The organism is Achromobacter sp. D7-1, from assembly GCF_059760445.1.
Genome location: NZ_JCBAMT010000013.1, coordinates 52,751 through 106,639, shown reverse-complemented (window position 1 = coordinate 106,639; position 53,889 = coordinate 52,751). Strand labels below are relative to the sequence as shown.

47 protein-coding genes and 1 pseudogene (1 of these 48 running past the window's edge) are annotated in these 53,889 nt (G+C 63.3%); 18 read left to right on the top strand and 30 right to left on the bottom strand.

From position 1 onward, the window contains the following. The 5 genes from AC6LKD_RS08620 to AC6LKD_RS08600 form a co-directional block, all read left to right on the top strand. Positions 1 to 5,570 (top strand): VCBS domain-containing protein (locus tag AC6LKD_RS08620; protein ID WP_498115903.1); only part of this gene is annotated, 5,570 nt, incomplete at its 5' end. 160 nt (positions 5,571 to 5,730) lie between these two features. After that, on the top strand, positions 5,731 to 8,973 hold the full coding sequence (locus tag AC6LKD_RS08615; RefSeq protein WP_498115902.1) for a retention module-containing protein: 3,243 nt from the start codon (positions 5,731 to 5,733) through the stop codon (positions 8,971 to 8,973). Positions 8,974 to 9,134: 161 nt separating this feature from the next. Then, positions 9,135 to 12,332 (top strand): retention module-containing protein, encoded by a 3,198-nt coding sequence (locus AC6LKD_RS08610; RefSeq protein WP_498115901.1) that lies wholly within the window; start codon positions 9,135 to 9,137, stop codon positions 12,330 to 12,332. Positions 12,333 to 12,437: 105 nt separating this feature from the next. Beyond that, positions 12,438 to 13,121 carry a transglutaminase-like cysteine peptidase gene (locus AC6LKD_RS08605; protein WP_498115900.1) on the top strand — a complete coding sequence of 228 codons (684 nt, stop codon included), beginning with the start codon at positions 12,438 to 12,440 and terminating at the stop codon, positions 13,119 to 13,121. Positions 13,122 to 13,138: 17 nt separating this feature from the next. Continuing rightward, entirely contained in the window at positions 13,139 to 15,097 is a 1,959-nt protein-coding gene (locus AC6LKD_RS08600; protein WP_013392873.1) for a bifunctional diguanylate cyclase/phosphodiesterase, read from the top strand. Between the two features lie 54 nt (positions 15,098 to 15,151). Here the strand turns inward: AC6LKD_RS08600 and AC6LKD_RS08595 are convergent, their stop codons facing one another. From AC6LKD_RS08595 to AC6LKD_RS08585, 3 genes are read right to left on the bottom strand one after another with little or no spacing between them, the layout of a single operon-like run. After that, positions 15,152 to 15,991 (bottom strand): M48 family metallopeptidase, encoded by an 840-nt coding sequence (locus AC6LKD_RS08595; protein ID WP_013392872.1) that lies wholly within the window; start codon positions 15,989 to 15,991, stop codon positions 15,152 to 15,154. Positions 15,992 to 16,028: 37 nt separating this feature from the next. Next, complete coding sequence (gene aroC, locus AC6LKD_RS08590) at positions 16,029 to 17,099, bottom strand: chorismate synthase (RefSeq protein WP_498115899.1); 1,071 nt, start codon at positions 17,097 to 17,099, stop codon at positions 16,029 to 16,031. A 36-nt stretch (positions 17,100 to 17,135) separates the two neighbouring features. Next, complete coding sequence (locus tag AC6LKD_RS08585; protein ID WP_013392870.1) at positions 17,136 to 18,518, bottom strand: putative bifunctional diguanylate cyclase/phosphodiesterase; 1,383 nt, start codon at positions 18,516 to 18,518, stop codon at positions 17,136 to 17,138. 511 nt (positions 18,519 to 19,029) lie between these two features. Between AC6LKD_RS08585 and AC6LKD_RS08580 the strand changes: the two genes are divergently transcribed. Beyond that, positions 19,030 to 21,003: a bifunctional diguanylate cyclase/phosphodiesterase gene (locus AC6LKD_RS08580; RefSeq protein ID WP_498115898.1), complete on the top strand. Its 1,974-nt coding sequence runs from the start codon at positions 19,030 to 19,032 to the stop codon at positions 21,001 to 21,003. Between the two features lie 50 nt (positions 21,004 to 21,053). Then, positions 21,054 to 22,544: a sensor histidine kinase gene (locus AC6LKD_RS08575; RefSeq protein WP_498115897.1), complete on the top strand. Its 1,491-nt coding sequence runs from the start codon at positions 21,054 to 21,056 to the stop codon at positions 22,542 to 22,544. 15 nt (positions 22,545 to 22,559) lie between these two features. On the opposite strand, the gene AC6LKD_RS08570 is transcribed toward AC6LKD_RS08575, so the two are convergent. The 3 genes from AC6LKD_RS08570 to AC6LKD_RS08560 all read right to left on the bottom strand — a co-directional run bounded on the left by AC6LKD_RS08570 (position 22,560) and on the right by AC6LKD_RS08560 (position 25,349). Then, the gene (locus tag AC6LKD_RS08570; protein ID WP_492276830.1) at positions 22,560 to 23,279 is read right to left on the bottom strand and encodes a response regulator transcription factor; all 720 of its coding nucleotides are present in this window, start codon (positions 23,277 to 23,279) and stop codon (positions 22,560 to 22,562) included. A gap of 214 nt (positions 23,280 to 23,493) precedes the next feature. Continuing rightward, positions 23,494 to 24,981, bottom strand: a complete 1,488-nt coding sequence (locus tag AC6LKD_RS08565; RefSeq protein ID WP_498115896.1) for a protein adenylyltransferase SelO — start codon at positions 24,979 to 24,981, stop codon at positions 23,494 to 23,496. Next, positions 24,978 to 25,349 carry a DUF2069 domain-containing protein gene (locus AC6LKD_RS08560; protein WP_013392865.1) on the bottom strand — a complete coding sequence of 124 codons (372 nt, stop codon included), beginning with the start codon at positions 25,347 to 25,349 and terminating at the stop codon, positions 24,978 to 24,980. The genes AC6LKD_RS08565 and AC6LKD_RS08560 overlap by 4 nt, the downstream gene beginning before the upstream one ends. 17 nt (positions 25,350 to 25,366) lie before the next feature. Between AC6LKD_RS08560 and AC6LKD_RS08555 the strand changes: the two genes are divergently transcribed. Both AC6LKD_RS08555 and AC6LKD_RS08550 read left to right on the top strand, forming a co-directional pair. Next, positions 25,367 to 26,680 (top strand): YihY family inner membrane protein, encoded by a 1,314-nt coding sequence (locus AC6LKD_RS08555; RefSeq protein ID WP_207471178.1) that lies wholly within the window; start codon positions 25,367 to 25,369, stop codon positions 26,678 to 26,680. A gap of 38 nt (positions 26,681 to 26,718) precedes the next feature. After that, positions 26,719 to 27,177 (top strand): CBS domain-containing protein, encoded by a 459-nt coding sequence (locus AC6LKD_RS08550; RefSeq protein WP_013392863.1) that lies wholly within the window; start codon positions 26,719 to 26,721, stop codon positions 27,175 to 27,177. Between the two features lie 29 nt (positions 27,178 to 27,206). Here AC6LKD_RS08550 and dusA read toward each other — a convergent pair whose 3' ends face one another. Then, positions 27,207 to 28,223 carry a tRNA dihydrouridine(20/20a) synthase DusA gene (gene dusA, locus AC6LKD_RS08545; protein ID WP_080551053.1) on the bottom strand — a complete coding sequence of 339 codons (1,017 nt, stop codon included), beginning with the start codon at positions 28,221 to 28,223 and terminating at the stop codon, positions 27,207 to 27,209. 184 nt (positions 28,224 to 28,407) lie between these two features. On the opposite strand from dusA, the gene AC6LKD_RS08540 reads away from it, so the two are divergent. Further along, entirely contained in the window at positions 28,408 to 29,376 is a 969-nt protein-coding gene (locus AC6LKD_RS08540; protein ID WP_492276828.1) for a homoserine kinase, read from the top strand. 65 nt (positions 29,377 to 29,441) lie between these two features. Further along, positions 29,442 to 30,245: a BPSS1780 family membrane protein gene (locus AC6LKD_RS08535; RefSeq protein ID WP_013392860.1), complete on the top strand. Its 804-nt coding sequence runs from the start codon at positions 29,442 to 29,444 to the stop codon at positions 30,243 to 30,245. 6 nt (positions 30,246 to 30,251) lie between these two features. On the opposite strand, the pseudogene AC6LKD_RS08530 reads toward AC6LKD_RS08535, so the two are convergent. The 10 genes and pseudogenes from AC6LKD_RS08530 to AC6LKD_RS08485 form a co-directional block, all read right to left on the bottom strand. Beyond that, a pseudogene (locus AC6LKD_RS08530) lies at positions 30,252 to 30,488 on the bottom strand (DUF192 domain-containing protein); the annotation flags it as partial. Continuing rightward, entirely contained in the window at positions 30,485 to 31,357 is an 873-nt protein-coding gene (locus AC6LKD_RS08525) for a type II secretion system F family protein (protein ID WP_498115895.1), read from the bottom strand. The pseudogene AC6LKD_RS08530 and the gene AC6LKD_RS08525, both read right to left, overlap by 4 nt. A gap of 14 nt (positions 31,358 to 31,371) precedes the next feature. Then, the gene (locus AC6LKD_RS08520; protein WP_498115894.1) at positions 31,372 to 32,217 is read right to left on the bottom strand and encodes a type II secretion system F family protein; all 846 of its coding nucleotides are present in this window, start codon (positions 32,215 to 32,217) and stop codon (positions 31,372 to 31,374) included. Continuing rightward, positions 32,214 to 33,908 (bottom strand): TadA family conjugal transfer-associated ATPase, encoded by a 1,695-nt coding sequence (locus AC6LKD_RS08515; protein WP_498115893.1) that lies wholly within the window; start codon positions 33,906 to 33,908, stop codon positions 32,214 to 32,216. Before AC6LKD_RS08515 ends, AC6LKD_RS08520 begins: the two co-directional genes overlap by 4 nt. Further along, a complete protein-coding gene (locus tag AC6LKD_RS08510; protein WP_498115892.1) occupies positions 33,905 to 35,275 on the bottom strand; it encodes a type II and III secretion system protein family protein in 1,371 nt (456 codons plus the stop codon). The genes AC6LKD_RS08515 and AC6LKD_RS08510 overlap by 4 nt, the downstream gene beginning before the upstream one ends. After that, on the bottom strand, positions 35,272 to 36,126 hold the full coding sequence (gene cpaB / locus AC6LKD_RS08505; protein ID WP_492276823.1) for a Flp pilus assembly protein CpaB: 855 nt from the start codon (positions 36,124 to 36,126) through the stop codon (positions 35,272 to 35,274). The genes AC6LKD_RS08510 and cpaB overlap by 4 nt, the downstream gene beginning before the upstream one ends. Beyond that, positions 36,123 to 36,842: a hypothetical protein gene (locus tag AC6LKD_RS08500; RefSeq protein WP_148260598.1), complete on the bottom strand. Its 720-nt coding sequence runs from the start codon at positions 36,840 to 36,842 to the stop codon at positions 36,123 to 36,125. Before AC6LKD_RS08500 ends, cpaB begins: the two co-directional genes overlap by 4 nt. A 71-nt stretch (positions 36,843 to 36,913) precedes the next feature. Further along, positions 36,914 to 37,531, bottom strand: a complete 618-nt coding sequence (locus AC6LKD_RS08495) for a pilus assembly protein TadE (protein WP_013392853.1) — start codon at positions 37,529 to 37,531, stop codon at positions 36,914 to 36,916. Beyond that, positions 37,528 to 38,946 (bottom strand): pilus assembly protein TadG-related protein, encoded by a 1,419-nt coding sequence (locus AC6LKD_RS08490; protein WP_498115891.1) that lies wholly within the window; start codon positions 38,944 to 38,946, stop codon positions 37,528 to 37,530. Before AC6LKD_RS08490 ends, AC6LKD_RS08495 begins: the two co-directional genes overlap by 4 nt. Beyond that, positions 38,943 to 39,173 (bottom strand): hypothetical protein, encoded by a 231-nt coding sequence (locus AC6LKD_RS08485; protein ID WP_498115906.1) that lies wholly within the window; start codon positions 39,171 to 39,173, stop codon positions 38,943 to 38,945. The genes AC6LKD_RS08490 and AC6LKD_RS08485 overlap by 4 nt, the downstream gene beginning before the upstream one ends. A gap of 300 nt (positions 39,174 to 39,473) precedes the next feature. On the opposite strand from AC6LKD_RS08485, the gene AC6LKD_RS08480 reads away from it, so the two are divergent. The 5 genes from AC6LKD_RS08480 (at position 39,474) to AC6LKD_RS08460 (ending at position 42,280) form a co-directional block, all read left to right on the top strand. Beyond that, positions 39,474 to 39,689, top strand: coding sequence for a ribbon-helix-helix protein, CopG family (locus AC6LKD_RS08480; RefSeq protein ID WP_498115890.1), 216 nt, complete (start codon positions 39,474 to 39,476; stop codon positions 39,687 to 39,689). Between the two features lie 12 nt (positions 39,690 to 39,701). After that, complete coding sequence (locus AC6LKD_RS08475; RefSeq protein WP_498115889.1) at positions 39,702 to 40,055, top strand: hypothetical protein; 354 nt, start codon at positions 39,702 to 39,704, stop codon at positions 40,053 to 40,055. Beyond that, positions 40,052 to 41,290 carry an ATP-binding protein gene (locus AC6LKD_RS08470; protein ID WP_498115888.1) on the top strand — a complete coding sequence of 413 codons (1,239 nt, stop codon included), beginning with the start codon at positions 40,052 to 40,054 and terminating at the stop codon, positions 41,288 to 41,290. Before AC6LKD_RS08475 ends, AC6LKD_RS08470 begins: the two co-directional genes overlap by 4 nt. 143 nt (positions 41,291 to 41,433) lie before the next feature. Further along, positions 41,434 to 41,583 (top strand): hypothetical protein, encoded by a 150-nt coding sequence (locus AC6LKD_RS08465; protein WP_498115887.1) that lies wholly within the window; start codon positions 41,434 to 41,436, stop codon positions 41,581 to 41,583. Between the two features lie 31 nt (positions 41,584 to 41,614). After that, on the top strand, positions 41,615 to 42,280 hold the full coding sequence (locus tag AC6LKD_RS08460) for an SOS response-associated peptidase (RefSeq protein WP_498115886.1): 666 nt from the start codon (positions 41,615 to 41,617) through the stop codon (positions 42,278 to 42,280). 7 nt (positions 42,281 to 42,287) lie between these two features. Here AC6LKD_RS08460 and AC6LKD_RS08455 read toward each other — a convergent pair whose 3' ends face one another. Together AC6LKD_RS08455 and AC6LKD_RS08450 are read right to left on the bottom strand one after the other, a co-directional pair. After that, positions 42,288 to 42,566, bottom strand: coding sequence for a DUF2164 domain-containing protein (locus tag AC6LKD_RS08455; RefSeq protein ID WP_498115885.1), 279 nt, complete (start codon positions 42,564 to 42,566; stop codon positions 42,288 to 42,290). A 6-nt stretch (positions 42,567 to 42,572) separates the two neighbouring features. Then, positions 42,573 to 42,767, bottom strand: a complete 195-nt coding sequence (locus AC6LKD_RS08450) for a hypothetical protein (RefSeq protein ID WP_498115884.1) — start codon at positions 42,765 to 42,767, stop codon at positions 42,573 to 42,575. Positions 42,768 to 42,855: 88 nt separating this feature from the next. On the opposite strand from AC6LKD_RS08450, the gene AC6LKD_RS08445 reads away from it, so the two are divergent. Further along, positions 42,856 to 43,149 (top strand): hypothetical protein, encoded by a 294-nt coding sequence (locus tag AC6LKD_RS08445; RefSeq protein ID WP_498115905.1) that lies wholly within the window; start codon positions 42,856 to 42,858, stop codon positions 43,147 to 43,149. Positions 43,150 to 43,236: 87 nt separating this feature from the next. Continuing rightward, positions 43,237 to 43,473 carry a CrpP-related protein gene (locus AC6LKD_RS08440; RefSeq protein WP_498115883.1) on the top strand — a complete coding sequence of 79 codons (237 nt, stop codon included), beginning with the start codon at positions 43,237 to 43,239 and terminating at the stop codon, positions 43,471 to 43,473. Positions 43,474 to 43,954: 481 nt separating this feature from the next. Here the strand turns inward: AC6LKD_RS08440 and AC6LKD_RS08435 are convergent, their stop codons facing one another. The 11 genes from AC6LKD_RS08435 to AC6LKD_RS08385 form a co-directional block, all read right to left on the bottom strand. After that, on the bottom strand, positions 43,955 to 44,170 hold the full coding sequence (locus tag AC6LKD_RS08435; RefSeq protein ID WP_498115882.1) for a DNA-3-methyladenine glycosylase: 216 nt from the start codon (positions 44,168 to 44,170) through the stop codon (positions 43,955 to 43,957). 115 nt (positions 44,171 to 44,285) lie between these two features. Beyond that, on the bottom strand, positions 44,286 to 44,771 hold the full coding sequence (locus tag AC6LKD_RS08430) for a lysis system i-spanin subunit Rz (RefSeq protein ID WP_498115881.1): 486 nt from the start codon (positions 44,769 to 44,771) through the stop codon (positions 44,286 to 44,288). A 29-nt stretch (positions 44,772 to 44,800) separates the two neighbouring features. Further along, on the bottom strand, positions 44,801 to 45,331 hold the full coding sequence (locus AC6LKD_RS08425; protein WP_498115880.1) for a hypothetical protein: 531 nt from the start codon (positions 45,329 to 45,331) through the stop codon (positions 44,801 to 44,803). Further along, positions 45,328 to 45,627: a phage holin family protein gene (locus tag AC6LKD_RS08420; protein WP_498115879.1), complete on the bottom strand. Its 300-nt coding sequence runs from the start codon at positions 45,625 to 45,627 to the stop codon at positions 45,328 to 45,330. The genes AC6LKD_RS08425 and AC6LKD_RS08420 overlap by 4 nt, the downstream gene beginning before the upstream one ends. A gap of 1 nt (position 45,628) precedes the next feature. Further along, positions 45,629 to 45,976, bottom strand: a complete 348-nt coding sequence (locus AC6LKD_RS08415) for a putative holin (protein ID WP_498115878.1) — start codon at positions 45,974 to 45,976, stop codon at positions 45,629 to 45,631. 30 nt (positions 45,977 to 46,006) lie between these two features. Then, positions 46,007 to 46,219: a hypothetical protein gene (locus AC6LKD_RS08410; protein WP_498115877.1), complete on the bottom strand. Its 213-nt coding sequence runs from the start codon at positions 46,217 to 46,219 to the stop codon at positions 46,007 to 46,009. Further along, positions 46,216 to 46,665, bottom strand: a complete 450-nt coding sequence (locus AC6LKD_RS08405; protein ID WP_498115876.1) for a hypothetical protein — start codon at positions 46,663 to 46,665, stop codon at positions 46,216 to 46,218. Before AC6LKD_RS08405 ends, AC6LKD_RS08410 begins: the two co-directional genes overlap by 4 nt. 10 nt (positions 46,666 to 46,675) lie before the next feature. After that, entirely contained in the window at positions 46,676 to 52,372 is a 5,697-nt protein-coding gene (locus tag AC6LKD_RS08400; RefSeq protein ID WP_498115875.1) for a TipJ family phage tail tip protein, read from the bottom strand. Between the two features lie 5 nt (positions 52,373 to 52,377). Further along, on the bottom strand, positions 52,378 to 53,013 hold the full coding sequence (locus AC6LKD_RS08395) for a tail assembly protein (protein ID WP_498115904.1): 636 nt from the start codon (positions 53,011 to 53,013) through the stop codon (positions 52,378 to 52,380). Between the two features lie 2 nt (positions 53,014 to 53,015). Beyond that, positions 53,016 to 53,801, bottom strand: a complete 786-nt coding sequence (locus AC6LKD_RS08390; protein ID WP_498115874.1) for a C40 family peptidase — start codon at positions 53,799 to 53,801, stop codon at positions 53,016 to 53,018. Continuing rightward, positions 53,798 to 53,889, bottom strand: partial view of a phage minor tail protein L gene (locus tag AC6LKD_RS08385; protein ID WP_498115873.1) — the 3' portion only. 646 nt of this gene lie beyond the right edge of the window; 92 of the gene's 738 nt are visible here — the last part of the coding sequence; its start codon lies beyond the right edge, outside the window; it ends in the stop codon at positions 53,798 to 53,800. The genes AC6LKD_RS08390 and AC6LKD_RS08385 overlap by 4 nt, the downstream gene beginning before the upstream one ends.

Sequence of the window (53,889 nt, the reverse complement as noted above, 5' to 3'; positions counted from 1 at the left end):
TCACGCTGACCGGCTACGACGCCGCCACCGGCAAGATCACCTACACCTACCAGCAGGACGGTACGGCCAAGGATCACACCGCCGGCGACAACTCCGTCACCGACAAGTTCACCGTCACCGTCACCGACACGGCCAACCAGGTCAAGTCCGACGACCTGGTGGTGCTCATCACCGATACCGCTCCGGAAGCCAAGCCCGACACCGCCACCGTCACCGAAGACACCGCGCTGACCGCCACCGGCAACGTCATCAGCGGCACCGGCGCCGACACCCTCGGCGCGGACGCCACCAACGTCGTGGGCGTGGCCAAGGGCACGGTCGCCGCCGGCCAGAACGTCAACGGCAACGTCAACACCGCAGTCAACGGCGAGTACGGCAAGATCGTCCTCAAGGCCGACGGCTCCTACACCTATGAGCTGAACAACAACGACCCGCGCGTGAACGCGCTGCTCGATGGCCAACAGCTCAAGGACACCTTCACCTACACGATCAAGGACGCCGACGGCGACGTCAGCACCACCACCATCACGGTCACCATCAACGGCCACACCGATGGCGTGCCGGGCGTGACTGTCCCCGACGCCAACGGCGCAGACGCTGGCAACATCAGCATCGCCGAGAACGCCACCAAGCCGGTCACCGGCGAACTGACCGTCACCGCGCCGGAAGGCCTGGCCACCGTCAAGATCGGCAACGTCACCCTCACCGTGGCCGAGCTGCAAGCGCTGGGCACCACCCCGCGCGTCATCACCGGCACCGAAGGCAAGCTCACGCTGACCGGCTACGACGCCAACACCGGCAAGATCACCTACAGCTACCAGCAAGACGGTACGGCCAAGGATCACACCGCCGGCGACAACTCCGTCACCGACAAGTTCACCGTTACCGTCACCGACGCAGCCAACCAGGTCAAGTCCGACGACCTGGTCGTGCTCATCACCGACACCGCTCCTGAGGCCAAGAACGACACGGCGGGCATCACGGAAGGCACGACCGCCCCCATCTCCGGCAACTTGTTGGGCAACGACACGCTCGGCGCCGATGCAGTCACGACGGTCATCACTACCGGCGACGCCAAGTACGGCACGCTGGTAGACAATGGCGACGGCACCTGGTCCTATCAGCTCAACAACAGCCTGCAAGCTGTCCAGGGGCTGCAGGCGGGCGAATTGCTGACCGAGACCATCCGCTACACCATCACCGATGCCGACGGCGACAAGAGCGAGGCCGTGCTGACGATTACGATCACCGGCACGAACGATCTGCCCTCGATCAGCAACGCCAGCATCAACCTGTCCGAAGAAGGTCTGCCGCACGGCATACCTGACAGCGATGGCACCACGGATACGACGAACGCTGTCACCTACTCCGGCAACCTGACCATCTCCGATCTGGATGTGAAGGACACCCATACCGTCACCTTGGTCAAGCCGGCGGACAACGCCCTGACCTCGCAAGGGAAACCTGTCGTCTGGACCTTGTCGGACAATGGCCACACCCTGGTCGGCAAGGACTTCCACGGAAACCCCGTCATCACCGTCACGATGACCGACGCGGGCGGCTACACCGTAACCCTGTCGGGCCAAGTGGATCACCCGACGAACTCGATCGAGGACGTGCTCCAGCTTGGCATCGGCGTGCAGGTCAACGATGGCCACGCCACCAGCAACGGCACCATCACGATCAATATCGAGGATGATAGTCCGGAATTCGGCGCCGTCACCAATACGGTGATGGAGAATGCCGCTACCAGCGCCACCGGTACTCTGGAGTTCCATACGGGCGCCGACGCCGTGGGCGCCACGCTGGTTGTGTCGTCTGTCGGTCAGCTGCCGCAGAACTGGACGACCAGCGCGCTCAACAAGTCTTCGGTCGACATCTTCTCGCCCAACGGGACCAAGATCTTCACGGTGACCCTGAATCCGGAGGGCGGCTATACCGTCACCCAGCACGAAGCCCGGCCCGGGACGACCGCGTCGATCGACTTGGCCTCCTCGATCAGCAACAACCCCCAATCCACCTATGACCTCGGCTATGCCACGCTGAGCGCCGGCGGCGGAAAGACGTTCAACGCCAACACGTTCGGCAGCGGAAATTCGTTCGGGATCGGCAACACCTCCTTCGACTCGGGCGAAAGCTTCCGCATGGACTTCAAGAAAGCCCTCTCGGATTTCACGCTGAATGTCGCGGAAGTCAAGGGAAGCGGCACGCTCAATGTCACGATATGGAGCGATGGCGTTTCCAAGGTCATCACCGTACCCGTGAACAATACAACTGGCGCCATCCACATCACGAAGGAGATGTTGAGCCAGGGCACCCCCTCGTTCTCTCAATTCGATAGCATCGAGGTCACCGCGGGCAGCGGCGTCAAGATGTCCTTCCTCACGACCGGCTCCTATACGGAAAGCGTTCCCGCCGGCCCGATGGACTTCACGGTTGGCGTTACCGGAACGGATGGCGACGGCGACAAGGTGAACACGCATTTCAACGTGACCTCCACCGCGGAGTCCGCCGTTACGAACGCGACGAACAAGGTCGCGGAAGCCACTGGCGACACCGTTACGGGAACGATGCAGATTTCCGCAGCGTTGGGCATCGTGAGCGTCGACGTAAACGGCGTGGACGTCACCAAGGCGACGAATGCCAACCCCGTCAGCCTGACCACGGGCAAGGGCACGCTGAAGATCACCGGCTACGATCCGGCTACCGGCAAGCTCACTTACACCTATACCGAGAAGGGGAAATCCCAGGATCACTCTAACGGCAAGGACAGTGTGCATGACGACTTCACCGTGACCGCCAAGAATGCTGGCGGCCACGGCAGCAGCGGCAAGCTGACCATCCAGATCACCGACAGCGCGCCCGAGGCGAAGCCGGACACGGCCAGCGTGACGGAAGACAAGGTCTTGGAAGCCACGGGCAACGTCATCACCGGCACCGGTGCGGACGCCGTGGGCGCCGACGTGACCACCGTGGTCGGCGTGGCCAAGGGTTCGGCCAACCAGAACAAGGCGATCGAAGGTAACGTCAACGCCGAGGTCAATGGCGTGTACGGCAAGATCACCATCCACGCCGATGGCTCCTATACCTATACCCTGAACAACACCGATCCGCGCGTCAATGCACTGGGGCAAGGCGACAAGCTCTCGGACGTGTTCTCGTACACCATCCGTGATTCCGACGGCGACTTCAGCACCACGACCATCACCATCACGATCAATGGCACCAATGACGTGCCGGTGATGACCAACGACTTCCGGTCGGTCACGGAAGATGTGAACGTCACGGGCGGAAATCTCACCGTCAAGGGCGCGGTCACGATCACGGATCCCGATGCCGGCCAGTCGACCTTCGACACCGCCACCCTCAAGCTCACCAACAGCACGCATGCCGGCGGAGCGCTGGGCGTCATCGTAATGAAAGCCGATGGCACCTACACCTACAACGTCAACAACGCCGCGATCCAGTTCCTCAAGGCGGGCGAAAGCATCGTCGAGACCTACACGGTCGCGTCCGCCGACGGTTCGGCCACCAGCACCATCACCATCACCATCAATGGTGTCAACGACGCGCCCACGACCGAGGATGGTTCCGCGAACCTGGAAGCTGGCGATAAGCAGTACGTATTCTCGTTGAACGATTTCCGCTTCGACGATGGCGCGGAAGGCAACAGCCTGCAAAGCGTCATCATCACCCAACCGCCCACCAGCGGCACGATGACCTATAACGGCAAGCCGGTCACCGCCGGCATGGAGATTCCGAAGTCGGCCATCGAACAAGGCCTGCTGAAGTTCACTCCGGGCGCCGACAAGCAGGACAGCTCCTTCAATTTCCAAGTGAAGGACAATGGCGGCACGGCGAATGGCGGCAACGACACCTCGACCGAGCACAAGTTCGTCATCTCCGCCGATCACCTGGTGACCAACAGCAATGACGACAGCGGCAGCGGCGGCAAGCCGCCGCTGAACGGCGGGTCGGGCGATGACATCATCCTGGCGGACCAGGGCGGCTACGTCACGACCGTCAACCCCGGCACGAACTACAACATCGCGCTGGTGGTGGACCGTTCGGGCAGCATGTCCGCGCAATCCGGTTCCGGTGTCAACCGCATGCAGCTGGTCAAGGACGCGCTGGTCAAGCTCGCCAACGATCTCGAGCACCACGACGGCGTCGTCAATGTATCGCTGATCGGCTTCGCAACCCATGCTCAAGATCCGATCACGATCAACAACCTCACGAAGGACAATCTGAGCCAGTTGATCAAGGCGATCAACGATCTGACTATCGCGACGGGTAACACTGCGGGGACCAACTACGAAGCCGCCTTCAACGCGACCGTGAAGTGGTTCGCCGATCAGGGCAAAGCGAATTCCAGCGGTACGAAGTTCGAGAATCTGACGTTCTTCCTGACCGACGGAAACCCGACACAGTACTACTACAACGACAAGAAGGGGGTGGACGGACCGGGTAACGATACCGACTACAACACCATGAAGGAATCCGTCGACGCCTTCAAAGCCCTGAGTGGCACCAGCAAGGTCCACGGCATCGGTATCGGGACTGGCATCGACAGCAACATCCTGCGCTTCTTCGACAATACAGACAGCGCTGGCGACGGCCAGATCAGTTTTCCCACGAAGTGGAACATTTGGGGAACCCCAATTGAATGGACAGCCGTCTCTGGCAAGACTGGCTCCATTGACATCGTCAACACCGCGAACGACCTGGCGGCCGCGCTCAAGGGAGGCAGCAGCACGAGCAATCCGGCTGAAGTCGGCCACGACACCGTCTACGGTGGCGACGGCAACGACATCATCTTCGGTGACGCGATCAACACCGACCACCTGGCGTGGGCCGGCAATCCCGCGGGATCCCACAATGGTGGCGGTCTCGACTCGCTGAAGGACTACCTCAAGGCGGTGGACGGCGTCGCCCCGACGAACGAACGGATATACGAGTTCATCAAGCAGAATCCGGGTCAGTTCGATGCGGCTGGCGACACGCGTGGCGGCAATGACGAATTGCACGGCGGCAAGGGCGACGACATCATCTACGGCCAGGGCGGCAACGATGTCCTGTGGGGTGATGACGGCAACGACAAGCTCTATGGCGGAACCGGCAACGACGAGCTCCACGGCGGCGCCGGCAACGACATCCTGGTCGGCGGCAAGGGCAACGACACCATGTGGGGTGACGGCGGCAGCGACACGTTCAAGTGGCAGCTCGGCGACCAGGGCACCACGGCGCAGCCCGCGATCGACACGATCAAGGACTTCTCGAAGGCATCGGTCGCCGACGGCGGGGATGTGCTGGACCTGAAGGACCTGCTCGTGGGCGAGAAGGACGGCAACCTGTCGCAGTACCTGAACTTCAAGCAGGATCCGGCCAACTCCAACAACACGCTCGTCGAGATCAACACCCAGGGCAAACTTGGCTCCCAGGGCGCGGATCAGAAGATCGTGCTGGAGAACGTCGATCTCACCCATGACGCGAACGGTCAGGCCATGAGCAACCAGGCCATCATCAACGACCTGCTGCAGAAGGGTAAGCTGAACGTCGACCACAGCTAAGCAGCAAGCCCGGGAAGGCCGGCAACGGCCTTCCCGGTGGTGCATTCTTCATCAAGCATCTGCATTGCTGCTTGACGCTATCAATGTTGCCAGTATCGAACGCCGGCAACGCCATCTAGTATCTGGCCACCTTGGATAACGCCCTGAAAAGGGAACCGACATGGCCAATACGTCTCCCGCAATCGTCAACGAAATTTCCGGCCGCGCGTGGCTGCGCCATGGCGACGGATCCCTGATCGAACTACGCCTGGGCAGCAAGGTCCCTGCGGGCAGCGACGTTGTCACGGCGTCGGGCGCCACGGTTTCCCTTCAGGTTGAAAACGGCATGCCGATCATCATCGGCGAGGGCCGCGAGGTCGCGCTGACCAACGAAATGACCAGCATGCCGGATGATGCGCCCGAAGCGGCCGTCACGCCGCCCAAAGGCACCGACTCCGACCGATTGTTGGCCGCCCTGCGCGACGGCCGCGACCTGTTCGACCAACTCGATCCCGCCGCCGCCGCCGTGGCTGGCGGTGGCGGTGGTGGCGGCAGCAGCTTTGTGCGCTTGGCCCGCCTTCTTGAATCCACCAGCCCGCTAGACCTGGCCTACTCGAATCCCGCTCGCGATGATGCAGTCTTGCCACGCATGTCCGGCATTGGCCCCGTCCCCGGCGACGAGGAACCGCCCACGCCCGTCGACGTCAACCGCGCGCCCGCCGCGAGGGACGATGCAGGACAAGGCGATCAAAATGGCCACGTGCGCGGCAACCTGCTCGCGAACGACTCAGACCCGGACGGCGATCCCCTGAGGATAGCCTCAGTAGGCAGCCGACCCATGACCTCGGATGGCATTACGGTTGCGGGCAGCAATGGCGGCACGTTCACTGTCCTGCCTGACGGCAGCTATGTCTTCACGCCGGGAAACGCGTTTGAGCGCCTGGCCGCGGGCGAAACCGCCACCAGCACCATTTCGTACACCATCACGGATCCCAGCGGCGCCACCTCCACGGCAACCGCCGTTGTGACGATCACCGGCACCAATGACGGCCCGGTTTCCACCGCCATTTCCGACACCTCCAGCCTGGATGGCCAGACCCATGTGAGCTATGACATCTCTGGCCGCTTCTCCGACCCCGACGCGAGCGACCGGCTCACCTACACCGCAACCGGCTTGCCGCCCGGCCTGAGCATCGATACGCACACCGGCATCATTACCGGCGACATCGATCCGTCGGCCTCGCAAGGCGGCAGTGTCGGCGTCTACAACATCACCATTACCGCCACGGATCCCTCTGGCGCAACAACTTCGCAGAAGTTCGACTGGGCCATCGCCAATCCCGCGCCCGTCGCGGTTGGCGACTCGGGCGCTGCCAGCGAGGACTCGACCCTCGGCGTCAGCGCTCAGAACGACGTGCTGGCGAACGACAGGGATTCTGACGGCGACGAGCTTACCGTCTCTCAAGTCAACGGTAACGCGGCCAACGTAGGCGCCGCCATCGCAGGCTCCCATGGCGGCACGTTCACGCTGAACGCCGACGGCTCCTACAGTTTCGACCCGGGCTCCGCCTTTCAACACCTCGGCGCCGGCGAAAAAATCTACAGCTCAATCACTTACACCGTCTCCGACGGCGAAGGAGGTACAAGCACGGCGACCCTCACGGTCGAAATTACCGGTACCAACCAGACGCCGGTAATCCTGCCCCATGCCGACCAGGTTTTGGAAGACCACTCAGCCTCTGGCAACGTGCTCAGCGGCGCGGCCGATGCCGACAACGATGCGCTGAGCGTTGTCACGTACGCCGTCGACGGCGCGAAGTACCTCGCGGGCAACACGGCATACATTGCGGGCGTGGGCTCGATCCTCATCAATGCCGACGGCAGCTATGCATTCACGCCGGACGCGGATTGGAACGGCGCAGTGCCGCAGGTCACCTATACCGTGGCGGATGGCTCTGTCACGACGTCATCCACCCTGGACATTGGCGTCCTGTCCGTCAACGATGCGCCGCTGTCGCAGGACAAGCCCGACAATCTGGTAGCTGGCCACCTCTACGTATTTGGCCTGAATGACTTCCCGTTCTCCGATCCGCAGGAGGGCCATTCGCTAAAGTCGGTGATCATAGATTCTCTCCCCTTATTCGGCACGCTGCTCCTGAACGGCGAAGCGATCGCGCCAGGACGTGAAATCAGCCTGGAAGACCTGGCCAACGGCAAACTGACGTTTCAACCCGACGGCGCAGACTTCCGCCGCAGCGACGGTTCGTCCTTCGAATTCCGTGTCAAGGATACCGGTGGCACCGCCAACGGCGGCCAGGACACCTCATATCAGCAGACGTTCAAGCTGAGTACTGGCGAGCTTATCGTCGGCAACAACCACTTCGGCGACAACAACACTCCGGATAACAACCTCTACTATTGGATGGGCGGCAGCGGTAAAGACGTAATACTGGGCGACAAAGGCGGCGTACTGGGGATGATTCATCCTCCCTTACCACTCTCTCTCAGCGGATTGGGTTTGCCGGACCCTTCCGAGTGGGAGGCCCACCCAAGGAGCGGCTTGGACCATGCGCTGGCTCCGCTGAGCAAAGACGCGCTCTTCGGCAACGGCGGTTCAGACATTCTTTTCGGCGATGCCATCAACACGGACTTCCTGCCCTGGGGCGTTGATGGCAACCCGGCCAGGCCTGAGGGCCTGCTCGATGGGTCTGGTCTGTGGGCGCTCAAGGAATTCTTGCTTCTCAAGAATGGCGTGCCACCTACGGATGCCAATCTTTACCGGTTCATCTCGGACAACCACGACATGCTCGACGTGCACGGCGATACACGTGGTGGACAGGACTTCCTTGCTGGCAATGAAGGCGATGACATCCTCTACGGCCAAGGCGGCAACGACGATCTCTTAGGCGGCCGTGGCCAAGACATCCTGTCGGGCGGCACTGGCGACGACATTCTGAAAGGCAACGGAGGAAGCGATGTCCTGATTGGCGGCATGGGCAATGACATCATGGCCGGTGATGGCTTTGACTTCTATAGACTGGACGGCAGCGGGTATAGCGTCGACAGCGACACGTTCAAGTGGGAATTCAACGATCAGGGCACAATCACCGCCCCGGCAGTGGATACAGTCCAGGACTTCTCGATCCTGAAACCTGTCGAAGATGGCGACATCCTGGATCTGCAGGAATTGCTGGTCGGCGAAAGCGACAGCACACTGACCAAGTACCTGGACTTCCGCAAGGAAGGCTATGACACGGTCATCGACGTGAATACCCAGGGCAAGCTTGGCACCCAGGGCGCGGATCAGAAGATCGTGCTAGAAAACGTCGACCTCACCCACGATGCCTACGGCCAGTTCATGAACAACCAGGCCATCATCAACGACCTGCTGCAGAAGGGAAAGTTGAACGTTGATCACAGCTAAGCAGTAAGGCCAGACGGGATCCGCAATGGCCTCTTGGCATGAGGCACTTTCCGTCATTGCGCTACCTAAATGCTTAGCACTATCAGTATTGGCAGTATCGAGCGGCAGCAACGCCATCTAGCATCAAGCCATCTTGGACAACACTCTGAAACGAGACCGACATGGCCAACACTTCCGCCGCAATCGTCAACGAAATCTCCGGTCGCGCGTGGCTGCGCCATAGCGACGGATCCCTGACTGAACTGCACCTGGGCAGCAAGGTCCCCGCCGGCAGCGATGTCGTCACGGCCTCGGGCGCCACGGTTTCTCTTCAGGTTGAAAACAGCACACCCATTATCATCGGCGAGGGCCGCCAAGTCGCGCTGACCAGCGAAATGACCGGCACTCTGGATGACGCGTCCGAAGCGGCGGTAGCGCCGCCCACAGGCACCGACTCCGACCGATTGCTGGCCGCTCTGCGCGACGGCCGCGACCTGTTCGACGAACTCGATCCCACCGCCGCCGTCGTGGCTGGCGGTGGCGGCGGTGGCGGCAGCAGCTTTGTCCGCCTGGCCCGCCTTCTTGAAACCACCAGCCCGCTAGACCTGGCCTACTCGAATCCGGCTCGCGATGACGCAGTCTTGCCACGCATGTCCGGCGTTGGCCTCGTCCCCGGCGACGAGGAACCGCCCACGTCCGTCGACATCAACCGCGCGCCCACCGCGTGGGACGATGCAGGACAAGGCGATCAAAACGGCCAGGTGCGCGGCAACCTGCTCGCGAACGACTCAGACCCGGACGGCGATCCCCTGACGATAGCGTCAGTAGGCAGTCGGCCCATGACCTCGGACGGCATTACGGTTGCGGGCAGCAACGGCGGCACGTTCACTGTCCTGCCAGACGGCAGCTATGTCTTCACGCCGGAAAACGCATTTGAGCGCCTGGCCGCGGGCGAAACCGCTATCAGCACCATTTCTTACACCATCACGGATCCCAGCGGAGCCACCTCCACGGCAACCGCCATCGTGACGATCACCGGCACCAACGACGGCCCGGTCTCCACCGCCATTTCCGACACCTCCAGCCTGGATGCCCAGTCCCATGTGAGCTATGACATCTCTGGCCACTTCTCGGATCCAGACGCGAGCGACAAGCTCACCTACACCGCAATCGGCTTGCCACCCGGCCTGAGCATCGATCCGCACACTGGCATCATTACCGGCGACATCGATCCCTCGGCCTCGCAAGGCAGCAGCGTCGGCATCTACAACATCACTATTACCGCCACGGATTCCTCTGGCGCAACAAGCTCGCAGAACTTCGACTGGACCATCGCCAATCCCGCGCCCATCGCGGCTGGCGATTCGGACGCAGCCAGCGAGGACTCTGCCCTCGACATCAGTGCCCAAGACGGCGTGCTGGCAAACGACAGGGATCCAGACGGCGATGCGCTTACCGTCTCGCAAGTCAACGGCAACGCGGCCAGCGTGGGCGCCGCCATCGCGGGGTCCCATGGCGGCACGTTCACGCTGAACGCCGATGGCTCCTACCGCTTCGACCCAGGCCCTGCATTCCAGCGCCTCGGCGCCGGCGAAAAGACCTACAGCTCGATCACTTACACCGTCTCTGACGGCGAGGGCGGTACCAGCACCGCTGTCTTGACAGTCGAGATCACGGGCGCCAACGACGCACCTATCCTCCAGGCACACGACAACCAGGTGTTGGAGGACCATGCGGCATCTGGCAACGTGCTAATCGGAGCGGTCGATGTCGACAACGATGCGCTGACTGTCACAACCTTCACCTTCAACGGCACAACCTACGCGGCCGGCATCACTGCCTACGTGGAAGGCGTAGGCTCAATCCTCGTCGATGCCGATGGCAATTATGTGTTCACACCGGACGCGAACTGGAACGGAAACGTCCCACAGATCACGTACACCGTGACGGACGACACGGTCACGACCTCGTCCACCTTGGACATTGGAGTTCTGTCGGTCAACGACGCCCCGATATCGCAAGACGCCTTCGGCAACGTGGTGGCTGGCGATCGCTACACGTTCGGTCTGAATGACTTTCCATTTTCCGATTCTGGGGAAGGCCATTCGATGAAGTCGTTGATCATCGACTCGCTACCCTTGGATGGCACGCTGTTCCTGAACGGCAAGACGATCAGACTAGGGCAAGAGATCAGTGCGGAGGATCTGGCCAGCGGCAAGCTGGTGTTCCATGCTGGTGGCGCCACCTACGGCGACGGCGACGCTTCATCCTTCAACTTCCGAATCAAGGACACGGGCGGTACTGCCAACGAGGGGCAGGACACGTCGCATCCGCACGCGTTCAGGCTGAATGTGGGTGACTTCATCGTCGGCGACAACGACAACGGTAGTGGGCAGAAATACACTAAGAAAGAGGGCAGTCACGGCAACGACGTAATGTTGGGCGACCAAGGAGGCGTACTGGGACTCCCCCCTCCTCCCCCAAATCCTGCTGGCTGGCTGATCGATCCGCATGGCCGGGAAGCTGAAGCCGGAAGTTGGCCGAGTCATGTGCTAGCTCGGCCGGACAACGACACGCTCATCGGCAATGACGGCTCGGATATCCTGTTCGGAGATACGATCAACACGGATCGATTGCCCTGGGGTATCGATGACAACCCCGCCAAGCCCGCCAATTTGCTCGACGGATCCGGCCTGTTTGCACTCAAGCAGTTCCTGCTCCTGAAGAACGGCTCGCAGCCCACCGACGCCGACCTGCACAAGTTCATCTCAGAGAATCACGAAACACTCGACATGCATGGTGACACGCGCGGCGGCCACGACTGGCTGCGTGGCGGTCGAGGCGACGATATTCTCTACGGCCAAGGTGGCGGGGACCAGCTGGAAGCTGGCGATGGCAACGACATACTGTCGGGCGGCACGGAGTACGACCGCCTGGAAGGTGGAGCTGGCAACGATATCCTGATCGGCGGCATGGGCAGTGACATCCTGGCCGGCGACTCCGTGCCCGACAGCTATGAAAGTGACACGTTCAAGTGGGTACTCAACGACCAAGGCACCATAGACACCCCGGCCGTGGATTGGATCGTAGACTTCTCGACCCTGAAGCCGGCCGATGGCGGCGACATCCTGGATCTGCAGGGACTGCTGGTCGGCGAGAATGATGGCAACCTGAGCAACTACCTGAACTTCCACAAGGAAGGCATCAACACGGTCATCGACATCAATACCCAGGGCAAGCTGGGCGACCAGGGTGCGGATCAGAAGATCGTGGTGACAGACGTAGACTTCACCCACGACGCCTACGGCCAGTTCATGAACAATCAGGCCATCATCAACGACCTGCTGCAGAAGGGTAAGCTGATCGTTGACCACGGTTAGGCAATAGCCCCAGGGGACGGCCCGCAGCGGCCCTCCCCGACCTGCATGACGCATTTTTTCCCTGGGCACGTCTAAGATGCCCGGAAAAATGTGAAAATCCGTTTCATGCCATCGTCCCGCCGTTTCCGCCGCACGCTGAATCTGTGCCGATTGGCTTTGCTATGCCTGGCTTGCGGCTGGGGCGGAAGTTCCGCCCTGGAAGTCAATGCCGACCGGCTGCAAAGCCTGTCGGCCAGCCGCTATGGCGCGAAAGGCTCCAAGGCAGTGTCGGAATGGCTGCAATTGATGCGCAGCCCCGCCCCTGCCCCGGAAAGAGGTGCGCTGACGCAGGCCAATGACTTCTGGAACCGCTCCCTGATGTCCGGCGAGGACATCACCATATGGAAGCAGGCCGATTATTGGGCCACGCCGTTAGAATCGCTGGGTAGAGGCGCTGGCGACTGTGAAGACTACGTCATCGGCAAGTACTTCACGCTGCTGGCGCTGGGCGTGCCGGCGAACAAGCTGCGCTTCATCTACGTCCGCGCACGGATCGGCGGCGCGGCCAGCAGCACCCAGATCGCCCACATGGTGCTGGGCTATTACGAAACTCCCAACGCCGTGCCGCTGGTGCTGGACAACCTGATCTCGACCATTTTGCCCGCCACGCAGCGTCGCGACCTGACGCCGGTATTCAGTTTCAATGCCGACGGCGTCTATGTGGACGGCAAACCCGCCGCGCCGGTTGACCGTCTCAGCCGCTGGCGTGATCTACTTCAACGCATGGAACGGGAAGGCGTGCGCCCCTGATGTCCGGAAATAAGACTATGTCCATACTTCGACAGCTATTGCTCAGCGTTACCCTTGCCATCGGCGTCATCCTGCTGGGCACGCTGGCGCTCAGCGTGAACTCCGCCAGGGAATACCTGTCAGGCCAACTGCAGGTGCAGAGCACCGATGCCGCGGTATCGCTGGCGTTGTCGCTCTCGCAGCCCGCGAACAATGATCCGGTCGTGCAAGAGCTGCTGGTATCGGCGCTGTACGACGGCGGACACTTCTCGCTGGTACGCCTGGCCGATCCGGAAGGCAAGGTCCTGATCGAACGGAAATCCACGGCCACCGCGGCGTCGGTTCCCGCCTGGTTCCAGGCGCTGGCTCCGCTGACGGCGCAATCGGCCAGCCATGCCGTCAGCGACGGCTGGCGTCAGATTGGCGAAGTCACGCTGATCGCGAACGACGCCTATGCCTGGGAAGCCCTGTGGCGCAGCAGTCTCAAGATGATCGCCTTGGTGGTGGGCGCCGGCATCCTGTGGGCCGTGTTTGCCTTCATGCTGGTAGGCTGGATCAAGAATCGCCTGCTGCGCGAAATCAGCGACCACGTGCGCAGCATCGGCCAGGAATCGCCGACCGAGCAGGTAGAGGCGCGCGTGCCTGAACTGTCCGGGGTGGTGCAGGCCCTGAATCAAACCCGCGAACGCATCCATGCCAGCGTCGAAGAGCAGAACGCCAAGATCGAATCGCTGGAGCTGGAACTGAACCAGGATCCGGTCACCGGGTTGCCTAACCGCAAGTACTTCGTCAACGAGTTCCGCCGTGCGCTGGAAACCCATGCCATCGCGACGGGACGCAGCATCGACGGCGGCCACGTGCTGGTGTTCCGCCAGCGCGACCTGGCGGACCTGAACCGCCATATGCCGCGTGAGTTCATCGACCAGTGGTTGCGCGCGGCCTGCGAGCGCATCCGCGGCACCCTCAAGAGCATGCATGTGGCCTCGCCCCTGCTGGCCCGCCTGAATGGCTCGGATTTCGCTTTGCTGCTGCCCGGCTGCGCGGCTCCCCAGGCCATGATGGTGGCAGAGCAGGTACGCGCCGACCTGCACGCTTCGCGTATCCCCGTGGGTGAAGGGCATTTGTGCCGCTGGGCGCAGGCCATGACCGACTATGGCCACGGCAGCCAGGCCGGCCCGGTGCTCGCGCGCCTGGACTTCGGCTTGATGCGGGCGGAAAGCGCTGGCAACGACCAGGTCGTGATCGCGGGCGCGACCGACATGCAATCGCCTTCGGAATCGGGTGAACGCGCCTGGAAGGACGCAATCCAATCCGCGCTGGAAGAGCACCGTTTCGAGCTGTCCACGGAAAACCTCCAAGCCACCGATGGCAGCATCGTCCGCACCGAAGCGATGCTGATGATGCGCACTGCCGCCGATCAGGTGCCGATTCCCGCCACACTGTTCATCCCGCCGGCGGTGCGCCTGGACCTGGTGGCCGATTGCGACCTGGAGGCCGTCAGCCTGGGGCTGGATTGGCTGGCTGCCAACACCGGCGAACTCGCCGTGCGAGTGGCGCTGCCCTCATTGCGAGGCCAGAAGTTCTTCCGCCAGTTGGCCCTGCTGCTGACCGAACACCGGCCGCTGGCGCGCCGCCTGTACCTGGAAATCGACGCCCATGGCCTGGTGGAATGCCACGAGCAGATCGCGACGCTGGCCCGCGTCGCCTCGGAGTTCGGCGCGCATATCGGTGTGCGCCGCCTGGCGCAGCAGTTCGGCGCGGTGGCGCAACTGCACACCCTGCCCTTGTCGTACGTGAAACTGGGCGGGGGCTTCGTCGGCGGCATGTCTCAAAGCCCCGGCAGCCAGCAGTTGACGGCTTCGGTGCTGGAAACCGCACGCAACCTGAAGATCGCGGTCTATGCCGAGGATGTGCCGGACGCCGAAACGCAGCGCATTCTGGCCAGGCTGGGCATAGGTATCATGCGCGGCCCCGGTGTCAAAACGGCTGCAGCCTGAGGCGGCCACAGCCAAGGCCCTGGTCAAAAAGCCACGGCGGCCGCCGCAGCGGCCTTAGCGGGAGGCTTTGCCTTTCGATTGTTCGTAAAGCGGCAGCACCTGCTGCGCGGCGGCCTGCAGATCGCTGATGCGCGATGCGGCCGACGGGTGAGTCGACAGGATTTCCGGCGGGGCGCTGCCCTGATCGGCGGCGCCCATCTTCTGCCACAGCGTCACGGCGGCGCGCGGGTCGTAGCCCGCCCTGGCTGCCAACTCCACGCCCATGCGGTCAGCTTCGGTTTCATGCGTGCGGCTATTGGGCAGCGTGAACATGACGCTGGTGAACTGCCCGCCCAGGTCGGACGCCGCGGAAGACCCGGTGGCGATAGCCAACACCGACAGCCCCAGGTTGGTCGCCATCTGCTGGGATACGCGCTCGCGCGCATGCTCGCGCAAGGCGTGCGAAATCTCGTGGCCCAGCACCGCCGCCAACTCATCGTCCGTAGGTTTGATCTTGCCGAGCAGCCCCGTGTAGACGGCGATCTTGCCGCCCGGCATGCACCAGGCGTTGATCTCGTTGCTGGACAGCACATGCACTTCCCATTTCCAGCTGGCGGCGTCAGGCCGGAAGATTCCCGCCTGCGCGATCAACCGCTGCGAAATGGTGCGGACCCGCGCAACCTGTTGGGCGTCACGGTCCAGCAGGCCCTTGGCCTGCGCCTGTTTGAGTATGTCCGCGTACTGCTGAGTGGCTTCCTGCTCCAGCGCTTGCGAAGGCACCATGCTGGACATGTATTGGGTCCGGTTGACGCCGATGGCGCCCGACTGCGTGGTGTTCATGCCGGTGCAGCCCGCCAGGGCCGCCAGCGCGAGCGCAGCGCCCGCATTGCGCAGCAGATGACGTTTCCGGTTCATGGCAGGCCTCCCAGCCGATTCGAAGAACGACAGCGTATCAGACTACCGGATCGCCGCACTGACCGCGGTGGCGCAAGGCATGGTCGATCAGGACCAGCGCCAGCATTGCTTCGGCGATGGGTGTGGCGCGGATGCCGACACAAGGATCGTGGCGTCCGAGGGTCTGCACCATGACCGGTTCGTTGGCGCGGTTCACGGAGCGGCGTTCGACCCGGATGCTGGAGGTCGGCTTGATGGCCAGCGACACGGTGACTGGCTGACCGGTGGAAATGCCGCCCAGCACCCCGCCGGCGTTATTGGTCAAAAAGCCGTCCGGCGTAATTTCGTCGCCGTGTTCCGAGCCTCGCTGCGCGATGCTGTCGAAGCCCGCGCCGATCGACACGCCCTTCACGGCATTCAAACCCATCATCACGTGGGCGATGTCGGCGTCCAGGCGGTCATAGATCGGTTCCCCCCAGCCCGCGGGAAGGTTCTCGGCCACGACTTCGATCCGGGCGCCCACGGAGTCGCCGTCGCGGCGCAATTGGTCCATGTAGGCTTCCAGTTCCGGCACGACCTCGGCGTTGGGCGCGTAGAACGGATTATTGGGGACCTCGTCCCAGGAAACGAAGGGAATCGCGATGGGGCCAAGCTGACTCATGTAGCCGCGCACCTTGACACCGTACTGCTCTGCCAGCCACTTCTTGGCGATGGCGCCCGCCGCTACCGTCGGCGCCGTCAGGCGCGCCGACGAGCGGCCGCCTCCGCGCGGGTCGCGCACCCCGAACTTGCGCCAGTAGGCGTAGTCGGCATGGCCCGGACGGAAGGTATCGGCGATGTTCGAGTAATCCTTGCTGCGCGCATCGGTGTTGCGGATGAGCAGGCCGATAGGCGTGCCCGTCGTCACTCCCTCGTATACGCCAGACAGGATTTCCACCTGATCGGCTTCCTGGCGCTGCGTCACGTGGCGGGACGTGCCAGGACGGCGGCGGTCCAGTTCGAGCTGGATGTCGGCAGCGTCCAGCGACAGTCCCGGAGGACAGCCATCCACGACGCAACCGATGGCCGGCCCGTGGGATTCGCCGAAATTGGTGACGGTAAAGAGGGTACCTAGGGTGTTGCCGGGCATAGGGAGTCGAGAGGTCGGGTTTGCAAGCAACCCCGATTATGACACCGCCGAGGCCAAAGCCTGGATTTCGGAGGCCGGCGCGGGACGTCCCAACAGGAAACCTTGCATCACCCGGCATCCCAGGGACTTCAGGATCTCGCGTTGGCCCTCGGTTTCAACGCCTTCCGCCACCACGGGCAGATGCATCGCCTGGCACAGGCCGAACAGCGCCGAGACCACTTCGCGGCTGCCGGCATCGGATTCGAGCGCGGAAATGAAGCTGCGGTCGATTTTGACCCAATCGATGGGCAGGCAACGCAGGTGGTTCAGGCTGGAATAACCGCAGCCGAAATCGTCCAACGCCACGCCTATGCCCATCGCCCGCAGCGTGTTCAGGATTTTCACATGACGTTCGTAGTGCAGGATGAACAGTGATTCCGTGATTTCCAGCACCAGTTTGCGCGGCGCCAGATTGGCGGCAGCGAGCGCATCCGACACGAGTTCGACCAGACCGTCCTCGTTCATCTGCTTGACCGACAGGTTCACATGCACGCGCCAGGTCGCCGGCCATAGCGCCGCCTGCGTACATGCCCGTTCCAGTATCCAGGCCCCCAGCGGCACGATCAGGCCACTGCGTTCGGCCAGTTCGATGGTGACGGCAGGCGACACGCTGCCGAGCACGGGGTGATGCCAGCGCAGCAGCGCCTCGCATCCCTGCACCATGCCGGTACCGCTGTCACAGACCGGTTGGTAATACAGTTCGAACTGCTCCATGGCGGGTGTGGTCAGCGCCAGCCGGAGGTCGTTTTCCAGCCCCTGCTGGTCACGCTGGCGCGCCAGCATGCGGAAATCGAACAGGTTCCAGCCCGGCCCGCCGCGCTCCTTCAGCGGGAGCAAGGCAACTTGCACGCAGCGCTGCAACTCTTCCACGCTACGGCCATGCTCGGGATACAGGGCCGTGCCGACACGGAACATGGCCATCAGCGGACGCCCGCCCAATTCATAAGGCGCGCTCAGGGCTTCCAGCAGCTTGGCCGACACCTGGGCCGCGCCCGTTTCATCCACGTCGGGTGCGCATACGGTGAACGCATCCGTCCCGGAGCGCGCCACCATGCCGCCCATGGATCGGCAGATCAGGCCCAGGCGGTTGGCCACCTGCACCAACAGGGCCTGATCTTCGCCCGCGCGCAACATGGCGCTGATCTCGGCGTACTGTTCGAAGCTCACCAGGAAGAATGCGCCGCGGCGCGAGCGGCCCTCGGCATTGTTGAGCCAAGCGCGGGCGCGCCGGTGCAATTCCTGATGATTCAGGACACCGGTCAGTTCATCGCGCGTCAGCCGCTGACGCAGCAGGCGCTCCCTGCGCACGAAGACCCAGCATATCGCTACAAGTGCGCCCGCAAGCGTCAGGCACAGTGCGAGCAGGTAACTCTCACGCACGAAGCCCCCTATCCATAAGCCCCTGGCGTTGCGGTTCGAAAAGGAACCCAAGGACTGTAACATTTTTTAAAATATGCATTATTTTCGCAAAAAACGCCACACTTCAGAGGCAACGCGCCTCTTTCCCCTGTATTCCTACGGTTATTCTGGTTGCTCACGGAAGGTTCGGGATAGGCCACGAAGGCTAGCGCCGGCCCTTGATGCCATGCTCGCCCTACTACTTACGACAGCTACACCCGAAAAATTAATACACCCTGTCTCGATAGTTGTCATTCAAAACCGGGCCGCACCGAAATAATTGCACAGCTTGCCCCCTTGCGGCATGAATTTAGTAATATTCGGCACGTTCTGTGACATGTAGAATTGCTGTTCCACTGATGTATTAGTGACTTGTGTCACACCTCGTATCCAGGCCTTCTAGCGCTGATCGCGATTCGACGCCGTTCCAACCGGACACCTGGCAGTCCTCAGTTCAGGCCACGCAGCGGCCAGGAAGGGAACCTCCCAATACATGTCCACATTCCGCCGGCTACTTTTCTTCACCACACTTTTGATCGGCCTCGTCCTGTTCGGCGCGCAGGCGGTGGGGATGCTGGCGGCGCACCGCTATCTGAGCTCGCAGTTGACGCAGCAAAGCGACGACGGCGCCAACGCGCTCGCCTGGGCCTTGTCGCACGCTGCGGCTGGCCCCGACGAACGAATGGCGCTGGCGGATGATCTGTACGCGGGCGGAGATTACGCGCTGGTACGCATTACCGACGAAAGGGGCGCGCCCGCCATCGAACGGCAAACGCCGCAAACCGACTCTCAGTCCAGGGAGCACGATTGGCGCGACGCCTGGTTGAGCATGGAAGCGCCCGCCGTGTCGCGGCCTTACGCGGCCCCGGACGGCAGTTCGCGGGGTATCGTCACCGTGCAGGCGGATTCGCGGGAAGCCCGCGACACCTTGTGGCAAGGCGGCGTGCGGGTCCTGGGGCTGGTGCTGGCCGCAGGCCTGCTGTGGGTCTTGTTCTCCCTCAATCTCGCGCGGCGGATGGAAGCGCGCACCTCTCGGGACATCTGCGAACGCGTGCGCGCGCTGGCGCCGGGCAACCGCAAGACCTTAAACGGCACGTGCGAGCTGGCGGGCGTCGATCAGGCGCTGGTGGACGCGCAGCGCATGGTCGCCGCCACCGTCCAGGAACAAAATGCCCGGATCGAATCGCTTCAGAGCGAGATCTACAAGGACCCCATCACCCGGCTGCACAATCGCAAGTATTTTGTCGATCAGTTCAGGCTGGCGCTGGCGGACAAGGACCCCGAAGCCGGCGGCCATCTGCTGATGTTCCGCCAACGCGACCTGGCGCAGATCAACCGGCACCTTTCGCGCGCCTTCACGGACCAGTGGCTGCGCTCATCCGCCGACCGGCTGCGCAAGCTGGTCGCCGAATTCGGCGGGCCGGCGGCCATGCTCGCGCGCATCAGCGGTTCTGATTTTGCGCTGCTGCTGCCCCGCAGCTCGGCGCCGCAAGCCAGCCTGCTGGCCGAGCGGGTGCGACGCGAACTGCGCGCCCTACGTGTGCCGATGGACAAGCATGAGTCCTGCCGCTGGGCCCTGGCGATGGCCTCCTACGCGCCAGGAGACGGCATGAGCGACACGCTGGCGCGCCTGGACCACGCCCTGATGTGCGCCGAAAGCGCCGACGACGACCAGATCGCGCCGGCCAGCCGAGCGCCGGACAGCACGCACATCGGCGAGTACAGCTGGCACGACGCCCTGGTTACCGCACTCGAACAGCACAGATTCTCCTTGTCCGTGCAGCCTCTGCACGATCTGTCCGGCGGCCTGCTGCACCACGAAGCCAGCCTGACCCTGCACGACACCACCGGCGCCGATCCCGTGCCGGCCTCGATCTTCATGCCCCCCGCGGTCCGCCTCGGACTGGCCGCCGAGTGCGACATACAAGCCATCCGCCTGGGGCTGGACTGGCTGTTCGCGCGTCCTGGCGAGCTGGCAGTGCCGATATCGCTGGCCTCGATCGCCCAGCCATCATTCCAGTCCAGACTGCAACGCATGCTGGCCGACCGCCCCGCCCTGAGCGCACGCCTGATCGTGGAAATCGATGCGGCAGCCCTTGCAGCGCAAGGGGCGGACCTGCACCAGCTTTGCGACATCATCGTGGCCGCCGGCGCACGGGTCGGCGTAAGCCGGCTGTCGTACCAATTCGGCGCCATCGAGCATCTGCATGAGTTCCCCTTGTCATACCTGAAGCTATGTGGCGGCTTCATCACAGGCCTGCTCCACAGCCCGGGCAGCCAGCACCTCGCCGCCACCGTAGTGGCGACAGCCGCAGCGCTGAATATCGATGTCTACGCCGAAGACGTGCCTGACCTCGCCACGCAGAACGTCCTGGCGAGCATCGGCGTCCATGCCATGCGCGGGCCTGTCGTAAACTCCGCCCATACGCACGAACTCGTACCAGATCATCCCTGGGGTTCCAGTTGACGGAAGGCATGCTGCTTCGCATCTGTTGGCTTTTTCGCACACGCTGGCCTTTGCGCCCGCGCCGCGCCGGTGACGCCCCCGCGGTTCGGCCAGTCATCCTGCCCCGCCTGGGGCTATTGCTGTGCGCCCTGCTCGGCCCCGACGCGGTCCTGGCCTATGGCGTGGGCGCGTCATACGAAGACCTGCATCTGGGCCTGACGGCCGGCGTCGCCGCAGCCTGCGGCGTGGCCTGTGCCGTCGCATGGGCGGCCACCCGCAGTGCCATGTACGGCGCGGGGTTGGCCTTCATGCTGCTCGAAGGCGTATTCCGCTCCATGCCCACGCTGTTGCCGCCGGCAGCGCTGCAAGCCGGATCCTATGCGGCCTTGCTCGCCCTCACCGCCCCCCTACTCGCAGCAGCATCCGCCACCAAGCTGGCGACGGCCTGCCGCTGGGCCAGCGCGGCGTTGACGATAATGGCCATAATGGCGCTGATCATCGCCTACGACCCAGGCAACGGCATGGCATCGGCCGCGATCGCGGGCGCCTGCGCCATCGCCAGCCTGCCGCTGGCCATCTGGTTCCTGATCCGCGGGGCAAGCAGAACACCCGCACGCGCAGCCGCGCTGATCTTGGCTGGCGCTTATGGCATATCGGTCTGGCTGCTGGGACATGACGCCTGGTTGCCCCAGGGCGCGGGCGGAACGGTCGCCGAACTTGCACGACTGCTGCTGGTATCGAGCGCCTTGGTTCTGCTCGCGATCCATCAATCCAGCGGCCTGCAACAGGAAGTGAAACACGCAGTCCAGGACCACAACAATGCGGAACACGTGGCCCAAGGCGAACTAAGACTGGCGGAACTGGCCGGCGCACTCGATACGCAACGCCAGATGAACGCGCTGATCTCGCACGAATTACGCGCACCGCTTGCCACCGTCAGTGCGGCAGCCCAGTCCCTGGACATGATACTTGCCGAAAGCGGCGAGGCCGTGGACAACCGCCTGGCGCGCATCCATCGCTCGGTCACCCGCATGACCGAACTCATGGATCAGCTGCTGAATCAGGACAGGCTGGGCGAACAGGCGTGGACGCCGCGCGGCGAACAAGCGGACATGGCGGATCTGGTGCGCGATGTCGTCACCGCGATGCAACCGGATACGGCGCATGCGCTGATGTTGCAGGCCGGCGCCTCCCTGCCGGTCTACTGCGACCGCCCCTTGACCAGTGTGGTGGTGCGCAACCTGATCCACAATGCCATCAAGTATTCGCCAGCGAATGAACCCGTCCGCATCGAAACCGGCGAAACCCGGGTGGAGGGCATTCCCATGGCTTGGGTGGCCGTCACTGACCGCGGCCCAGGCATCGGCGTGGAGGAACAGGCCAAGATCTTCGAACCGCATTTCCGGCGCTCGGCGCACCGGGAGACTCAAGGCATGGGCATTGGCCTATACCTGGCCCGGCGCATCTGCCAGAACCAGGGCGGTTCATTGACCATGGAAAGCCAGGTGGGCGTGGGCACGCGCTTCGTCGTCACCTTGCCGTCCAGCGCGCCAGCGGCTTGACCGCCGCGGGCATTTTCAGGCAGCGAACACGTAACCCTGGCCGCGCACCGACAGCACCGGCAACTTCAGGCCCGCGCTCTGTGCCTTGGCGCGCAAACGGCTGACCAGCACATCGATACGGCGCAATTCAAAGCCCCCTGGGCTATCCGGCAGGAACAATTCCGCCAGGACCTGCCGGCTGACCGCGCTGCCGGCGGCATCCATCAGAGCGATCAGGAAGGTGCGCTCCTGGGCGCTTAAATGCAGCGAAGCGCCATCGGGCGCCACCAGAATCCAGCCGCCGTCCTGCAGGGACCATGAGGTGTCGGCGGTGGCGCGCGTCTCCGCATCCACGGGACGCGGCGCCTTGGCCAAGCGCATCCGGCGCGCCAGACTGCGGATGACCGAACTGAGCTCCAGCAAATCGACGGGCTTGGTCATATAGACATCGGCGCCGCCTTCCAGGCCGCGCACCCGGTCTTCCAGCGCGCTGCGGCCTGTCAGCATGACGATACCAACCGGACTGAGGGCGCGCAGGCGGGTCGCCACGGAGAAACCGTCCTCTCCTGGCAAGTGGGCGTCAAGAATGACGATATCGCAAGGTTGTTCCTGCAACCGGCGATAAAACGCCGCGGCATTGTCACAGGCAAATGCCACCCGGAAACCATAGCCACCCAAGCCTAACGCCAACTCCTCCCGGAAGTCCGCGTCATCCTCAAGCAGACCGATACACAGCAAACCATCTGCGCCAGCCATATTTAGAGTGCTTTATTTTGAAGATTATCGACAAATGCCCCGCGGACGCAGAGTCCCGGGTATTCCGTTGGCGACAATCTTACGTCTTTTACAATGGAAACGAATGATTGCAGTGAAAAAAACTGCGATATTCCTTGTCCAAATAGTTATTTTCCCGTAAATCCCGGGAAAATCGCTTGCACCCTGCTCTGGTTTGTACGGCTGGCGGCCAATATCACGAGGAACAACTAACCTCCAGGCTGCCTGCCCAATCCGGCGGCAATGCCGCATACCGCTCATGGCCGGGCTGGGCCTCGTAGGGATTGCGCAAGAGCTTCATCAAGGTGTCGATCTCGCCGGCATCGCCCGATTTAGCCGCCCGGATCGCCTCCTCCGCCAAGTGATTGCGCAGCACGTAAAGCGGATTCACGCGATTCATGCCCGCAGTTACATCCTGCACCGGCCGTCCATCCTGCGCATGCCGCTCCACCAAGCGGTCCAGCCAGGCTCCCGCCGCCGGCCGGTCGATGAACAAGTCTGCGAACGCAGCGCGCTGGCCCGACAGGGCGTCGGCCAAGCGCCGCCAGGTCAATGTGAAATCCGCCTGATTGGCGTCCATCAACTTGAGCAGATCGTCCAGCAGCGCTTCGTCGGCCGGCTGCCATGCGGCCAGGCCCAGCTTGGCGCCCATGCGGTCATGGAAGGCACGCGTGAAGACCGCCTCGAATTCGTCCAGGACCGCCCGCAAACCCTCCACGTCCTGCACCAGCGCGTGCAGGCTGCCGCCCAGGCGGTAAAGATTCCACAACGCCACGGACGGCTGGCGGTTCCAGGAATAACGCCCTTCCGAGTCCGAGTGATTGCAAATATGGCCCAGGCGGAAACCGTCCATGAAACCGTACGGACCATAGTCCAGCGTCAGCCCCAGTATGGACATATTGTCGGTATTCATCACGCCGTGACAAAAGCCCACCGCCTGCCAGTCCGCTATCAGCAACGCCGTGCGCCGCGTAACGGCGCGCAGGAGATTCACATAGGGCGCCACGTCATTCGAAACCTCGCCCGCGCCGGTCTCGCGACATTCCGGGTAATAACGGTCTATGACGTAGTCCGCCAGCGTCTTCAGCATATCGGGTTGGCGGCGCGACGACCAATGTTCGAAAGAACCGAAACGCACGAAACTGGGAGACATGCGCGTAACGATGGCGGCCGTTTCCACGGTTTCCCGCATGACGGGGTCGTCGGAAACCACCAGCGCCAGCGCGCGCGTCGTAGGCACGCCCAGGCCATGCATGGCCTCGCCGGCCAAGTATTCGCGCACCGATGAGCGCAGCACCGCGCGGCCGTCGCCCATGCGCGAATACGGCGTCATGCCCGAGCCCTTGAGCTGCAATTCCCAATTGCCCTTCGGCCCTTCGACCTCGCCCAACAGATGGGCGCGCCCATCGCCCAACTGGCCAGCCCAGACGCCGAACTGATGGCCGCTGTAAACCGCGGCCAGCGTGTCGCCGCCCGGCAGCGGCTGGGCGCCGGAAAACACGCTCAGGAATTCGGGCGTGGACAAGGCGGACGGGTCCAGGCCGATCAGTTCCGCCGCCTGCGCATTGCCGTGCAACAGCCGCGGATTGTTCAAGGCCTGGGGCTCGAGCCTGGTGTAGAACGCCGCAGGCAAGGCGGCAAAGGAATTGACGACGCGCAGGTCGGACAGCTTCTGGGCGCTCATGCGCGTTGCCTCCTGGCGGCCCGCTTGGCGGGTCGCACGTAGAAAATGGCGCTAAGGAAGAAAATGGTCGACAGCAGGATCTCGCCCCAGGCCATCAGCACAGACAGCGGGGCCGGATCCGACATGGCCCGCACCGCGCCCTCCATCAGATAGAGCAGCGACAGCATGGACGCCCACTGGTAGGTATAGAGATTGCCGCGCAGGATGCCGCGCAGCGGAAACGCCAGCGGCAGGGCCTTGAGCAGCATCCAGGAGCCGCCGGGCCGCACTGGCGCCACCACGGTTTCCCAGGTGACGCACAGCACGATCAGGGCGAACAGCGAAACCGAGGCCAGCAGGCGCAAACGGGGATTGAGTTCGGGGTTCATGCTGCTATTATCGCCTGATGAATCGCCCCGCCGAGCCTGCCGCCACTACGCCGGCGGCCACCGAGCACTCGACCCCGCGCTCTTCATGGATCGCGCGGGCCGGACGCGTCGTGCGCTTCAGCGCCGAACGCGCCGGCGAAGAGAAACTGCTGCAAGTGGCGTCCAGTCTCACCTTCACGACCGTCCTGGCCATCGTGCCAATGCTGGCCGTGGTCCTGTCGCTATTCACGGCTTTTCCGGTATTCCAGGAATTCCGCGTCGCGCTCGAGGATTTCCTGACCAACAGCCTGATGCCCCCGTCCGTGTCGGACAACATCATGGATTACCTGAACCAGTTCGCGCGTCAGGCTTCGCGCCTGACCGCCATCGGCGGCGTGTTCCTCCTGATCACCTCGCTGTTGCTGATCATGACGATCGACAAGGCGTTCAACGACATCTGGCATGTGACGCGCCAGCGCCCTCTGCGGCAGCGCGCGTTGGTGTATTGGGCCATCATCACGCTGGGGCCGGTCGTCGCGGGCGCCAGCCTTTGGGCGACCTCGTTCGTGGCGCGCGAATCGCTGGGCCTGGTGCGGGACGTGCCTGAAGCCCTCAGCGTCGCAGTGTCGTTCATCCCGTTGATATTGACCGCTCTCGGTTTCGCCACGCTGTTCGTCATGGTCCCGAACCGCGAGGTTCTCTGGCGCGACGCCCTGGTCGGCGGCTGCGTGACCGCGGTCGTGCTGGAAATCATGAAGTCGGCGTTCGCCTATTACCTGACGCGCTTCCCCACCTACACCGTGATCTACGGCGCATTCGCCACCCTGCCGATATTCCTGCTTTGGATCTACCTGTCGTGGCTGGCCGTGCTACTGGGGGCCATCCTGGCTTCCAGCGCGCCTCTTATCCGCCTGGGCCGCTGGGAAATCAACCGCTATCCCGGCGCGCCCTTTGTGGATGCCGTGGATGCGCTGCGCGCGCTACGCCAGGCGCAGGCGGCCAATCCGCCGGGACTACCCGCCAATCTGCTGGCCGCGCAATTGCGCCTGCACCAGGACGAACTGAACGAAGTGCTGGAAACGCTGGCGGAAATGGGGCTGGCGACACGCAGCCCTGAAGGCCTTTGGGTGCTGACCTGCGATGCCCGCAATACCTCGATGGCGCCCGTGGTGGATCATTTTCTGCTGGATCGCAGCCAGCCCAGGGTCCGCAATGACCCGGAAATATTGCGAGTCGCCTCGGCCGTGATTTCGCAGCAAAATACGCCCACGCTGGAAGAAGTCTGCGGAGAAGCGCAAAATACCGAAAATGGAATCGCTCCGGTGCTGCAGCTGGAAGCGAAAAAGAACTAGTAAATAGGATAAGGGCGCAGTCCGCCCAGGAGGAACCGATGTTGAAGGTCAGCGAGATTTTGCGCGTCAAGGGCGATACGCTCTATACGGCGTCGCCCGACATGCCTGTATCCCAGGCCGTGCAAACAATGAGCGAGCAGGACATAGGCTCGCTGGTCATCATGGAATTCGGGACGCTGACCGGCATGCTCACGTTCCGCGAGATCATCCGCCACATGCATGCACATGGCGGCGCCGGCGACACCACCATCCGCTCCATCATGGACGACGCGCCGGTCAGCGTGTCACCCAACACCAGCGCCGACGAAGTGCAGCGCCTGATGCTCGAAAAGCATGCGCGCTATATCCCGGTCATGGACGGCCCCACCCTGATGGGTGTCATTTCGTTCTACGACATGGCCCAGGCCATCGTGGCGGCCCAGCAGTTCGAAAACAACATGCTGAAGGCCTACATCCGCGATTGGCCTACGGAAACCGCTGAACCGGCCAAGTCCTGAGCCCCTGGCCAGCCGCCGCTGGCCTGCCGTCACACCCCAGCCGGCGCCGCCTCGACCGCGGCGCCGCGCATATCAGGCGCATGCCGCTGGCTGCGCCAGGCATCGTAAATCAGTTCAGGATTGTTCGCGGCCAGCAAGGCCGGATCGGACAGCATGCGACGCCAGCGGCGCGCGCCAGACTGGCCGTTCACCAGCCCCAACATCGGCCGCGTCATCACCCGCAGCGGCACGCCCACGGCGACTTGCCGCGCCGCGTATTCCATCATGGCGTCGACCACCTGCGCGTCGCTCGGCAGGCGCAGCGACGGCCACAACTGCAGCGACACTTCGGACAGCACCCGCGGCGTATGCCAGGCGGCCCGGCCCAGCATGACGCCATCGAAATCACCCGCGGCGCGCACCGACTGCCCGGCGTCGGCCAGGCCGCCATTGAGTACGAACGTGCAATCCGGGAAGTCGCGCTTCAATTGCCGCACCACCTCATAGCGCAGGGGCGGAATCTCGCGGTTGTCCTTGGGCGTGAGCCCCTTGAGCACCGCGTTGCGGGCATGGGCGATGAACACCCGGCAACCGGTGTCATAGACCTTGCCGACGAAATCGCGGACAAATTCATAGGACTCGTCATAGTCCAGCCCAAGCCGGTGCTTGACGGTGACCGGAATATCCACGGCGTCCTGCATGGCCTTCATGCAATCGGCCACCAGCGCAGGCTCAGCCATCAGGCAGGCGCCAAACGCCCCCTTCTGCACCCGCTCCGAAGGACAGCCGCAATTCAGGTTGATCTCGTCGTAACCCCACTTCTTGCCTAGCCGGGCCGAATGCGCCAGGGCGTCGGGCTCGCTGCCGCCCAGTTGCAGGGCCACGGGATGCTCGGCCTCGTCAAAATCCAGGTGACGTTCGACATTGCCGTGCAGCAACGCACCGGTGGTGATCATTTCCGTGTACAAGCGGGCGCGCGGCGCCAGCAGCCGATGGAAAAAGCGGCAATGGCGGTCGGTCACATCTATCATCGGGGCGACGCACAGCCGCCAGTCGGGGGAGTCCAAGAATCACTCTACAAAACAAGGGGATGCGGTATTTTACGGTGCTTGGCGGCTTTGTGTCCGGCCGGCGGCTCCGACCGCTCAACCGGATGGCGGACAGGCCCGCCCGCCATGTGGTCTAAAATTGCGCCGCCGCAGCCGAAACAGGCGTGCCGCGCGTCCGTTAACCCCTAGATTCCGCACATCAATGGCCGTATTCACCCCTGTCTCCGAAGACGACGCTCGCGCCCTCCTGGCGCATTTCGATCTGGGCGAGTTTGTCTCGCTTCGGGGGATTACGGCGGGTATCGAGAATACCAACTACTTCCTGTACACGACCCGCGGCGAGTACGTGCTGACGCTGTTCGAGGTGCTCACGCAGGCGCAGTTGCCGTTCTACATCGAACTGATGTACCACTTGGCCGAGCGCGGCATTCCCGTGCCGCGCCCCCAGACCCTGCGCGACGGCACCCGCCTGACGACGCTGCATGGCAAGCCCTGCGCCATCGTTTCACGCCTGCCAGGCGGCTACGAGCCCGCACCCGGCGCGGCGCATTGCGCCCTGGCCGGCGCCACGCTTGCACGCGCCCACTTGGCGGCGCGCGACTTCCCGCTGCGCCAGCCCAATCTGCGCGGGCTGTCCTGGTGGCTGGAGACGGCGCCCAAGGTCATGCCCTTCCTGGAACCGGCGCAGGCCCAGCTTCTGTCGTCGGAGCTGGCCGACCAGCAGGCAGCCGCCGCGACGCCGGCATGGCAGGCATTGCAGACCGGCCCCGCCCACTGCGACCTGTTCCGGGACAACGTTCTGTTTGCCGGCACCTTCGAGGATCCGCTCATGGGCGGCATCATCGATTTCTACTTCGCTGGCTGCGATACCTGGCTGTTCGACGTGGCGGTAAGCGTCAACGACTGGTGCATCGAGCGCGACACCGGCGAATTCGTGCCCGAACTGGTCGAATCCTGGTTGGCGGCGTATGCGGCCGTGCGCCCGTTCACCGACGCGGAACGCGAAGTCTGGCCGCTGATGCTGCGCGCCGCAGCGCTGCGCTTCTGGATATCGCGCCTGTACGACTTTTTCCTGCCGCGGCCGGCCCAGACCCTCAAACCGCACGACCCCCGGCATTTCGAAAGAGTGTTGCAAGCACGCCACCGCCCGGGCCTGCCAATATTGCCGTAACTGTTGCTCCCCCCATAATGGGGATAGCGCGTCCCTTTTTGAGAGATCACCCCCTTTAAAGAGCCATGCAAGCAGCATTCCTACCCGCAACATCCGGCTGGCAATGGGTCCGTGACGGCTTCCGTCTGTTCCGCAAGCAACCACTGGCCATGTTCACCTGGGCCATGGCCATCAGCCTCCTGGTCATCTTCGCCACCGCGACGCCGCCGGTCGGCCCCATCCTGGTGGTGGCGCTGATGCCCATCATCACGCTGATGACGCTATCGGCGTGCAAGCACGTCGAAGCAGACCGCGTCATGCTGCCCTCGATGTGGGCCAAGCCGCTCAAGCAGCCCGGCGTATTCAGGAAACTGTTCCTGATGGGGCTGCTGTACGCGGCGCTCTGCATTGCTTGCGGCCTGATCATTTTCCTGCCGTTCACCGACGCGATGGTCGAGGGCATGCGCATCGCCTCCGTGGAAAAATCCATGGAGCCCATCCTGTCCGCCATGGCCGTGCCGCTGAGCCTGTTCGCGATCACGTACGTCGTGATCGCGGCGCTGTTCTGGCACGCGCCAGTTCTGGTCGCCTGGCATGGGCTGCGATTGATCCAGGCGCTGTTTTTCTCCGGCATCGCCTGCTGGCGCAACAAGCTGCCGTTCCTGGTCTACGGCGCCACGTGGATCCTGGTGTTTCTTTTCATCGACCTCTGCGCCGGCCTTCTGGTCGCCATCGGCCTGTCCCCGCAGCTTGCCGGAACGCTGCAGATTCCCTTCAATATCGCCGCGGGTGGCGTGCTGTACTGCAGCTTCTATCCTGCCTATACCTCCGTGTTCGGCATCGAGAATGCCGGCGCGCATCTCGACGACGGCAACGGCGCCCAGGCATAAAGCCACGCGGCAGGGCGCCAGCGCCCTGCGCACCGCGAGCACCCTTCCACGCCGCGATATGAATGCCACGTCGATGGCATAACGCATGCCAAAGGTATGCACTGCGGCACAAGGCATCAACAAGATGCCGGACCGCGGCCCTGGCGGCTTGCGTCCCAGCAAACCGCGGGCGCGGCCACACCAGTCGGCTACCTTGAGCAACCTGAGCCGGCCACGCTGCCCCGATGGCTGGTCATTGCTCATTGCACGCTCTGCAGCAATTGCACCATGACCGGGAAGGCCAGCACGATGAAGGTGCAGGGAAAGATGCAGCCGATCAAGGGCAGCAGCATCTTCACGGGCGCCTGCATCGCCAGTTGTTCCGCCCGCACGTGGCGATCGCTGCGACTTTGCGCCGCCTGCGCGCGCAGCACCGGCCCCAGGCTTATCCCCAGCGCCTCGGCCTGTGCCAAGGCGGCAGCCCAATTGCGCGCAAGCGGACTATTGCTGCGTTCAGCCAGGGCCTTGATCGCCGCGGTCCGGGAGACTCCGGCGCGCATCTCAGCCAGCGCGTCGGCCAAGGCATCGCGCAATATGCCGGCCGGGCCGCTCTGTGCGGCCATCTGCAATGCCCCGTGCACACTCAGCCCCGCCTCCACACACAAGGTCATCATGTCGAACACGAAAGGCAGATCGCGTTCGATGCTGCGCCGCCGCTTGACGCTCAAACTCTGCAACCAGAGGCCCGGCGCGGCGCCGGCCCCCAGGGCAGACGCTACCGCCCAAGGAATCCACCCCCAGGACTGAGCCTGCAGCAGAACAAGCGCTACCGTCGTCGCCAGCCCACCGGCGGCCGTTGCCGCGCTCCAGCTCAGCGCCGCCACATGCGCGTAGCTGATGCCAGCGGGCAACGCAGCCCGCTCGATCGCCCGCGTCAGCCGGATACGCCAACGCCAGGTACACAAAGGCCCGGCCAAGGGCGCCACCGCCGCAATCCAAGGCCAGGCCGCTCGCCACCACCACGGCAAGGCGGAGGACGCGCCCTGGCTGTCCAGCAACAATGGCTTCAAGACCACCCAGGCCAACCACCCCGCAGCCAACGCGGCCGTCAACAGACTCAAGTACAGCCACATCGCAGCCTCCTCCGTCAGATATCGATCCGGACAATGCGCCGGATCAGCAGCATGCCCGTGGTCTCCAGCACCGCCACGATGGTCAGCACGCCCCAACCCACGGGCGTATGCCACAGCAAACCCATAACTTCCGGCTCCAGGCGGTCCAGCACGGCCAGCAGCAGCAAGGGCAAAGACCCTACGATCCAGGCCTGCAAACGCCCTTGCGATGTCAGCGCCAGCAGCTTCGCCTGCAATTGCAGCCGGGCGCGCAGGGTCTGCGCGATGCTCTCCAGCGCCTCCGCCAGATTGCCGCCCGTCTGTGCCGCAATGCGCATGGCAGCCACGACGAGAGCGGTCGAATCGGCCGGCATGCGATTGCGCAGGTTTTCAAGCGCGGAGTCCCAGGGCACTCCCATGCGCTGCTCGCGCAGCATCAAGCCGAACTCCTGGGCCAACGGTGCGCCGCTCTGCTCGACGACGTGGCGCAGGCCTGTCGTCAATGCCACGCCCGCGCGCAGAGCGGCGGCAAGCATCAACAACGCCATCGGCAGTTGCTGCTCAAACCGGCGGGCGCGCCGACGTCGCAACGCGTTCACAAGCGCACGGGGCAAGCGCGAGGCAAGCGCCGCAGCCATGGCGGACACCAGGCCGCTACCCGTGGCGGCAAAGGCCAAGGTTGCCGCCAAGGCGGCGCAGGCCACTGCGCCGGCCCACAATTGGGCCGGATCTATGAACAGGAACACCTCGCTCAGGCGCAAGCCCGCCTCCTGCGTGTAGACCTCGCGGTAGCGACGCAGCGCCGGCGCAAACCAGCTCTGGACCCGCCAAGCCAACAGCAGCACGGAGATCATGGCGGCCCCCGCCGCTAGCCAGATCATGGCGTTCCTTGCGAAAAAATTGCAGTCCCCGGCGCCGCCTTCTCCGTGTCGGAAAACCAGGCAGGGTCGAAGGCCTCATCGGGCTGTGTCCAATCGCGCGCGAAGCCGGGCAAGGCGCCGCAGCCGAAGAAACCCCGGACGCGGTCGTACCGGAACAAATCCTGGAGCTGGATACGTCCGCTTTCCATGCCGGTGATCTCCGCGATCGACGTCACGACGCGCCGCCCGTCGGCCAGCCTGGCCTGCTGCACCACGATGTCGACGCTGGCGGCGACATGCTCGCGCACCGCCGCCAAAGGAAGGTCCAGGCCGGCCATCAGGATCATCGATTCCAGGCGTCCCAGCGCATCGCGAGGCGAGTTGGCATGCAGCGTCGTCAGGGATCCCTCATGGCCGGTATTCATGGCGGTCAGCATGTCGAATGCCTCCGGCCCGCGGCACTCGCCCACCACGATCCGGTCTGGCCGCATGCGCAACGCGTTGCGCACGAGCTCGCGGATGTCGATGCGCCCGCGCCCCTCTTGGTTGGCGGGACGCGCCTCCAACGCCACCAGATGATCGTGGTTAAGGCGCAACTCCGCCGCGTCTTCGATGGTGACCACGCGCTCGCCATCGGGAATCTCGTTGGACAGGATGTTGAGCAAGGTCGTCTTGCCGGCTCCCGTGCCTCCGGACACCACAAGGTTTCTGCGCGACCGCACACAGAGCGCAAGGAACTGCGCCATGGCGCCGCTCAGCGAACCCGCCGCGATCAGATCGGACATGCCCGGGCGCCGCTGCGGGAACTTGCGTATGGTCAGGCTCGCGCCTCTCATGGCCACCGGCGGAATGATGGCATGCACCCGGGATCCATCCGCCAGCCGGGCATCCACCATCGGAGAGCTTTCGTCGATGCGCCGCCCCAGGGGCGTGACGATGCGCTCGATGACCCAGCGTAATGATTGCTCGCTGGTGAAGGCCGCCTGGTGGCGCGACAGGCGGCCGGCACGTTCGACGTAGATCTCGTCATGACGGTTGACCATGATCTCCGTGATGTCGGCGGCGGCGAGCAAGGGCTCCAGAGGCCCCAGGCCGACCGCTTCGTCCAGCACCTCGCGGCACAATGCCGCGCGGTCCGCCCCTGGCGGCAAATCCGCGTCCGTGGCAACAATGTGCGTCAGCAGCCGCTCGGCCTCGGCACGCAGCATGCCGTCGCTCATGCCCGCCACGTCACGGCGGCGCAGGTCCAGCGCCGCCAGCAAGGCTGCATGCAGGCGCCGGCGCTCCTGTAGCTGATGCAGCGGCGCGCGCGCCGGCAACGGCGTTGCAGGCGCGGCCAGCGTCGGCAACTGCTGCGCTGCAGCCATATCGCGCGCGGCGCTGTCAGCCTCCGGACCATTCGATTCGCCGGTGTGCTCGGAGGCGACCGCCAGCGACACCCGCAGCCGACAAGGCCCGATCAATATTTCATCACCGGGCAATACCGGCACGTGGCGCACGATCCTCTCGCCGTTCACCAGCGTCCCACCCAGCGTTCCCAGGTCTTCAAGAGCAATACCGGCCTCTTCGCGCACCAGACGGGCGTGCTGGCGTCCCACACGCCAGTTCACAATGCGCAAGCCGCAATGCGCGCCGCGTCCGATCAGCACGGGAGCGGCCAGTGTCGCTTTGTCCACCGTGGCGTCCTCGAACATCATTTCTATGTCGATCATGGCCTCGTTTCCGTTGGGGGAGTCGGGACACCTTCAGGTCGCGCGTCCCATTGCGAGCCCGCGCCCGCGTAGGCATCCCAGCCTGACGCGGCAGGCACGGCGGTTCCCAGGCGAGGCGCTTCGGGAAATGCCGCTTCCAGCACGCCACGCCCACGCCGCACGCGGTCCGCCATGGCGGGCTCGGCCTGCGCAATCAGCTTTGGCGTCACAAATATGGCGAGCTCGGTTTCCCGCAACTGATAGCGCCGGGACGAGAACAAGGCCCCCAGGACCGGGATGTCCTTCAGCCATGGCAGCCCGTCGCTTGCCTCGTCCCGCTCGCGCGACAGGAAGCCGCCGATGACCAGCGTATCGCCGGACCGCACGTTGAATTCGGTTGACGCGCGGCGCGTGCGCAACGCCGGTCCGCCCGGCACGCTCAGCGCGTTGTCCACCGAGCTCGCCTCGACTTCGATCAAGGAACGGATGATCCCGTTACGGTCGACACGAGGGGTAATCCTGAGCATGACGCCGTAGGGCTTGAACAGCGTGGTCGAATTGCCGCGCGTATCGGTTGACGAGTAGGGAACCTCGCCACCGGCCAGAAAGGTTGCGCTGGCACCACTGCGCGCCAGCAATTGAGGCTGGGCCAGCATCACGGCTTCCCCGCTTTGAGCCAGCATCGCGATGCGCGACGACAACAACGCATTGACGCCGAAGTAGCCGGCCGCCGACGAGACCCGGCCCATCGTTTCTATGATTTCCTCGCCGGGACGGCTCATGCGCCCCCACGACCCCGCATCCCAGGCCAGGCCGGCATTGATGCCGCCTTGGGACATGCCGTCCCAGCGCACGCCAAGATCCCTCAGCTTCGATGTGGGGATCTCCACGACCTGCACGTCCAACTGCACCATGCGATCCCAGCCCACTTGCCCGGTAAAATCCAGCACGGCGGGATAACGGTCCGCCAGGGCCGCAATGCGCAAACGGTCGTCATCGGAAAGATCGTCGCCCTCGATCAGAATGCGGCCGCCCACCTCGGTGCTGCGCGCACCCGGAATGCGGGCGAGCAAGGCCGCGACTTCCGCCCGCAGGCGCGGTGCCCCCGCCGGCACCACCCTTAGTTCATAAGCCTTGGCGCGGGCGCCGTTGGCCCAGACATGCAGGGACGACACGCCCTCGGCACGGGCGAACACAATGACCTCGCGCCCTTCGGCCTCGATGGCGCCGATCACCTGGCCGTTGCCTATCGCCACGCGCTTGACTCCGGGGTGCGACAGGATCCGCGTTTCGCCCACCTGGAGTTCGATCTCCTCGTCCGCTGGCCACGCTGCCGGACTGACGAGGCATAGCACCCACGCGAATATGCTGGCGACGACACGCCTCATGGCCGCCCCCTTTTCAGTCGAGGCGAGACGGCCGCCTCCATCTCCATTGCTCCTTCACCCGCCGAGGGCTCCAGCCGATCGCCGTACAGAATGGCCACGCCCGGCGCCTTCCGGGGCTCCAGGTCCAATCCGATCAACGAAGCAAGATCGCCTTGCGCTGCGCCGCTGACCACGGCGGCATCATCGCGATGGCGCAGCATCGCTGTCAGCACCCCGCTCTGCCGGGCCGCCACGAATCGCATCGCCTCGTCCGGCGTCGCCGCCAAGGTGATATTGCCGCCCTTGTTTTCACCATCGGCCTCGCCCCCGACCATCAGCACGCGCATGCCTTGCAAGAGAGGCACGGTCAGCTCCTGCTGGCGATGCGCGAAGCTCACATAGATGTCGATGGCATCGCCCACACGCAACACTTCCGCCAGACCTCCCAGGTCGGTGGCCGCCACCGTCAACGCGCGTTGCCCGCTACGCAGGCGGGACGCCAAGGCCGGAACCGGCGCGGTGAACGTCAAATGCCCCCGGAGCAAGGGTTCACCATTGGCGACATCGGCCAGCAAGGTGGCGCCAAGCAGGCCAGAAAGATCCAGGGGATCGATGCTGGCCCGCGAAGCCCATGGCTCCGGGATCTCGCGCACGGCGAGATGCAGCTCTTCGAGTTGCGTGCCCGCGGGCAAGTCATACGCCGCGACCAGGCGGCTGACCATCGGCGTGCGCGCCTCGGCCTCCAGCGCCTGGACGCGCTGCTGCACGTGCTCTCGCACCGCCCACGCGGACACCAAGCCCGCGATCAGCGCGATGGCGTACACGCCCGTTCTGCGCAGGCGCTGCAGGACATGGGTGATCCAGAGCCTCATGGCGATCTTCCGCTGACCAGAAGCCCGCTGCCGCCTTCCAGCGGCACCAGCGACAACCGCATGCGCGCGCCCGGACGGATCCACCAATGCGCTGACTCCTCGGACGCCGGCACACGACGCCAGCCGTTCTGGGCCAGGCGCTCCTCCAGCAGCGGAGCCAACTGCCTCGGCGGCAAGGCGTATTGCCAGATGCGTTCCGAGACTCGCACGCCGTCCTCCATCACCGCCACGTCCAGCCTCTGACGAGCGCCAGCCGGGAGCCAGGCAGGCAGCGGACTATCTGGCGCAGCCAGCAGGCTGACCGCCGAAATGCTTCCGGCCGTGCGGCGCGCGCCCAGGCCTTCCATCTGGACGACCCAGCGCTCTTGCCCCACCTGACCCGATAGGATGGCTTGGCCGGACAACACGTTCAGGTCGGCCAGAGCGGGCTGCTGCGCTGACAGGTAGCGGATCAGTTCGGGCGTGCTGAGAGGCGTATCGAATATGAGCACGCGTGCGGGGATGCCATGCAGCCAGATGCTTTCCGCCAGCAGCCCGCGCCGCGAACCCGCAGGAAAACGCAAGGCTTCCAGCGCGGTGACGCCGGACCGGGTCCTGGTGGCGGCTCCTGCCTCGTTGCCGTCTTTCGCCCGATCCTGCGCGGCGGCAATGTTGCGCCCCCCCACCAAAGCGACGGCCAGTGCACCAGCCAGCAACAGGCGTAGTGTTCGTGCCACCGCCAACGTCCGCCAACCACTACCCCATGGGGCAACCTGCCCCACAGGCAATGGCGAAAGACAAAGTCCGATCATTTGCCCGCCCCCTTGCGATTGCTAAGCCGATCCGCGGGCACCACATCCGCCCATTCGGACAGCCAGTCCAGCGACAGGCCAGGCCTGCGCCACGGCCCGTCCAGGCGGTCGACAACAGGCTTCAAACGCCGTGCCTCCGCCAGCGAAGCGCTTTCAGCCCTGCGCCAGGATGTTGGCGCACGGCCGATGCGGCGCTGCGCGTCGGTGTCGCCGTGCGCATACCCGGCGCCGCTTGCCACGTGCGTGCGGCGGGCGATGCGCAACCAGGCCGCATTGTCCCGGTCACGGCGCGCAGTGCTTGCCGTCGCGGTCATCAGTTTCAGTTCCGCGCCGAACCATTCGTCCTGCAAGGCGGTGACCTGGGCTGGCGCGATACCAGGCAGCGCGCTGGCATTCCGCGACAGCGCCGTGCCGCTTGGAGCGTGCTGATTCTGCGAGGGTTGCCCCAAGGCGCCGGCCATCGCGGCCTTGCGGCTGGCCTGCGCGACTTCCTGAGCCGTGAACTGCAATCCGCCTATCCAGGATGCCGCCCAAAGCAGCAGGGCCAGCAGCGGCAGCATCAGCAACGCTTCGATCAAGGCCTGCCCTTGCTGCCGCGTGCGAATCCGATTCATGGCGTCCCCCTTGCCCGCGCAGCCTCGCCCACGGTAACGGCCGACAGGCGCGCTTGCCAGTAGGGACGGAAAAGCGTGGCAAGTTCATCACGGCCGTCCGCGCGTGGTTCCGGCCGGGCAAAGTAGGTCTCCGCCGCTGAGGTCACGGTAATGGCGTCCTCCGGACCGAGGGCGGCATAGCGGAACTTTCCCTCGGGCGCCCGAACCGCGCTTTGCGCATCCGTGGTTTTCAAGGATGTACCGGCAAGCCGGACGGCCACCGCGAAGCGCAGGGCATCGCCGCTGCGCGACAAGGCGACTTCGCGATAGGCGGGCAGGCCCCGGCCCGGCCAGCGCTGAGCAGCAGCCATGGCGTATGAGTTGGCCATGGGATTGCTTATGTCATTGAGCAGATCCCACTTTGTTGACAGTTCCACCCAGCGCCAGAAATCCTGGTCGGAAAAATCGAGCGGCGGCTCATCCACGTACTCCAGGCCTTCGGGCGATTTGATCTTCTGCCCCTGCGCCGTACCCCAGCCCATGGCGTATTCGCGAAAGTAGCAGCCCCTCCAGCGGTTGAAGCGCAGTGCATGGTAGGACTGGGTGTCCAGCGCCCCCCAACGCCCGTCCGGTCCCAACCAGGTAGAGCCCCGGCGCCGCAGCTCGTGACGATGCAGCGGGCATAGCGGTTGAACCATCCACGGATTGCGCCGTGTGGCGCTACGGCGATTGAGGAAGCCATAGCGTTCCACTGCCTGCTCGACGGCGGGTCGCAGACCTGCGTCGCGCATGGCCAGGCGGCGCCCCACGTAGCCAGGCCACCCGTCCGTCAGCAGCCGCAAACTGGCGCCTCTGGCATGCACGCCATCTGCGCCGAGTGTCGGAACATCCTCCGCAAGATTGGCGACCAGGACCTTATTCATGATGCGACCGCGCGAATCCGTCAGACCGGCGACAGCGGACGCCGCGGCGGCTTCCAGGACCTGGTGGACGACTCTGTCGTGCTCGCCGAACGCCGCTGCCAGCCTCTGTTCCGCATCAGGCACGGCTTGCGCGGTTTGATAGGCCATGCCGACATCCGGACCAAACAACATGGTGATCAAGCCCGCGGGCGGATTGCGGCGATTGCGCTGAGACTGCAGGGTGCGGGCGTATTGCGCCGACGCACCTAGCGTGACCAGATGGGCCATGGCGACCTGATGCGCGATCTGTGTCCGGTTGATATAGGCAAGGGCATTGAGCGCGCGCGCTTGCTCCAGCGCCCCGCTATACGCCGCCGCGTCCGCGGCATGCGTCAGCCGCTGACGCGCTCCCACGGTCTGGCCCAGGTTGTACAGCACGACCAGGGAGATGCCCCCCACCGCCACCATCAGCAGGCCCAGGACCAGCGCCTGGCCACGCTGGTGGGTAAGCGATGCGCAAGAACGTGTAGTCACTTCGCATCCGCGGCATTGCCGGTGAAGGACTTGAGCGACCGCGCCTTGGTCTGCGCCGCCGCTTTCTGCGCCGCCTGTTGCGCCGCACGGCTCTGCGCTCCGCCGTCCTCGCCGGCAAGTTCACGCGCCATGGCGGCGGTCTGCGATCGCACCACCTGGCCGAAGTACTGATACACCGCTATGGCCGCTACGGCGACCAAGGCCACGACCACGATGTATTCGGTCAGACTATCGAAAATCCACCATATCCCATTGATTTGCCAGGGCTTGTGGAGCAAAGTTGTCTAACCACACTTCACCACGAATGGTCCATAAGCTCTTGATTTCAAAGCGTATGACCATTGGTTTTAGACGAATTTCTTGAGCCGTGGCGCTGGGTTTCAGCGCCCCCATGTACTGCCTCAAAGTTGGGCCTCTTTCAGGCGTAGCGGCGTCGGCAGCGCTACGCAGCCACCTTTTTAACTTCTATTGGAAGTATTTTTTATGGTAAAATTCCACCCAATTGCCGTACCATCGAGGAGCGTTCCATGTCTACTACGGAAAAAATGAAGATCACCGTGAGTCTTCCTGCCTCCACGGTCGATGAAATCAAGAAGTTAGCGAGCAAATTGGGCGTCAGCGGAAGCGAAGTGCTACGCCGAGCTGTCAGCACAGAACTTTTCTTTGATGACATCGAAGACAAGCACGGCAAGGTCTTGGTTGAGCTACCAAATCAACCTACACGCCAAATTGTGAGACGGTGAGAGAGTTTCGCAATGGGGCTCAATAACAATGCAGGTGACAGCGCCGCGAAGAGCATGACTCCAGAAGATCTCGACCTTGATGCTGCGCTTCCAGGGAAGGAAGATACTGCAACGACCCTGCACACTGAACCGTATGACCCTCTTCCAAACGAGGACAAGGCGCGCAGACACATTGCCTACCTGCTGATCTGGCTTTTGATAGGAATTTGCGCCGCCACGTTCCTCTCTGTTTGGTTCGGCAAGGTACCGGTTGCAGACTTGGTAAGAGTCCTCGAGATCTTGCTGGGACCAGTCGTGGCATTGGTATCTGCCGCTACCGGTTTTTACTACGGCACTAAAGCTCATCATCGCCATCCCAAATCATGAACGCAGAAGATCAACCCACCCGTCGCTCACGTTATTTCGAAGTAAGCCGAGTCTTCACCCCAACTGCTCCGGTGGATGAGCGAGACTTATTCGCCGGGCGGTTGGAACAGTTAGGCAAGGTCATCGATGCGGTTCACCAGAAGGGGCAGCACGCAATAATTTACGGTGAGCGCGGAGTGGGTAAGACATCCCTCGTAAACGTGCTGGCCGACTTTCTCCCTGAATCGGGTAGCCGCATCGTCGTCACCCCTCGAGTGAACTGCGACGGTGCCGACACTTTTCAATCGCTTTTTGAAAAGGCGCTTCGAGAAATAAAGCTAGCTGAGCTGGTTAACCAACCAGGGTTCAACTCCGAACCGCAGAAAAAAGAGATAGATGGATTGAGCTTTCTTGACGGCCCCATATCTCCTGACAACATCAGGCGCGCTCTGGGAGAGTTGAGCAAACAGGTACAAACCATCATCATTTTTGATGAATTCGATAGATTGAACGAAAGGACGAAACGTGCGGTTGCTGACGCTGTAAAAGCGCTGTCCGATCACGGGGTGGACACCACTTTGGTCCTGGTGGGCGTTGCAGATACTGTTGCAGACCTGATCAAGGAACATGCCTCAATCGAGCGAGCCATGGCGCAAGTTCCAATGCCCCGGATGTCCGAGGATGAGATTATGGAGTTGATCCGCCGGGGCATGGAGCGCCTGGGTATCAGTACGACAGAGCCCGGCGTACACGCCATCAGGAATCTGTCACAGGGCCTTCCGCACTACGCGCATTTGCTCTGTTTGCATGCAGCCCGAACGGCGATTGAACGTGAGACCGATTGCGTGGATTCGAGTGAGGTTACCGAAGCGGTTGATGAGGCGATTAGCGGTGCTCAACAGTCCATCTTGAGTGCCTATCACCTATCAACGATGAGCCCCCGCAAAGACAACCTCTTTGCCGACGTATTGCTTGCATGCGCGATGTCCCCCACTGATCAACTAGGATATTTTGCTGCGCAAGATGTCCGCACACCAATGCAGGCAATCACAGGAAAGGCATATCAAATCCCAAGCTTTTCGCAGCACCTCAACGAATTCTGCGAAGAAAAGCGGGGTCCGATTCTAAAAAAAATCGGAACATCCCGGAGATTTCGATTTCGCTTCATCAACCCGCTAATGCAGCCCTACGTCATCATGCACGGCGTGAAAGCTGGCAAGATCCCTTTGACTGGGGCCGGAGACGCTGCGGAGTAAGGCTCGCAGCGCCGCAATGTGCATCAGCCTTGCGACGGCGCATTGAGCAAACCATCTCAGCGCACCTCTTACAGGCGATCAATTGGTCCGAGATCGCCTGGTGAGGGCCGCATGCCGACTTTCGATAGGGTAGATTGCCACATATGGAATCCTGGCCCTTCGACACCATCCGTCCTGACCATATCCATGCCCTGTCACACGCAGAGCGCCAAGTGCCTGAAGCTATCGCCCAGGCCTACGTGGCTGAGGTCGAATTGCAGCGCCTGAACGGCGCGCACTCGGGGCCTGGCTGACCATATACTGGCCCTTCCATTGGGAGGGCCCATGTGCAGTCACTACACCGCGCTCAAGAAGCAGGAACAGATGGAGAAGTACTTCCAGGCGCGCGGCATTCCACTGCCGCCGGAGTCGGATATGTGGCCCCGACGCCTTGGACCGTTCATTCGTCGGCCCCCTGAGCACGATGCCGGCGACGAGGCGGTCCCGGAGCGCGAAGCGATAGTCGGCCGCTGGGGCATGATCGCACCCAGCACCCCGCTAGAGAAGTTGGCGAAGGCTGAGAAGATCGCGACATTCAACGCCAAGAGCGAGACCGCACACACGCTTTGGACATTCCGCTTGGCTTGGGCGAAGGGCCGACACTGCATTATCCCGGCCGAGGCAATCTTCGAACCCGACTGGAGATCCGGCGCCGCGGTGGCCACGCGCTTCACGCGCGCTGACGGCGCACCGTTAGGCATCGCCGGATTGTGGGATCGCTACCGGGACGCGGCCGGCCAATGGCAGGAGAGCTACACCATGCTCACCATCAATGCCGACCAGGATCCGCTTTTCCAGAACTACCACCAGGCCGGCAAGGAAAAGCGCATGGTCGTGATCCTGCCGGAGGGCGCCTACCAGAACTGGCTCACCGCGCCAGTCGCGGACACCCGGGATTTCCTGGCGCCCTACCCGGCCGACCGGCTGGTGGCCGAGGCCCAGCCCAAGTAGGCAAGCGCTACCTTTTGCGCCCGCGCCCGTCCTTATCATGCTTGCGCCAGTAGGTGAACTCTTCTTCGTGAACCTCCAGATCTAGTTCGGAGACTCGCGCTTGCAGCCGCTCCTGCACGTCCACCACGGCCCGGTTGTAGATCGTGGGCCCGATCTCTTCCAAGATGAATCCGAGCAGCGCGCCGGCGGCGACATTGCCGATTCGCTCTTCCATGTTCTGGTCGAAGTAGCGTTGAATGGATGCGATGGCGGCATCTCGCACACCGCGCTCAAGCTCAATGGCCATGAGGCTTCACCCTAACTTTTGATTGAACAATTCTTGCGCCGCAGCCAGGGATGCGCGCATGCCGTAGATCGTGCCATTGTCGCCGCGGCTGAACCACAGCTCGTACTGCCACATGCCATCCACGAAGACACGGCAGATCGTCCAGCCGAGCGGGCCCTGCCAGTAATAGTCGTCCCGCTGCGTCCACTCCAGATCGGCCATGGTCTGTCCCCTACCGGCCAGAATCAGGGCCGAATTGCGCGAATTCTAGGCTTGATTACACTGTATGTCCATACAGTTGTTTTCTGCCATGCCGTTCAAAGAACCGCTCACCTTCGCCGACCTCCGGGCCATCCGGGAGCGTCAGCCCTGGAACCCTGATGTGCTCTCCCTGCTATGGGAGGTGAAGCGCCTGCGCGCGGCGCTGCTGCGCCTGCATCAGGTGTCCTTTGAATTGAAGCGGCCAGCCGGCCTGACGGGCGACATCTACGACGACCTGCTGGCGGGCTTGGCGGAGGAGCCCTGTGTACAGGAGCGGGAGCAAATGACCGCCGGACTCCTGGAATCACCGCGCAAGCTGCGCAAGGGCATGCGGCCGCGCTAGTCCAGGTAGTACCGCCACACTATTGCAAGCGTCGCGCCGCGTGCGCAATACTGTCCTTCCCGTGATCTTCTTTTGGAGGGTATAGCAATGCAACGCGACGACATCCGAAAGTTGGGCGCCCAAGCTGCCCTCGAAGGGCTGAGCTTATTCGATTGCCCCTACTATTGTGCCTCGGCCATGCCGGGCCACACGGGCGAGGCCATCCGGGATTGGCGTGAAAAAGTCGACGCATGGGAAGCAGGGTGGGTAGCCGAAACAGAGTCGAGGAAACGGCTGGCGACGGTGAGGCCCCCGCCACGCTCAATTGAGCGACGCCACACCTAAAATACTCTTTAGCGCCCCAGCAATGGGGCGTTTTAAATGCTTGCCCGGAGAACGAGTACGTCGAAAAACACTCATCCCAGCTGAGCTGTTCAGCCGAACGCCGGATGTTCCTCAGAGGCTCAAGGTGTTAAATAAGACGCCAACGGACCAATGCCCCGCCAGGTCACGACCATTCGACCTCGGGCGCAATCATCTGAGGAGGGAGGACATGGCGGGCGGCACTCGATTGTCCGATGTGATCGTAAAGTTGCCCGATCGTTCCATCTGCCGGGTGGAGCGTAGGCTAGTCACCAAACGCGATCCAACCGGACTCCCCGTCCGCGAGTACATTTGCTCCTTGCCGACGGGCGAACCCGTCATTTGGCTGTCATGCGGGAAATACCGCATGCCTGACGACGCCGTAGCAGTCGCTGTAGCGCACAAGCGTGCCGTCTCATGAGGACGCGGAGTCACCCCGCCGCACCGAGACCATGCAGCACCTTCAGAGGGGGCTGCGACGGTAGTCCTCAGCGCGCGCCAACGTGCGGTAGAACGCCGCGCCAACGTTTAATAAGCGCTCGATCTCTTGCGGTTCCAACTTGTCCCGCACATCCCAGAGGGAGGACGCGTATTCGGCCAGAATGTCCGCCCAGTCCTCAAACCTATTCAATTTCGCAGACCTGGTAAGTATTTCACCCAACAAATCATCGTGTCCCATTGCTTTCTCCTCGGCAGTAGCGGCCCCGCGCCGCTCAGTGTGCAGGTCATGCCGCACGTAACGTGCCCAAACTGTCCTCCTAAGTTAAGAGTTTGTCGATGTCTGATTTGTCGATTCAACGGAGCCGCGCCTGGCAGGCCTGCAGTTGCGCTGTCAACTGTCGGATCCCAGCTCGAAGGGCGAAATAATCCGATCGAGCAGCGGGATCAAGCTCGGGGCGGGCTCCATCACCCACGCGGGCGGCGGCTCCGGCTGGGGGCACTCCACCGCCGGCGGCGGCGCAGGTCGCGTGGACGCGCAACCGCTGGCGCCCAGCGTCAACATCAGCACGTAGACGGTCATCCTCAACTTGGGCATTTCGCATTCCTCCATACGCAGCCCACTCGGCCTTCGCGTTTCGTTCGTTGATTTCCCCCACGACGGCGTAGCGCCGCAGCAGGATCTCGCGCGCCTGACGCTGCGACTCGGCCACGCGGTCGGACTCGTCAGCACGCATCGAGGCGACCACCGCGCCATAGCGCCACCCTTGCGCGGTCCAGGCCGCACCGCCGACGATCAGCGCGCCGGCCAGCGCCGCCGCGGTGTAGCCTTTCCAGCCCATCAACGCGCCGACAACACGCGCTAGGCCGTTCACCGCGCCACCTCGGCGACTGCCTGCGCATAGTTGCGGCCCCACTTGGCCCGAAGCTCCGCGCGCTGCGCCGGAGTGCCGCGCTCGTATGCGCCGGGCCGCCAGGTGCGCAGGTACAGGTTCCAGGCGCCCTGCTCATCGCCCACCGCAGGCAGCCGGCCCGGGTCGCTCCACAGCAGCAGACGAGCCAGGCCGGCCGCCAGCATATCGTCATGCTCGATGGCATCCCAGATCGCGGCATCGCGCGCGGGCACACCCCGGACCTGGTAGAGGTGGGTAGCCGCAGCGCTTGTTGCCGCGTGCAGCCGGACGCCGTGCACCATGCCGCCGCCCTGCTCCGCTTGCCAGAAGCTCTTGGCGGGGCCAATCGGCCGCGGCGGGCGGCCGACCAGTTGACGGCGGTCCACAAAGCGACTTTCTTGCAGACCGGTAGCCAGTAGCTGGACGCGCGCCGCGGGCGTGTCCATCTTGACCGGCAACAGCGACAGCGCCGGGTTGATCGCCCCCGCGACAATTTCTTTCAAGGTCATGAATTGATCCTCACAATGCACGCCACATTCCCCTGGGCGCGATAAACCAGCACGGCGATCAGCACCGCAACCACCGCCTGCCACACCGTCACAGGCTCATGCCGCACAAGCACATCCAGGGCCTGGCCGCCCGTGCCTACAATGAGTAAGTAGGCCAGCCAAGACATCCCCCTCCGGAACCGTGCGCCGTTGCGCCGGTAAAGCAGCAGCCGCACGGCCGAAGCGAAATTCGCCCCCACAAACAAAAGGGCCACCAGATGCTGGTGGCCCATACTGATCATTTCGCCAGGTTGCATCTCAGCTCCCCTTCTTGAAGACCGTGGTGAAGTCGAACGTCTTGATGCGCTCGATAGCCGCCAAGGCGATGGTCACGACCAGCGCAGCAGCGCCGAATGCCGCGATGGCGGTTTCCTTGACAGGCGTCAGCGCCACCACATCCGGTGCGGCCAGGTAGCCGATCACGAAGGAAATCGCCCAGTAGACTCCTCGCGACAGCAAGCCCCCATCCTTTCGCGACACCACGAACAGTGATGCCCCAGCAAACGCCCCGATAAGAGCGTTGCCATCAATCCCCGGCAGCAGGCCGGCGAACGTCACGCCCGCGGCGGCTGCCACCACAACACCTGTGCTTGCAGGTTCTGCCATCTATCTGCACTCCACAAAAAAAGGCCCGCGCTAGGCGGGCTGGTTATCTTCAGGTTTGACTGGGTTTCGACGTTTCACGTCCAGACACTTGTCGACCCAATCGCGCACTTCGGCCGGCAATTCGGTCCCCTGCTCTCGCAGGTAGGCAGCGAGCTTCATCATGGCGTCCAGCTGATCGCCGATCGGCGGGTACTGCTCACGCCGTCGCGCGAGCGGGCAAGTCTTGAACGAAACTTTCCTCATGGAATAAACATCTCCTTTTCAAGGTAGCGAGGAAGGCCCCAGAGGCACAGTCGGTAGGGTCCAGGAACATCAAACTCCATTTCCAGCGGCCCCGGCTCGGTTACCTCATAGTCCTGCCTGTTGTAAACGATGGTGATGCCCACAGGAACATCATGCAGAACCAGGCCCGCGCTGTAAGCCGGGTTTTCCTCCCGCGGCTTGACCTCCTCCGTGGAGTGATCGAACCAGTCCAGGCCAAGCCTAGCCTCTCCGATTCGCCCGCCACCCGCAAGCTGGTGAGGAAGCTGGACGGGATCATAAATTCCGACGCTGTGTATCCAACCCTCACCGTCCGCAAAAAAAACGTGTGTGTACACCACGTCGCTGGCCGGAAACTCATTGGCCGGAGTGTCGCCGCCGCTGAGCATCGCAAGGACCTCACCCGCGATTACTTCATTTTTCTCCATCTGATTTCGCCTATCGTTGGAAACTGAGAATTGCAATTCGTCCGCTAACCCACATCGTGCCGTTGTTTGGCCGGGGGCATGTGACGGTTACGCCAAAGCCGCCCCCCGCGCCAACCGGGGCGCTGATGTACGTTCCCGTCTGACTCCAGGATGCCCGGGTCGACGTACCGGAAGTGGTGACCTGATTGACCGGGACACTAAAGAAAGCCCTGCCATCAGTAGCGGTGGCCGTAACGTCACCATACATTCCCGTATAGTTCGCATCGTTCCAATCACCATTAATCTGCACAAACAAAAGGCAGGTTCCGCCATAGGGAAGCGGAAGCCAGATGCTGTCCGTGTTCGTGCCGGACGTGCGGCCAACTGCCCAACTGAAATCCTTGTAGGTCCCAGCGACCACAGAGCCGTTTGCAATGCGCAGGGTGTCAACCTGGGCTACGCCAATATGAGCAGTACCAATCTGGGCTTGCCCGATCTTGGCGTAAGTTATGGCCCCGTCAATGATGTTGGCCGTACCGATGGATGCCCATGCCATCTTTGCATTGGTTACCGCCAGGTCCGCGATCTTGGCATTGGTGATTGAGGCATCGCGGATATAGGCGTCCGCGATAAAGGTTTGCCCATTCGTCACCGCGAAGGGTGCTGAGTAAGCCCCGTTCACCCCGTGCAGAAGCAGAAACCTGTCAGCCACAAACGTGACGTGACTAGCAATGAGACCAGTGTTAGGGTCGGCAGTAATGCCGACCCCCATACCGGCGACGTGAACAATCCCGGCGCTATTGATGCCAACGCGCACGTTCCAGTTTGCGGCTACCTTGCCATCCAGCGCGGCCAGCGCGGTGCTGGTTTGCTGTACAGCGGCCTCGTTCGTGCCGACACGCGCGGTAACGGTGTCGATACGCTGACCCAGCGCGCTATCCGCATTGGCGCGGACGTTCTGCTCCGCGGTGATGTGGGCGGCATTGTCGGCCTCGAATGCCCCCTCAATATTCATTGAGAGGTCAACCAGACACAGATTGTCGGCGATGACGTTGTTGTCAGCGCCCTGCCCTCGGATGAGGTACAGGAGGCACTTCGCAAATGCCGCACCAGGCGGGGCCGTCAGGAGTCCCGTGTACGGATGAGAAGCCGAAGACGCTAGATTCCACACCGCAATTGCGGGGGTGGTAATCCACGTTCCCGCTGCATCCATCCAGATGGTGTAAATGGCGCCTATGCCCTTACTGGCCAGGTGGTTCTGCACCGCTCGGCCGCTAAACATATAGCGCTTCCCCGCCTCCACAGGAAATCCCGCACCGCCGGCATTCGCGGACATAAGCAGATCGCCGACTTGGTAATCAGGCAACCCCGCCGGAGACTCGAATCTGGCTATATATGGGAACTTGTGGCCAGAGCCGGTGGACGAGGTGGGCCATCCAGTGACGGTGAAGGGCTTGAGGGATCCGCTCCACAGCTCGGCGCGCAGGTAGTACGGATCCGGGTAAAGGTTTCCGCCCCCAGGGGTGGCGCTGAACTGGGCGGAAAGCTGGTTGATGCGGCTTGCGTTCGCCTCATCGCCGCTGGTCCGCGCCTGGGCCTCAGCCAGGATTGCGGCGTCCAGTCGGCCGGATTCCGTCTGCGTGGTGGCGCGCAGCGTTTCAATGGTCTCGGAAAGCGCGGTGTCATTGGCTGCGCGTGTCCTCGCTTCCCCCAGGAGCAAGGCATGCGACATAGGCGCACCGATGCGACCCAGCGCCACGTAATCCAGATCCATGGCGCCGTGAATCGAATTACCGATCATGACGCGGGAGAAGGTTTGCGCCGAGGCGTAGCCGGTGGCGGTTGATAGATCAACCTCAGCAGTCTGCCAACCCGTGATTGCGGGATCCACCAGCAGCGACGCTTGAATGCTAGTCGCTTGGTCGTTGTTCTGGGCCAGGTAGACGGGCAGGTTATTGGCCGTGAATCCAGGCGCCAGGCGCACGCGCACGCGCAGCACCGGGAACAGTCGAGCATTAGGCCGGTTGTCCGGGTTGGCTATCCAGCCGCTATCAACGAGGCCCGCGTTCGGGGCCGCCGCCTTGGCCAGCGTGATGTACTGCGGCGCCGCGCCGGCCCAGGTTACGACAGAGCCGTTATAGCCGCCCCAGCCATCGGTGTCGCTGTTGAAATTCCAGGCCGTGCCGGTGTCGAATCCTTGCTCGCTATTGGCCTCCATGAGGGTGATCCGCTGGGCCAGCGCCTCGTCGGCGTTGGCGCGGGTTTGCGTCTCGGCCAGGATGCTGGCCTCGTTCGTTTCGGTCGCGGATGCAACCTTGCCGATTTCGATGGCCAGCGCATCATCAGCGCTCGCTCGCGTTTGCGCCTCCCGGTTGATGGCGGCGGTGTTCTCGCCCACGGTAACGCCCAGCGCGGCCGAGGTCTGGGCCAGGCCCTCCATCGTCACGGCCATTTCCGAAACCTGAGAGTTTGTCTCGGCGGTCGTGGTTTCGAGCGTGGTGGTGCGCTGCGCCAGGCCGGCCGTGGTGGTATCCAGCTCGATGATGCTGGACTCCATACCCTCGGTCTTGGTCTCCAGCGTGGTCAACCGCTGCGCCTGGTCGGCGCTGGTGGTCTGGATGCTCTGGATTTCACTGGTATGCGTGTCGCTGGTGGTCTTGAGGGTTTGCAGTGCGGTAGCCTGGCCAGCCGTGACTTCCTCCAGATCGGTGATCGCGGAGCCGTGCTCCCCCTGCTTGGCCTCCAGTTGCGTGATGCGCGTGACGCTGCCCGCCGTCACAACCTCCACCGCGCCCATGCGGCCCGTCAGATCGCCTACAGCCTCAGCCAGGCTGTCATAGTTGCCGATCTTGTCCCAATACGCCTCATCGCTCGGCAGGATCCCCGCCGGCACGTCCTGGATGGCGCGGTACAGGCCGCCATTCCAGGAAACCAGCGTGCCGGACAGGTAGGTTTCGGCGGAATCCCAAGCGGGCGTGCCGACCAGGCTCGACACTTCGGCCTGGAGCGCGTCGATGCGGCCGCCGAGCTGCGCGGCGTTTGCGTCCGCCTCATCCTTTCGCTCGTTCGCCTCGGTGATGATCGCGTCCGCGTTGGCCTGGATCTGCCCGGCCTGCGTAGCCACTCGGGCGTCGATATCTTCAATGCTGCGCGCGTTGCTTTCGATCTTGGAAAGCATCTGCTGGCCCTCTTCGGACGATACAAATTCGTCCTTAAAGGCTTCCAGATACTCGGTTGGGTCGGTCAACGTGATGCCGTGCACGCCAGCATCGCCCACTGGGAAAAAGTCGCCCTTTTCGCCGTTGGAGTCCACCAGGCGCCCCCAGAACCAGAACTCATCTCCAGCCTTGAGGCCGGACAGCTCCAGGGTGTTCGCCGGGTACGCCAGGGGGGTATACATGGCGGCCTGTGTGAAGTCGGCGGCGGGCGCGCGGAAGATTTCCACGGCGCGCAGTGGGCTGATGGTCTCGGGATATCCCCACTCCAGGCCAATGCCGTACAGCCGCGGCGTCGTGCGCAGGTAGGTCAGCATGGGCGGTGGCGCAAGGGTGCCATCCAGCCCAGTCGGGTCGGACACTGCCCATGCGGAACGCACCTCCAGCGGGCTGATGGCCTGCACGCGAACCTGGTAGACCCCCGCGCGGATGCCGGGAACCTCCACGGCCTCCAGCGTGGTCTCGGGTAGACCGATCCAGTCCGAATTTCCGCGCCGCCACTGCACCATGTAGGAACGCGCATCCTTGCTGCCGCCCCACTCGGCGCGCAAAGTGATCACCGCCGCACCCTGGTCCACACTGGTGTTATTGGTCAGGCGGACATTCGTCGGCGGCGCAATCTCCCGGCTCGGGATGATGGAAATGGGCAGCGGGTCCAGCTTCGTGCCGTAGTCCACGGCAGCATGCTTGCCCACAACCTCCTGGACCGCCGTAAGCTCCACCTCCATCTTGCCGCGATGGGCCACGCCGGTGACGCGGAACAGTTGCGGCTTGACGTCCGGGGCGCTGACGGACCAACCGGCCTCGTCCTGCGGATCCTCGGTAAAGGGAGTTGTCGTGACCTTTACTACATCTTCCAGGTACTCCACCGCCTGAATCAACTGGGTTTGGCACATGCCGCTGGGCATATTCACGGTCAGGGTGTTGCCTGGGGCCACGCGAGCGCGGCGATCCAGCGTCAGGACGGTGCGGGAGTGGGCGCTGGCCACGCGGCCGCCGATCATTGCGCCAGCCAGCACACTATCAGCAACCTCCACCACCGAGCCAGGCAGCACCACGGCATAGTCCAGTCCCACGATGAAGCGGACGCCGCGCGTCTGCTCCACGCTGGTAAGCAGTTTCCACTTTCCCATGCGGTGGGCCTGGCCACGGCTCACACACATAAAGGCCGTCATCGTGGTTTCCTTGACGCCGTAGCGCCCGAGGCCAGCGGGATCTTCTACCGGCTCCACCTTCTGCTTTCCGAAATCCTCCAAGTTGTTATAGGAGACCTGGGCCACCGTGAAGCGGGTTTTGCCGCGCGTGCCGGTGTAGTTGAATTTGCCCTTGATGTTCGCGCGGCTGTACGTAAATACGGGCTGCGCGGGCATGTCTGCCGTGGTGACGATAGTGCCGTTTGCCGCGAAGGATGCGCCACGGAAAATACTGGCGATGTCCTGGAGCAGCTTGGCCGCGTCCTCGCGCGTGGCGATCTGGCCCACGGCGCGGAATCGCGGCTCCATGCCGCCCAGGCCATCGGGCACCAGCTCGTCGCAATACCGCGCGATGTTATAGAGGGACCAGCGATCAACCATCCCCAGGTTGATCCGGTCACCCAGGCCGAAGATATCGGACAGGATGATATCCAGCAGCACCCAGGCCGGATTACTGCACACTGCCAGCTTGAAAGTGCCATCCCACGCGCCCGAGTAGGTGCGCGTTGCCGGGCCGTAGTTGGACGGGACGCGGATCATGCGACCCTTGGCGCGCACAGCGCGCGTGGGGATCGCGTTGAACAGGGTGGCCGGAAGCTTGTAGCCCACCAGCGCGATATTCGGATAGCGCATGCGCTGGTCCGTCACGGTGGTGAAGGCGTCCACGTACAGGTTGGACGAAATGGCCGAATCCTGCGAGTCCGGCGAGGTCCGGCGAACGCGGATGCTCCACGGGCCGGAGCGAATGGGCAGGTTGATGCGATGCGTCCGCGTGTAGCGCTTCGTGGTCTTGCCGCGCATGGACGATTTCAACACCATTTCCCAGGGGCCGCCGTCCGTCTGCAGGTCTATTTCGTAGTCGATGAAATAGCCATCCAGATCGCCGTTCTTCCTGTTCTGCTCCGTCAGCCGGTCGGTGGACAGTGTGATTCGCACGCCGTCATGCTCATCACCTGTGATTAGCTGGACCCACGGAACGCCGCTCTTCACCTGAAAGCCGACTGCGATTGTCGCCTCGGCGCCAGGGAATCCCGGGATGGGGTCTTGCGTCTGCGTGCCGGTGCGGTAGTGCACCTCCACGTCAGGCCAATTCATGCTGCCGTCATCGTTCTGGACGGGTGTACCGTTCAGGAAAATATCGCGGAGGAAACGCTCCTCGCCGCTGTACGTCCCGCCCGTGGGGCCGATGTTGATGGCGTCCAGGATCCGGGCAAACTGGGTACTGTGCAGACTGTCCGGCGCTTCCTTGGCCACACGGCCGCCGCCGCCGCCCTTTCCGCCGCCCGAGCCGACAACGGCCGGCGGCAATTCATTCATCATTCCCATTACTGCGTATCCTCGGAATAGATGCCCTGCGCGATCACTGCACTGCCAGCCCAGAAATATCCGTCATGGTCGGAATACCCGATTGGGAACGGGTTTCCCTGGGCAGTCATGTTGACCGGGCCGTTGAATGCATACGACGCCTTGTTGTTCACGCTGTCAGCAACGCTCACGCCGGGCGGTGACGGGGAAAGCGCCTGCGCGATCCCGCCTAGCACCATGGCGGCGCCCATCCAGGCCGCCGAGCCGATTGCACCAGAAGCCGCAAATGCCGCCGCAGCGCCGCCCGCAGTCACTACGGCCGCCGCGATCATGACCACACCCAGAACAATCTGGAAGAGGCCGCCGCGCTTGCTGCCGCGAATGATCGGGGCGATGCGGATCTCGTCCTCATCGTCCAGCCAATCGCGCAACCGTTCCTGGCCAATGCGGCGCGTGCCGTGCAAACAGGCAAACTCCTGGCGATTGGCGGCAGCGTGCGCCATGTAGCGCTTGAAGCCCGGGACCATTTCGCCCAGGGCGCTAATGACTTCGCCAATGCTGGTGACAACCAATCGATGCGTGCGGCCGAAGAGACGGCCCAGCTCGCCGTACAGGCGCACGGTGCGAACGGTCTCCTCATCGTTGTATACGGGCATACTCACTGGAGTTTCTCCTGCGTCTCATGCCGCGCAACCATGACGGTGCAGTGCTTGTACATACCACCGTAAAGGGTCCGCTCAGAAGGGCGGCCGTGCATGTGGTGGACCATCGCGCCTTCTTTCGGATGCAGACCGGGCTGCTCTTTAAGCTGCGTGCTGCCCAGGTAAAGCGCGGCGTGGTTAGGCACGTCAGAACCGATCTGCATCAAAATCATGTCCCAAGGCTGTAATGCCTCGCCTTCGGCCAGCACGCGCCAGCCATCACCGGCCAGGTTGTCCACGTAGAGGTTTTCCCCCTTCTTCCACCACTCATTTTCGCGGTGGTGGTCCGGCAGCACGATGCCCAGCTCGCGGCCGAACGCATCGCGGATAATCGCGTAGCAGTCCAGGAAGCCATGCACGAAGGGCCGCGCCAACAGCGGCGTGGACACGTTGGACGGGGCCACGCCGATTACTTTGGTTGCGCGCGGCTTGCCGGTGTCGTCGTGCACCGGGATGATGTACCAGGGCAGGTTTCCGGAGTCGCACGACGCTTTGTCGGCCGTGGTGGGGCCGTCAGGCCCGCGCGGATGCGAGTGAACCACGCCCACGACTTCGCCGATGCTCTCGGCGGCAATGAACGCCTGCCCAGAAATCTCGAAGTCGAACTGCGGTTTTTCGGCGCTGTTCGTCGTCTTGAGGTACTGGATTTCGTTGCCAACGCGCACCAGGAGGCCGCAAGACTCATTCGGGAAATCCTCCACCGCGTGGCGCTTCATTTCGTTCATGGTTTTGCGGTCGATCATGCTCGCGTCCTGTCTGCGGCCGGGCAGGCCACGAAGTTGATGATGGAGTCCGGGAATCCGCTCTCGCGGAGCCGGCACGACGACAGCA

Bases quoted from the DNA above. Each gene is read 5' to 3' on its own strand.
- AC6LKD_RS08565 (WP_498115896.1), bottom strand. From the start codon at position 24,981: ATGAGCGCCCAGAAGCTGTCCGACCTGCGCGTCGTCAATTCCTTTGCC.
- AC6LKD_RS08580 (WP_498115898.1), top strand. From the start codon at position 19,030: ATGTCCACATTCCGCCGGCTACTTTTCTTCACCACACTTTTGATCGGC.
- AC6LKD_RS08540 (WP_492276828.1), top strand. From the start codon at position 28,408: ATGGCCGTATTCACCCCTGTCTCCGAAGACGACGCTCGCGCCCTCCTG.
- AC6LKD_RS08470 (WP_498115888.1), top strand. From the start codon at position 40,052: ATGAACGCAGAAGATCAACCCACCCGTCGCTCACGTTATTTCGAAGTA.
- AC6LKD_RS08605 (WP_498115900.1), top strand. From the start codon at position 12,438: ATGCCATCGTCCCGCCGTTTCCGCCGCACGCTGAATCTGTGCCGATTG.
- AC6LKD_RS08560 (WP_013392865.1), bottom strand. From the start codon at position 25,349: ATGAACCCCGAACTCAATCCCCGTTTGCGCCTGCTGGCCTCGGTTTCG.
- AC6LKD_RS08600 (WP_013392873.1), top strand. From the start codon at position 13,139: ATGTCCATACTTCGACAGCTATTGCTCAGCGTTACCCTTGCCATCGGC.
- AC6LKD_RS08440 (WP_498115883.1), top strand. From the start codon at position 43,237: ATGCAACGCGACGACATCCGAAAGTTGGGCGCCCAAGCTGCCCTCGAA.
- AC6LKD_RS08515 (WP_498115893.1), bottom strand. From the start codon at position 33,908: ATGATCGACATAGAAATGATGTTCGAGGACGCCACGGTGGACAAAGCG.
- AC6LKD_RS08495 (WP_013392853.1), bottom strand. From the start codon at position 37,531: ATGAATCGGATTCGCACGCGGCAGCAAGGGCAGGCCTTGATCGAAGCG.
- AC6LKD_RS08570 (WP_492276830.1), bottom strand. From the start codon at position 23,279: ATGGCTGGCGCAGATGGTTTGCTGTGTATCGGTCTGCTTGAGGATGAC.
- AC6LKD_RS08535 (WP_013392860.1), top strand. From the start codon at position 29,442: ATGCAAGCAGCATTCCTACCCGCAACATCCGGCTGGCAATGGGTCCGT.
- aroC (WP_498115899.1), bottom strand. From the start codon at position 17,099: ATGCCCGGCAACACCCTAGGTACCCTCTTTACCGTCACCAATTTCGGC.
- AC6LKD_RS08615 (WP_498115902.1), top strand. From the start codon at position 5,731: ATGGCCAATACGTCTCCCGCAATCGTCAACGAAATTTCCGGCCGCGCG.
- cpaB (WP_492276823.1), bottom strand. From the start codon at position 36,126: ATGAGGCTCTGGATCACCCATGTCCTGCAGCGCCTGCGCAGAACGGGC.
- AC6LKD_RS08390 (WP_498115874.1), bottom strand. From the start codon at position 53,801: ATGATCGACCGCAAAACCATGAACGAAATGAAGCGCCACGCGGTGGAG.
- AC6LKD_RS08510 (WP_498115892.1), bottom strand. From the start codon at position 35,275: ATGAGGCGTGTCGTCGCCAGCATATTCGCGTGGGTGCTATGCCTCGTC.
- AC6LKD_RS08520 (WP_498115894.1), bottom strand. From the start codon at position 32,217: ATGATCTGGCTAGCGGCGGGGGCCGCCATGATCTCCGTGCTGCTGTTG.
- AC6LKD_RS08420 (WP_498115879.1), bottom strand. From the start codon at position 45,627: ATGCAACCTGGCGAAATGATCAGTATGGGCCACCAGCATCTGGTGGCC.
- AC6LKD_RS08555 (WP_207471178.1), top strand. From the start codon at position 25,367: ATGAATCGCCCCGCCGAGCCTGCCGCCACTACGCCGGCGGCCACCGAG.
- AC6LKD_RS08475 (WP_498115889.1), top strand. From the start codon at position 39,702: ATGGGGCTCAATAACAATGCAGGTGACAGCGCCGCGAAGAGCATGACT.
- AC6LKD_RS08405 (WP_498115876.1), bottom strand. From the start codon at position 46,665: ATGGAGAAAAATGAAGTAATCGCGGGTGAGGTCCTTGCGATGCTCAGC.
- AC6LKD_RS08425 (WP_498115880.1), bottom strand. From the start codon at position 45,331: ATGACCTTGAAAGAAATTGTCGCGGGGGCGATCAACCCGGCGCTGTCG.
- AC6LKD_RS08450 (WP_498115884.1), bottom strand. From the start codon at position 42,767: ATGGCCGATCTGGAGTGGACGCAGCGGGACGACTATTACTGGCAGGGC.
- AC6LKD_RS08480 (WP_498115890.1), top strand. From the start codon at position 39,474: ATGTCTACTACGGAAAAAATGAAGATCACCGTGAGTCTTCCTGCCTCC.
- AC6LKD_RS08415 (WP_498115878.1), bottom strand. From the start codon at position 45,976: ATGGCAGAACCTGCAAGCACAGGTGTTGTGGTGGCAGCCGCCGCGGGC.
- AC6LKD_RS08410 (WP_498115877.1), bottom strand. From the start codon at position 46,219: ATGAGGAAAGTTTCGTTCAAGACTTGCCCGCTCGCGCGACGGCGTGAG.
- AC6LKD_RS08455 (WP_498115885.1), bottom strand. From the start codon at position 42,566: ATGGCCATTGAGCTTGAGCGCGGTGTGCGAGATGCCGCCATCGCATCC.
- AC6LKD_RS08445 (WP_498115905.1), top strand. From the start codon at position 42,856: ATGCCGTTCAAAGAACCGCTCACCTTCGCCGACCTCCGGGCCATCCGG.
- AC6LKD_RS08525 (WP_498115895.1), bottom strand. From the start codon at position 31,357: ATGTGGCTGTACTTGAGTCTGTTGACGGCCGCGTTGGCTGCGGGGTGG.
- AC6LKD_RS08395 (WP_498115904.1), bottom strand. From the start codon at position 53,013: ATGCCCGTATACAACGATGAGGAGACCGTTCGCACCGTGCGCCTGTAC.
- AC6LKD_RS08430 (WP_498115881.1), bottom strand. From the start codon at position 44,771: ATGGGCTGGAAAGGCTACACCGCGGCGGCGCTGGCCGGCGCGCTGATC.
- AC6LKD_RS08595 (WP_013392872.1), bottom strand. From the start codon at position 15,991: ATGAACCGGAAACGTCATCTGCTGCGCAATGCGGGCGCTGCGCTCGCG.
- AC6LKD_RS08460 (WP_498115886.1), top strand. From the start codon at position 41,615: ATGTGCAGTCACTACACCGCGCTCAAGAAGCAGGAACAGATGGAGAAG.
- AC6LKD_RS08550 (WP_013392863.1), top strand. From the start codon at position 26,719: ATGTTGAAGGTCAGCGAGATTTTGCGCGTCAAGGGCGATACGCTCTAT.
- AC6LKD_RS08610 (WP_498115901.1), top strand. From the start codon at position 9,135: ATGGCCAACACTTCCGCCGCAATCGTCAACGAAATCTCCGGTCGCGCG.
- AC6LKD_RS08435 (WP_498115882.1), bottom strand. From the start codon at position 44,170: ATGGGACACGATGATTTGTTGGGTGAAATACTTACCAGGTCTGCGAAA.
- AC6LKD_RS08400 (WP_498115875.1), bottom strand. From the start codon at position 52,372: ATGATGAATGAATTGCCGCCGGCCGTTGTCGGCTCGGGCGGCGGAAAG.
- AC6LKD_RS08465 (WP_498115887.1), top strand. From the start codon at position 41,434: ATGGAATCCTGGCCCTTCGACACCATCCGTCCTGACCATATCCATGCC.